Origin of the sequence: Vreelandella sedimenti, from assembly GCF_013416325.1 — a bacterium.
Taxonomy (GTDB): Bacteria; Pseudomonadota; Gammaproteobacteria; order Pseudomonadales; family Halomonadaceae; genus Vreelandella; species Vreelandella sedimenti.
Window position 1 is genome coordinate 1 of sequence record NZ_JACCGK010000018.1, and the last position, 57108, is coordinate 57108.

Annotated in this window: 53 protein-coding genes and 2 tRNA genes (1 of these 55 only partly in view); 27 read left to right on the forward strand and 28 right to left on the reverse strand. The window is 55.9% G+C overall.

Annotated features, from left to right (window positions below):
• Positions 1-409 precede the first annotated feature (409 nt).
• Positions 410-991: a 1,6-anhydro-N-acetylmuramyl-L-alanine amidase AmpD gene (gene ampD / locus HZU72_RS18520; protein ID WP_180094790.1), complete on the reverse strand. Its 582-nt coding sequence runs from the start codon at positions 989-991 to the stop codon at positions 410-412.
• Between the two features lie 112 nt (positions 992-1103).
• On the opposite strand from ampD, the gene nadC reads away from it, so the two are divergent.
• The gene (nadC, locus tag HZU72_RS18525) at positions 1104-1958 is read left to right on the forward strand and encodes a carboxylating nicotinate-nucleotide diphosphorylase (protein WP_180094792.1); all 855 of its coding nucleotides are present in this window, start codon (positions 1104-1106) and stop codon (positions 1956-1958) included.
• Between the two features lie 3 nt (positions 1959-1961).
• On the opposite strand, the gene HZU72_RS18530 is transcribed toward nadC, so the two are convergent.
• On the reverse strand, positions 1962-2486 hold the full coding sequence (locus tag HZU72_RS18530; protein ID WP_180094794.1) for a GNAT family N-acetyltransferase: 525 nt from the start codon (positions 2484-2486) through the stop codon (positions 1962-1964).
• Between the two features lie 140 nt (positions 2487-2626).
• On the opposite strand from HZU72_RS18530, the gene tsaA reads away from it, so the two are divergent.
• Positions 2627-3364 (forward strand): tRNA (N6-threonylcarbamoyladenosine(37)-N6)-methyltransferase TrmO, encoded by a 738-nt coding sequence (tsaA, locus tag HZU72_RS18535; protein WP_180094796.1) that lies wholly within the window; start codon positions 2627-2629, stop codon positions 3362-3364.
• Between the two features lie 15 nt (positions 3365-3379).
• Here tsaA and purC read toward each other — a convergent pair whose 3' ends face one another.
• The 3 genes from purC to dapA all read right to left on the reverse strand — a co-directional run bounded on the left by purC (position 3380) and on the right by dapA (position 6074).
• Positions 3380-4096: a phosphoribosylaminoimidazolesuccinocarboxamide synthase gene (gene purC, locus HZU72_RS18540; RefSeq protein ID WP_180094798.1), complete on the reverse strand. Its 717-nt coding sequence runs from the start codon at positions 4094-4096 to the stop codon at positions 3380-3382.
• Between the two features lie 32 nt (positions 4097-4128).
• Positions 4129-5112, reverse strand: a complete 984-nt coding sequence (locus HZU72_RS18545; RefSeq protein WP_180094800.1) for an NlpB/DapX family lipoprotein — start codon at positions 5110-5112, stop codon at positions 4129-4131.
• A gap of 77 nt (positions 5113-5189) precedes the next feature.
• Positions 5190-6074, reverse strand: coding sequence for a 4-hydroxy-tetrahydrodipicolinate synthase (dapA, locus tag HZU72_RS18550; protein ID WP_180094802.1), 885 nt, complete (start codon positions 6072-6074; stop codon positions 5190-5192).
• A 270-nt stretch (positions 6075-6344) separates the two neighbouring features.
• On the opposite strand from dapA, the gene HZU72_RS18555 reads away from it, so the two are divergent.
• Positions 6345-6821 carry a peroxiredoxin gene (locus tag HZU72_RS18555; protein WP_022522116.1) on the forward strand — a complete coding sequence of 159 codons (477 nt, stop codon included), beginning with the start codon at positions 6345-6347 and terminating at the stop codon, positions 6819-6821.
• A gap of 70 nt (positions 6822-6891) precedes the next feature.
• On the opposite strand, the gene HZU72_RS18560 is transcribed toward HZU72_RS18555, so the two are convergent.
• Entirely contained in the window at positions 6892-8001 is a 1110-nt protein-coding gene (locus HZU72_RS18560) for an AI-2E family transporter (RefSeq protein ID WP_180094804.1), read from the reverse strand.
• Positions 7998-8261: a sulfurtransferase TusA family protein gene (locus HZU72_RS18565; protein ID WP_180094806.1), complete on the reverse strand. Its 264-nt coding sequence runs from the start codon at positions 8259-8261 to the stop codon at positions 7998-8000. Before HZU72_RS18565 ends, HZU72_RS18560 begins: the two co-directional genes overlap by 4 nt.
• A 176-nt stretch (positions 8262-8437) precedes the next feature.
• Here HZU72_RS18565 and HZU72_RS18570 point away from each other — a divergent pair, with 176 nt between their 5' ends.
• Positions 8438-9901, forward strand: a complete 1464-nt coding sequence (locus tag HZU72_RS18570) for a M48 family metalloprotease (RefSeq protein ID WP_180094808.1) — start codon at positions 8438-8440, stop codon at positions 9899-9901.
• Positions 9902-10020: 119 nt separating this feature from the next.
• On the opposite strand, the gene nadA is transcribed toward HZU72_RS18570, so the two are convergent.
• The 7 genes from nadA to radD form a co-directional block, all read right to left on the reverse strand.
• Positions 10021-11049 (reverse strand): quinolinate synthase NadA, encoded by a 1029-nt coding sequence (nadA, locus tag HZU72_RS18575; protein WP_180094810.1) that lies wholly within the window; start codon positions 11047-11049, stop codon positions 10021-10023.
• A 247-nt stretch (positions 11050-11296) separates the two neighbouring features.
• Positions 11297-11372: transfer RNA gene (locus HZU72_RS18580), tRNA-Lys, on the reverse strand.
• 115 nt (positions 11373-11487) lie between these two features.
• Positions 11488-11563 (reverse strand) — tRNA-Lys (locus HZU72_RS18585).
• 182 nt (positions 11564-11745) lie between these two features.
• Positions 11746-12621: a 23S rRNA pseudouridine(2605) synthase RluB gene (gene rluB / locus HZU72_RS18590; RefSeq protein WP_009287431.1), complete on the reverse strand. Its 876-nt coding sequence runs from the start codon at positions 12619-12621 to the stop codon at positions 11746-11748.
• Positions 12608-13459 carry an SMC-Scp complex subunit ScpB gene (scpB, locus tag HZU72_RS18595; protein ID WP_180094812.1) on the reverse strand — a complete coding sequence of 284 codons (852 nt, stop codon included), beginning with the start codon at positions 13457-13459 and terminating at the stop codon, positions 12608-12610. The genes rluB and scpB overlap by 14 nt, the downstream gene beginning before the upstream one ends.
• Entirely contained in the window at positions 13456-14406 is a 951-nt protein-coding gene (locus tag HZU72_RS18600) for a segregation and condensation protein A (protein WP_180094814.1), read from the reverse strand. The genes scpB and HZU72_RS18600 overlap by 4 nt, the downstream gene beginning before the upstream one ends.
• Positions 14407-14506: 100 nt before the next feature.
• Positions 14507-16342 (reverse strand): DNA repair helicase RadD, encoded by a 1836-nt coding sequence (radD, locus tag HZU72_RS18605; RefSeq protein WP_180094816.1) that lies wholly within the window; start codon positions 16340-16342, stop codon positions 14507-14509.
• Between the two features lie 115 nt (positions 16343-16457).
• Between radD and HZU72_RS18610 the strand changes: the two genes are divergently transcribed.
• Positions 16458-16697, forward strand: coding sequence for a hypothetical protein (locus HZU72_RS18610; RefSeq protein WP_180094818.1), 240 nt, complete (start codon positions 16458-16460; stop codon positions 16695-16697).
• A gap of 95 nt (positions 16698-16792) precedes the next feature.
• Here the strand turns inward: HZU72_RS18610 and purL are convergent, their stop codons facing one another.
• Positions 16793-20743 (reverse strand): phosphoribosylformylglycinamidine synthase, encoded by a 3951-nt coding sequence (purL, locus tag HZU72_RS18615; protein WP_180094820.1) that lies wholly within the window; start codon positions 20741-20743, stop codon positions 16793-16795.
• Positions 20744-20951: 208 nt separating this feature from the next.
• Between purL and mltF the strand changes: the two genes are divergently transcribed.
• Positions 20952-22415 carry a membrane-bound lytic murein transglycosylase MltF gene (mltF, locus tag HZU72_RS18620; protein ID WP_180094822.1) on the forward strand — a complete coding sequence of 488 codons (1464 nt, stop codon included), beginning with the start codon at positions 20952-20954 and terminating at the stop codon, positions 22413-22415.
• 6 nt (positions 22416-22421) lie between these two features.
• Here the strand turns inward: mltF and tadA are convergent, their stop codons facing one another.
• Positions 22422-22886 carry a tRNA adenosine(34) deaminase TadA gene (gene tadA / locus HZU72_RS18625; protein ID WP_180094824.1) on the reverse strand — a complete coding sequence of 155 codons (465 nt, stop codon included), beginning with the start codon at positions 22884-22886 and terminating at the stop codon, positions 22422-22424.
• Positions 22887-22999: 113 nt separating this feature from the next.
• Between tadA and HZU72_RS18630 the strand changes: the two genes are divergently transcribed.
• On the forward strand, positions 23000-23818 hold the full coding sequence (locus HZU72_RS18630; protein WP_180094826.1) for an acyl-CoA thioesterase: 819 nt from the start codon (positions 23000-23002) through the stop codon (positions 23816-23818).
• 69 nt (positions 23819-23887) lie between these two features.
• On the opposite strand, the gene HZU72_RS18635 is transcribed toward HZU72_RS18630, so the two are convergent.
• Both HZU72_RS18635 and rpmE read right to left on the reverse strand, forming a co-directional pair.
• On the reverse strand, positions 23888-25159 hold the full coding sequence (locus HZU72_RS18635; protein WP_180094828.1) for a malic enzyme-like NAD(P)-binding protein: 1272 nt from the start codon (positions 25157-25159) through the stop codon (positions 23888-23890).
• Between the two features lie 342 nt (positions 25160-25501).
• The gene (gene rpmE, locus HZU72_RS18640; RefSeq protein WP_081742600.1) at positions 25502-25717 is read right to left on the reverse strand and encodes a 50S ribosomal protein L31; all 216 of its coding nucleotides are present in this window, start codon (positions 25715-25717) and stop codon (positions 25502-25504) included.
• Between the two features lie 280 nt (positions 25718-25997).
• On the opposite strand from rpmE, the gene HZU72_RS18645 reads away from it, so the two are divergent.
• The 13 genes from HZU72_RS18645 to tatC all read left to right on the forward strand — a co-directional run bounded on the left by HZU72_RS18645 (position 25998) and on the right by tatC (position 38717).
• Positions 25998-28196: a primosomal protein N' gene (locus HZU72_RS18645; RefSeq protein ID WP_180094831.1), complete on the forward strand. Its 2199-nt coding sequence runs from the start codon at positions 25998-26000 to the stop codon at positions 28194-28196.
• A 134-nt stretch (positions 28197-28330) separates the two neighbouring features.
• Positions 28331-30016, forward strand: coding sequence for an arginine--tRNA ligase (argS, locus tag HZU72_RS18650; protein ID WP_180094833.1), 1686 nt, complete (start codon positions 28331-28333; stop codon positions 30014-30016).
• Positions 30017-30019: 3 nt separating this feature from the next.
• The gene (locus HZU72_RS18655; protein ID WP_180094835.1) at positions 30020-30754 is read left to right on the forward strand and encodes an SPOR domain-containing protein; all 735 of its coding nucleotides are present in this window, start codon (positions 30020-30022) and stop codon (positions 30752-30754) included.
• A gap of 138 nt (positions 30755-30892) precedes the next feature.
• The gene (gene hslV, locus HZU72_RS18660) at positions 30893-31426 is read left to right on the forward strand and encodes an ATP-dependent protease subunit HslV (protein WP_007113850.1); all 534 of its coding nucleotides are present in this window, start codon (positions 30893-30895) and stop codon (positions 31424-31426) included.
• A 51-nt stretch (positions 31427-31477) separates the two neighbouring features.
• Complete coding sequence (gene hslU, locus HZU72_RS18665) at positions 31478-32800, forward strand: ATP-dependent protease ATPase subunit HslU (RefSeq protein ID WP_009287441.1); 1323 nt, start codon at positions 31478-31480, stop codon at positions 32798-32800.
• A gap of 112 nt (positions 32801-32912) precedes the next feature.
• The gene (locus HZU72_RS18670) at positions 32913-33296 is read left to right on the forward strand and encodes a gamma-butyrobetaine hydroxylase family protein (protein WP_180094837.1); all 384 of its coding nucleotides are present in this window, start codon (positions 32913-32915) and stop codon (positions 33294-33296) included.
• A 149-nt stretch (positions 33297-33445) separates the two neighbouring features.
• A complete protein-coding gene (gene ubiE, locus HZU72_RS18675; protein WP_009287442.1) occupies positions 33446-34201 on the forward strand; it encodes a bifunctional demethylmenaquinone methyltransferase/2-methoxy-6-polyprenyl-1,4-benzoquinol methylase UbiE in 756 nt (251 codons plus the stop codon).
• Between the two features lie 130 nt (positions 34202-34331).
• Positions 34332-34988, forward strand: coding sequence for a ubiquinone biosynthesis accessory factor UbiJ (locus HZU72_RS18680; protein ID WP_180094839.1), 657 nt, complete (start codon positions 34332-34334; stop codon positions 34986-34988).
• Positions 34985-36607 (forward strand): ubiquinone biosynthesis regulatory protein kinase UbiB, encoded by a 1623-nt coding sequence (gene ubiB, locus HZU72_RS18685; protein ID WP_180094841.1) that lies wholly within the window; start codon positions 34985-34987, stop codon positions 36605-36607. Before HZU72_RS18680 ends, ubiB begins: the two co-directional genes overlap by 4 nt.
• 31 nt (positions 36608-36638) lie before the next feature.
• A complete protein-coding gene (locus HZU72_RS18690; RefSeq protein ID WP_027958642.1) occupies positions 36639-37013 on the forward strand; it encodes a phosphoribosyl-ATP diphosphatase in 375 nt (124 codons plus the stop codon).
• Between the two features lie 154 nt (positions 37014-37167).
• Positions 37168-37446 carry a Sec-independent protein translocase subunit TatA gene (tatA, locus tag HZU72_RS18695; protein ID WP_022522099.1) on the forward strand — a complete coding sequence of 93 codons (279 nt, stop codon included), beginning with the start codon at positions 37168-37170 and terminating at the stop codon, positions 37444-37446.
• A gap of 3 nt (positions 37447-37449) precedes the next feature.
• Positions 37450-37929, forward strand: a complete 480-nt coding sequence (gene tatB, locus HZU72_RS18700) for a Sec-independent protein translocase protein TatB (RefSeq protein ID WP_180094843.1) — start codon at positions 37450-37452, stop codon at positions 37927-37929.
• Positions 37926-38717, forward strand: a complete 792-nt coding sequence (gene tatC / locus HZU72_RS18705; RefSeq protein WP_071694202.1) for a twin-arginine translocase subunit TatC — start codon at positions 37926-37928, stop codon at positions 38715-38717. The genes tatB and tatC overlap by 4 nt, the downstream gene beginning before the upstream one ends.
• 83 nt (positions 38718-38800) lie before the next feature.
• Here tatC and elbB read toward each other — a convergent pair whose 3' ends face one another.
• The gene (gene elbB / locus HZU72_RS18710; RefSeq protein WP_180094845.1) at positions 38801-39460 is read right to left on the reverse strand and encodes an isoprenoid biosynthesis glyoxalase ElbB; all 660 of its coding nucleotides are present in this window, start codon (positions 39458-39460) and stop codon (positions 38801-38803) included.
• 200 nt (positions 39461-39660) lie between these two features.
• On the opposite strand from elbB, the gene hemB reads away from it, so the two are divergent.
• Together hemB and ppk1 are read left to right on the forward strand one after the other, a co-directional pair.
• Positions 39661-40671, forward strand: a complete 1011-nt coding sequence (hemB, locus tag HZU72_RS18715; protein WP_180094847.1) for a porphobilinogen synthase — start codon at positions 39661-39663, stop codon at positions 40669-40671.
• Between the two features lie 107 nt (positions 40672-40778).
• Positions 40779-42968 (forward strand): polyphosphate kinase 1, encoded by a 2190-nt coding sequence (ppk1, locus tag HZU72_RS18720; protein ID WP_180094849.1) that lies wholly within the window; start codon positions 40779-40781, stop codon positions 42966-42968.
• Positions 42969-43047: 79 nt separating this feature from the next.
• On the opposite strand, the gene metE is transcribed toward ppk1, so the two are convergent.
• Positions 43048-45345, reverse strand: a complete 2298-nt coding sequence (gene metE / locus HZU72_RS18725) for a 5-methyltetrahydropteroyltriglutamate--homocysteine S-methyltransferase (RefSeq protein WP_180094851.1) — start codon at positions 45343-45345, stop codon at positions 43048-43050.
• 99 nt (positions 45346-45444) lie between these two features.
• Between metE and HZU72_RS18730 the strand changes: the two genes are divergently transcribed.
• Positions 45445-46383: a LysR family transcriptional regulator gene (locus HZU72_RS18730; RefSeq protein WP_180094853.1), complete on the forward strand. Its 939-nt coding sequence runs from the start codon at positions 45445-45447 to the stop codon at positions 46381-46383.
• Here the strand turns inward: HZU72_RS18730 and HZU72_RS18735 are convergent.
• The 5 genes from HZU72_RS18735 to HZU72_RS18755 form a co-directional block, all read right to left on the reverse strand.
• Positions 46346-47941 carry an ATP-binding protein gene (locus HZU72_RS18735; protein ID WP_180094855.1) on the reverse strand — a complete coding sequence of 532 codons (1596 nt, stop codon included), beginning with the start codon at positions 47939-47941 and terminating at the stop codon, positions 46346-46348. The two genes, HZU72_RS18730 and HZU72_RS18735, sit on opposite strands and share 38 nt — an antisense overlap.
• A gap of 20 nt (positions 47942-47961) precedes the next feature.
• A complete protein-coding gene (locus HZU72_RS18740) occupies positions 47962-48720 on the reverse strand; it encodes a winged helix-turn-helix domain-containing protein (RefSeq protein ID WP_286903069.1) in 759 nt (252 codons plus the stop codon).
• A gap of 532 nt (positions 48721-49252) precedes the next feature.
• Positions 49253-49432: a PLDc N-terminal domain-containing protein gene (locus tag HZU72_RS18745; RefSeq protein WP_180094857.1), complete on the reverse strand. Its 180-nt coding sequence runs from the start codon at positions 49430-49432 to the stop codon at positions 49253-49255.
• A 72-nt stretch (positions 49433-49504) separates the two neighbouring features.
• Entirely contained in the window at positions 49505-50032 is a 528-nt protein-coding gene (locus tag HZU72_RS18750; RefSeq protein WP_180094859.1) for a retropepsin-like aspartic protease family protein, read from the reverse strand.
• Positions 50033-50040: 8 nt separating this feature from the next.
• Positions 50041-51432 (reverse strand): MFS transporter, encoded by a 1392-nt coding sequence (locus tag HZU72_RS18755; RefSeq protein WP_180094861.1) that lies wholly within the window; start codon positions 51430-51432, stop codon positions 50041-50043.
• A 142-nt stretch (positions 51433-51574) separates the two neighbouring features.
• Here HZU72_RS18755 and HZU72_RS18760 point away from each other — a divergent pair, with 142 nt between their 5' ends.
• Genes HZU72_RS18760 through HZU72_RS18770 form a run of 3 tightly spaced genes read left to right on the forward strand, consistent with a single transcriptional unit; the run spans position 51575 to position 54378 of the window.
• Entirely contained in the window at positions 51575-52357 is a 783-nt protein-coding gene (locus tag HZU72_RS18760) for a substrate-binding periplasmic protein (protein WP_235976179.1), read from the forward strand.
• A gap of 6 nt (positions 52358-52363) precedes the next feature.
• Positions 52364-53089: a substrate-binding periplasmic protein gene (locus tag HZU72_RS18765; protein ID WP_235976180.1), complete on the forward strand. Its 726-nt coding sequence runs from the start codon at positions 52364-52366 to the stop codon at positions 53087-53089.
• A complete protein-coding gene (locus HZU72_RS18770; protein ID WP_286903066.1) occupies positions 53086-54378 on the forward strand; it encodes a GGDEF domain-containing protein in 1293 nt (430 codons plus the stop codon). Before HZU72_RS18765 ends, HZU72_RS18770 begins: the two co-directional genes overlap by 4 nt.
• A 39-nt stretch (positions 54379-54417) precedes the next feature.
• On the opposite strand, the gene HZU72_RS18775 is transcribed toward HZU72_RS18770, so the two are convergent.
• Positions 54418-54564, reverse strand: coding sequence for a hypothetical protein (locus tag HZU72_RS18775; protein ID WP_180094865.1), 147 nt, complete (start codon positions 54562-54564; stop codon positions 54418-54420).
• A 91-nt stretch (positions 54565-54655) separates the two neighbouring features.
• Positions 54656-56281: a BCCT family transporter gene (locus HZU72_RS18780; protein WP_180094867.1), complete on the reverse strand. Its 1626-nt coding sequence runs from the start codon at positions 56279-56281 to the stop codon at positions 54656-54658.
• 271 nt (positions 56282-56552) lie between these two features.
• On the opposite strand from HZU72_RS18780, the gene HZU72_RS18785 reads away from it, so the two are divergent.
• Positions 56553-56936 carry a hypothetical protein gene (locus HZU72_RS18785; protein WP_180094869.1) on the forward strand — a complete coding sequence of 128 codons (384 nt, stop codon included), beginning with the start codon at positions 56553-56555 and terminating at the stop codon, positions 56934-56936.
• Between the two features lie 37 nt (positions 56937-56973).
• Here the strand turns inward: HZU72_RS18785 and HZU72_RS18790 are convergent, their stop codons facing one another.
• On the reverse strand, positions 56974-57108 hold the end of the coding sequence (locus HZU72_RS18790; protein ID WP_180094871.1) for an AEC family transporter. The gene runs 759 nt beyond the window's last position; only the last 135 of its 894 coding nucleotides appear in the window; the start codon falls outside the window, past its right edge; it ends in the stop codon at positions 56974-56976.

The following is a 57108-nucleotide window of genomic DNA, read 5'->3' on the forward strand; positions in this document are numbered from 1 at the left end:
ACTCATAGAGGTCTCTCCGAATGACGATAAATGACAAAAATCCCCGCTACCCTGAAGGGCCTGGGGCGGCGGCGTGGAACTACACCACGCGCCAACATTCAGCCGGTGATTAAACGCCGGATAGGGGTTTTAGCTCTACATTCAACAAGCTACGTAACTATTGATGTAGTAAAGCTACACAATTCTCTTAGAAGTTAGCCTTTTGTATAGGCGAAGATACCTCAAAGTCGCCACGCTGCCAATTCCGTCGCAGCGGAAAAGACTATCGAAAACAAACTATTGCACTGCAACATAAGCAATTCATAGAGCATTTGCCATTGCGACCGAATAGTCATTCGATGTAATTAAACTACCGTTTTATTGCGTTATTAGTGAAATGCTTAGCACAGAAAAAAACGTAATCGAACCGCTAAGGCTCAACGCGCGATGTCAGCAGTTGCTGGAAATACGCCCAATCAAACGCCGGGCCAGGATCCGTTTTGCGCAGTGGCGCCACATGGGCATGGCTGGTAATACGGCTGCTATCTAGCTGAGGGTTACGCGCCATTAGCCACACCACTGCTTCCACCAGAGCGTCATACTGTGCTTTGCGATAGGGGGTAACATCATTCCCTTCAAGCTCAATCCCCACCGAGAAATCGTTGAGCGCCCTTCGCCAACTTAGCTGGCGGGCATCCCACCAGTTGGAGCGCCCGGCATGCCAAGCACGCTGATCTGTATCAACAAACTGCACGCACTCGCCATCGCGACGGATAAGCAGGTGTGCGGAGACTCTTAAGTGGGCAATTTCGGCGAAAAATGGATGCTTGTCTACCGCCAATTGATTGGTAAATAGCGCCTCAATAGCATTACCACTAAACTGACCAGGCGGAAGACTGATCGCATGAATCACTAGCAACGACACCTCACCGGTGGGCCGAGGGTCACAGTTTGGTGAAACGACTTTACGCGCGCTTTCCCACCACCCGTCAAGGGGTTGTTCATTTTCCACTGGCAAGGGCTCCTGTACGTTAGCGCTCTCTTTCTCTGTTCTCTTTCACCTTCACCGCTGTTTTTCACTACAATGCCCGTCATCGAAGACGACGTTCAGGGAATACACGGCCATGCATTATCAATCCGCTCTTGCTGAAGAAATCCGCGCCAGCGCCGCTCGTTTGCTGGCAGAAGACGTTGGCCCGGGTGATATTACCGCGCAATTGATCCCTGAACACCAGTGGGCCAGCGCCGACGTGATTACCCGTGAAGCTGCAGTGCTGTGTGGCGCACCCTGGGTAGATGAGCTGTTTCGCCGCCTAGATAGTCGGGTAAGCCTGACCTGGCACGCCGCTGACGGCGATAAGCTAGAGGCCGAGCAGTGTTTGTTAACCCTGGAAGGCCCCGCCCGTGTCCTGCTCACCGGGGAGCGGGCAGCGCTTAACGTATTGCAAACGCTGTCTGCCACCGCCACTGCCACCCGCGCATATGTCGACCTGATTGAAGGCACCGGCGTTCGCCTGCTTGATACGCGTAAAACGCTGCCCGGCATGCGCTTGGCACAGAAATATGCGGTCACCTGTGGCGGCGGCCACAACCACCGCATTGGCCTATGGGACGCATTTTTGATCAAAGAGAACCATATTGCCGCCTGTGGAGGCATTCAAGCGGCGGTTGCGCAAGCGCGCAAGTTAGCCAACGACCTGCCCGTGGAAGTCGAGGTAGAAACCTTTGAAGAGCTGGATCAGGCATTGGCCGCGGGAGCTGATATTGTCATGCTCGACAATTTCGCCATCGAAGACCTGCACGTTGCCGTGGAAATTAACGGCGGCAGAGCCACTCTGGAAGCCTCAGGCAATGTGGATGCCGACACCCTGCGGGCAATTGCCGATACCGGTGTTGACTGTATATCGAGCGGCGCACTGACCAAGGACATCGCCTCGATCGACCTTTCCATGCGCATTACCCGCAGCTATAGCGTTTGATGATTAAGTTTCGACAGCATTAAGCGATTTGGAAAGTTTATAACGCAGCAGTCGTTCCCCGCTTCGCTCGACCCACTCCTCGCCGTGGTTTTTCCAACCACGGCGCAGCAGGCGCTCATAGAGCATTGAACTCGCCTCTATCTCGATTTGCCCCTTTCCCTGCTCAAGCAGCAGCCGTTCGGCATGTACCAGCAGCGTGGTACCGATACCGCGACCGGCCAGTGAGGGCCATACATAGAGTGTTTCAACCCGCCCAGCGACTAAATCCAACTCCAGGAACCCCACGCAGCGACCATCACAGGTAGCCACTAGGGTTGTATAGAGCGCTTGGCGCACTCCCCATGCACTGCCTTCGCGGGGCAGCGCATTGGCCCACGCACGCCGCTCATCCAGCGTGTAATGCGTGGCCGCTCCCTGCATAACAGCGTGATAAAACACTTCCGCTTGGTCGGCGGTATCCCGTGCTAGCGCCGCGCGATAGGTTATTCGCGTACTGGTTGGCGCTTGCTGCTCCTCGGTATTGGTCATGCGTCACCTCTGAGCTGTTCAGCTATCATTTGATCAAGACACATTCGATCACGCCCCATTTGGTCACGCCTAAGCCATTGGTCTGCTTTATACTACTTGGATCAATTCTACGCGAAACAACCCTAGCAGAAGGCAGTGTGATGGACGATGCCCCTAACAGCGAGCACTTTACGCTGACGACCATTGGTCATGTGGTTAGCGACTACCCCGATAAATTCGGTATTCCCCGCCAGCCGGGGCTCGCCCCCGCGGCCGATGCCCGGCTTGTCCTCACTGCGCCCTACAACGATCCACTCGCGGTGCGCGGTTTGGAAAACTTCAGCCACCTGTGGCTGAGCTTTATTTTTCATCAAAGCCCCGAGCGCTGGTCGCCACTGGTAAGGCCGCCGCGCCTGGGGGGCAATAAAAAGGTGGGGGTCTTTGCCAGTCGCAGCACCCACCGCCCTAACCGCTTGGGACTTTCACTAGTGAGATTAATCGCCATCGACACTCAGCAAGGCGTTACGCTTCAACTCCAAGGCTGCGATTTAGTCAGCGGCACCCCGGTAATTGATATCAAACCCTACCTGCCCTGGGCCGAATCCGAGCCTACCGCACAGGCCGGTTTCGCCACTGAAACACCGCCACTCTTGGATGTCGCCTTTCATCCAGCGGCACTGGACACGCTTGCTCAGCGCCAGGACAGCGCCACACTGCTGGCATTAATTGAGCAGGTACTCAGCCAAGACCCCAGGCCCGCCTATAAGCAAAAAGATAGGGCCTCTGAGCGTCTTTACGGCGTACGCCTGCGCGATGTGGATGTTAAGTTTTGCCCTCGCCAAAATGGCGAAGCCACCACCTTGGAGGTGATGGCTATCGAACCTTACGCCGAGCAATGAATCTGGCGTGCCGATTTAAGCAGGAAAGGTAATGCCCAAACGGCGGCCAACTTCCTCATACGCCTCAATCACACCGCCCAATCCCTGACGGAAGCGGTCTTTATCAAGCTTCTCACGGGTGTTGGCGTCCCAAAGACGGCAACCATCCGGAGAGAACTCATCCCCCAGCACCACCTCGCCTTTGAACACACCAAACTCAAGCTTGTAATCCACCAGCAGCATATCGCCCTCAGCAAACAGCGCTTTGAGGATATGGTTAACCTTGAAGGTCAGCACCTTCATCTTGGCTAACTGCTCAGGCGTTGCCCAGCCGAAAGTCTCCGCCAGCGACTCATTGATCATCGGGTCGCCCTTCTCGTCGTTCTTCAGGAACAACTCGAAGGTGGGTGGCGTCAGTGCAATCCCCTCTTCAACACCGAGACGCTTTACTAACCCACCCGCGGCGATATTGCGCACCACGCACTCCACCGGGATCATCTGCATCTTTTTGACCAGACTCTCGGTGCTGGAGAGCTGTTTTTCAAAGTGGGTAGGGATACCTGCTTCCTGCAACCGCTCCATAATGAAGGCATTAAAGATGTTATTGACCATTCCCTTGCGGGCCAGCGACTCGACTTTTTTGCCATCGAAGGCGCTGGTGTCATCACGAAAATTGAGCACCAACAAATCCGGATCGTCGGTGGTGTACACAGATTTCGCCTTACCGGCGTAGAGTTCTTGGCGCTTTTCCATGGGGGCTCCGTAAGGGGTCAAGGATCAACAAATTAACGTAAATAGCCGGAGACACGCTCAAGCAGCTCGCGCTGATCATCGGCGCTGAATGCCCGCTCGCTGGCATTAATGGCACGCAGAATGGTCTGGTCGCCGTTAGCCTGCAGGGCAAGACGAATCTGCTGGGACATTTTGCGCACATCCGGGCTGAAAACGATTTGCAGCGGGTTGCGGTTGCGCTCGGTTTCAGTCATATAATCAACCATAAACTCATGACTGGCGGGGTCGACGGCTAGCAAATCACGCTGACCTTCCTGAGCAAAATCCAGCTCAAGATAGTGATTCAACTCGGCCCATACCCGATCGACCGGCTGCGGGATCACCACTTCCCACTCGTCGTCCTGCTGGCGGATTTGCAATGTCTGCTCATCGGTAAGACGCTGAGCAGTCCAGGAAGAGGAGACACTGGCAGATGCACTGCGCGCGCTTAAATGGCTCTCTAACGCATCGAGGCAGCTCGCCATGGTTTGCCCGCCGCGTTCGCAGCGAACTTCGCTACTACCTGCGCGCAGTGCACTCTGCAGGCGAATTTCCGCCTGGGGCGTGACGATAACCCCCTGAGAAGCACTGCTCTGCTGCACTTCCAACTGACGGCTACGTACAAACTCTTCCAACTGCGGCCAGACCGTACCAGTATCGGCGGCCACCACTAGCCAGGTTTGATCGCCCACTTCACGACGCTCGACATACTCAGGTTCCATCCCACTGCCAATCGCTAATGACTGCGGCGGACGAATCTCTGCCGCTTCGTCAAGCCGTGCACCTTGGGTGGCGACTTGAGGAACCGGCAGCGCATCGCGATAGCGCTGGGTGTTGCGGGTCTCTGGTAGCACCAAAGGCGGTGCTGGGGCGGCCTCGGTGTAATCCAGGTTACGGTCGTGGTAAAAACCATCCCGCGCACAACCAGAGAGCGCGACAGCCGCTGCGAGTGCCAGCGGAACCCATTTAAGCGCACGTATTTCAAGCACAGAGCTCATCAAGCCACCTTAAGTCAACAATTCGGGTACCCAGCTCAACGATAAGCGAGCTGGGTAGCAAAGGGTATTGCGTCGGGTTACTCCTCTACGACGCCCGCCAGCTGCAGCGCTTCGCTCACCGTGGCGTGGTACTTTTCCGACAGCCAGGTTAGCGGTAAGCGAATACCCGCGTCCGCGTACCCCATACGATTCAGTGCCCACTTCACTGGAATAGGGTTCGACTCTATTCCCAGGTTGGTATGCAGCGGCATCAAAAGCGTATTAATCTGGTGCGCCTTATCGGAGTCGCCGGCCACGGCTGCCGTGCAAAGCTCATGCATCGCTCGAGGAGCAACGTTGGCGGTGACGGAGATATCCCCATGGCCACCCATCAACATAAAGTCACAGGCGGTCGCATCATCACCGGAGTAGAGCATAAAACCACTGCCCTTCAGGCGAGTGATTAGATCTTCCGCACGCTCCAGGTTCCCCGTGGCGTCTTTTAAACCGATAATATTATCCACGTCGGCTAAACGTAACACTGTCTCGTTGTAGAGATCAGAACAAGTGCGGCCCGGCACGTTATACAGAATCACCGGCAGCTTGCTGCCTTCGGCAACCGCTTTAAAGTGCTGGTAAAGGCCTTCCTGGGTGGGTTTGTTGTAGTAAGGGCACACTGACAAACAGTAATCTGCCCCAACTTCACCAGCGTAGCGCGCCAGCTCCACAGCCTCAGAAGTGGCGTTGGCCCCGGTGCCCGCGATCACGGGTATACGGCCATTGACCTCTTCCACCACGCTGCGAATCACGTCAAAGTGCTCCGCGAACGACATGGTAGTCGGTTCGCCCGTGGTGCCAGCGGCGACAATGGCATCGGTGCCATTTTCGAGATGGAAGTTCACCAGACGACGAAGCGCCTCCCAGTCGATGTCGCCATTGACCTTCATAGGCGTCGCCAGGGCGACGATGCTGCCTGTGATCATCCGTTTATTCCTCACCAGCCAAATTGTGATATCAACTATCTGTGTTTTTAAATACAAGCGTTTTTTTCAAAACCGAGCGCGATCACGCTATTTTGCATCAAGCGCCGACACCGCACAGAGGCCAAATGGTACTCAGGCGATTCGAACCTGTACAGCGTAAAGCGGTGTGAGTTTGTCGTCACCCTGTTTTGAGCTTTGACAACGGCCGCTGGCTTACGTGTAATCACGCGTAACAATCAATATTAACACCCACCCTTAAAAGGATGCCTTATGCCTGTTGAAATTGGTCAACCCGTTGCTGACTTCTCTGCCACTGCCACGGGTGATACCACCGTGACGCTGTCGGAAATGCGTGGCAAACAAGTGGTCATATACTTTTATCCCAAAGCCAGTACGCCTGGCTGCACCACCGAGGGCGGTGATTTCCGTGACCGCAAACCCGCCTTCGATGCCGCTAATACGGTAATTCTTGGTGTTTCTCGAGATGGCTTGCGCGCCCAGGAGAATTTTAAAGCCAAACAGGATTTTAATTTCGACCTTATTTCAGATAAAGACGAAAACATCTGCACGCTATTTGATGTTATCAAGCTCAAGAAAATGTACGGCAAGGAGCACCTGGGCATCGAACGCAGCACCTTCCTGATTGATAAGGAGGGCAAGCTAGCCAACGAATGGCGCGGCGTTAAAGTACCTGGCCACGCGGAAGAAGTACTTGCTGCGGCTGAAAAGCTAAACGCTTCCAACTAACTCAACCAGGGCTCTATTTCTGCTCAGCCCACTGCCCGTGCTGATCACTTGCACGGGCAGTGGATGAGCGCTATTCGACCTCCTGACTAGCCGTGGCAGGCATACTCCGACGCTCCTCCCGCTCATGCATGCTACGTGGCCAGGCGTAAATCAGTGCCTTGAGCAGTGTTGCCAAGGGAATCGCAAAGAAGATCCCCCAGAAGCCCCAAATCCCACCGAAGAACAGTACCGCCACAATAATCGAAACCGGATGGATATTATTGGTCTCAGAGAACAATACCGGTGCCAATACGTTGCCATCCAGGGCTTGAATCACGCCATAAGCCACCAGCACATAGACAAAATCTTCACTAAGACCAAAATAAAACCCCGCTACCGCGGCAACCGGCAGCGTAGCCACAGCAGCACCAATATAAGGCACTAACACCGAAAGGCCGACCAACACCGCTAGCAGCGCTGTATACGGTAAGCCAAAGAACGCAAAGGTAAAGAACGCCACGGTGCCAACGATGATGATTTCAATAAATTTGCCGCGGATATAGTTGGCAATTTGATCGTCCATTTCGCGCCAAATACGCGAGAGCAGCGTACGCTTTTGGGGCAGCAGCGAAAGCATAAAACCGACCAACACGTCGCGATCCTTGAGCATAAAGAACACTAGGATCGGCACCAGTACCAGGTAAATAATCAGCGACATAATATTGCCGAGCGAGGCCAGCGACAGCGTTAAGGCACGCTGGCCTAGCTGGCTAATCTCGCGGCTCGCCACGCCTATCCAGCTTTGCATCTGATCCGGCGTAATAATATTCGGGTAGCGCGCCTGCAGTTCATCCAACCAGCCCTGGCCACTGGCGAACATCCGCGGTGTCTCTTGCACTAGCCCCACTAGCTGATTCCAGATCAACGGCATGAGAATAAACGCCAGGGTGAGCAGCACGCTGATAAAGGCCAAAAAGACCAGGATGACCGCTAATAGGTGCGGTACCCCTCGCCGGGTAAACGCGCCCACTACGCCTTGCAAAAGAAACGCAATCACCAGTGCGGTAAAAAACGGCGCCAGCATGCGTCCAAACCAGATAATAGCGGCAAAGCCCGCCACCAGCACTACCAGCAGGATCAGCGCCTCCTCATCCGAGAAATAGCGCTCAACCCAGCTTTTTAAAATCGTGCGCAGGGTCATGAGTGCGCATCCCCAGCTTTTCTAATCCAATAAACATACACCGCGTCGCGCTGCTCACGGCCTTCCAGCGTATGTGCACTTTGATCGGTAAACGACGCCATATCACGCCACGAACCCGCATCGGTGGAACGCACTTCCAGTAACTGACCAGCTGTCAAACCTGCCAAGGCCTGCTTAGCCTTCAGCAAAGGCAGCGGGCAATGCAGCCCGCAAGCGTCAAGCACCTTGTCGGGTTGAAAGCCCCCGGATTGCTCAGACATATACACTCCCTCAAAATGACCTGCATGCTCACGGCATTGTTACATAAACTATCTTTTTAGCGATTGATTTCACTAGGCAGTCGATTTAACGGCACTTCCCTGTGTTTATCAATGTCACACTCTTCACCAATGCCATACCCTGACCACTGTACTTATTCATTATTTATGAGGATGCCATGCCAACCCTTCGTATCGCTTACCCAGGCTGGATATGTGCGCTTGCTTGTGCCTGTGGCAGCCTACTGTTTAGCCCACCAAGCATTGCCTCCAGCGATTACGGCTTGCCGAGCTTAGGGGCGGCATCTACCTCTGTCAGCAACGAAGAGTACCGCTTGGGCCGCGCCTGGTTGCGCCAGTTTCGTGCCCAAGCCCCTCAGTGGCAAGACCCCATAACCAATGATTATTTGCAAAGCCTGATTGCCCGGCTGGCCCCGCATAGTGATATTAACGGTCTGCGCACGATCACCGTCATGGTCGATAACGCTTCATTGAACGCCTTTGCCGTCCCTGGCGGCGTAGTAGGGATCAATTCAGGGCTTTTCGCGTTTGCCGAAGATGAAGGCGCCTTTGTCTCGGTGCTAGCTCACGAACTGGGCCACCTCTCTCAACGCCACTATGCCCGAGGCAGTGCCCGCGCGGCTCAGACCCAACTGCCCGCCATGGCAGCCATGCTGGCAGGCATGCTGATTGCCGCCAGTGGCGGCGGCGACGCTGGCATGGCGGCCGCCATGGGTTCACAGGCGGCGCTGATCCAGGATCAGCTCAGCTACTCACGGCTGTTTGAACAGGAAGCCGATAACATCGGTCTTCAGGCCATGGCCGATGCGGGCTATGACCCCGAGGCAATGGTGCGCATGTTCTCGGCCATGCAGCGTATGGCGCGCCTTCAGGGCGATACGCCACCCGAGTTCCTGCTGACCCACCCGGTCACCGACAATCGTTTAAGCGCCGCACAAGCCCGCGCCGCCCAACTCAATGTTGCCGATGCATATACCAGCGACACCCTCTACGACATGATGCGCGCCCGAGCGCTGCTAAGCATTTATACTAACACGCCCCAGCAAGCTGCTTCGCGCCTCACTCAGGAAGGCGCCGAACAAGCCGCTCAGGACTACTTAGCGGCACTGATCGATGCTCGCAACGGCCAAACCGATAGCGCCCTGGAGCAGTTGGATAGGCTTGCTAACGAACATCCCGACTTTGCCATGCTGCCCGCCTCTGCGGCTAGCGTCACCCTGGAAGCTGGCCGCTACGATCAGGCCATTCAGCGCAGTCAGCAATTGCTACGTTTTATGCCCAACTACCTACCTGCCCAACTGATCTTGGCCGAAGCACAGCTCCAGCGTGACCCGCAGGCGGCCTATGACCTGCTACGCGACATCACTTCCCAAAACCCGGAGACCCCCCAGGTCTTTAACCTGCTGGCTGAGGCCGCCGGACGTAGCGGACATGATAGCTGGGGGCATTTAGCCCGCGCAGAGCATCTTCAACTGACCGGCCGCGTCGATCGCGGCATTCGCCAACTCTCTATCGCTCGGGATGCCGCTGAGCGGGAAAATGATCAGCAGGCGCTGGCAAGAATCGAGCAGCGCCGCGAGGACTTTATTGAGTATCGCGAAGCGCTGGATGATTTTAGTTAATGCTGGAAGAGTCTATGCACTGAAGCATGTAAAAGCGCCCATGCGTTAGACATCACGGGCGCCGTAAGCTTTTAACTGGCCAAGTCTTAAGTTATGGCTTTCAAGCGATGACCTTCAATTCATGCATTGAAATTAAGCATGCGCTCAAGGGGCTTTAAAGCTTGCAGGCGCAGCGCTTCATCCACCTGAATTTCACCGCTTCCCTCGCGCAAGGCTCCCGCCAGATTATCCAGCGCGTTCATGGCCATCCAGGGGCAGTGCGCACAGCTACGGCAAGTGGCGCCATTGCCTGCCGTCGGCGCTTCAAACAGAGTCTTACCCGGTACTGCCTGCTGCATCTTGAAAAAAATGCCACGATCAGTTGCCACGATCAGCTTATCGTTGGGCAGCTCTTTCGCGGCCTTGATCAACTGCGAGGTGGAGCCTGCCACGTCCGCCAGCTTTACTACTGGCTCAGGCGACTCGGGATGCACCAGCACCGCGGCATCCGGATAGATGCGTTTCAGGTCTTCAACACCCTTGGCCTTGAACTCTTCATGGACGATACAGGCGCCGTCCCACATCAGCATATCGGCGCCGGTTTTGTTCTGGATATAGCCGCCCAAATGCTTATCGGGCGCCCAGAGAATTTTCTCGCCTTTGGCCTGCAGGTGCTCAATCACCTCGACTGCAATCGATGAAGTCACTACCCAGTCTGCCCGTGCCTTAACGGCTGCAGAGGTGTTGGCATACACCACTACGGTGCGGTCAGGATGGGCATCACAGAAGGCGCTGAACTCATCGGCGGGGCAGCCAATATCCAGCGAGCAGGTGGCTTCCAAGGTGGGCATCAGCACGCGTTTTTCAGGCGAAAGGATCTTGGCGGTTTCGCCCATAAAGCGGACACCGGCGACGACCAGCGTGGTGGCTTCGTGGCGAGCACCAAAGCGTGCCATCTCCAGCGAGTCAGCGACACAGCCACCGGTCTCTTCCGCCAGTTGCTGAATGGCATCATCGGTGTAGTAGTGTGCGACCAAAACGGCGTTATGGGCCTTCAACAGTCGTTTGATCTCTTCAACCCGTGCCTGATCTTCCGCCGGAATGCGGGTCGGGCAGTAGGCTGTGGGTAGCGGGGCCTCAAGCTTCGCTTGAGTAGTCATAATAGTCATTGTGTCTACCACTGTGACGAACAGGGAATCCCCCTGTTAAACACTGGGCTACGGCGCAGTGCGTCTTGCACATGCACCGCTCGTTGGAGCGATGAGCCGCTGCGTCTCTCGCGATGGCCATCGCTTAAAATCTATTCTAGACAGATTTATTCTAAACCATTTTGGCGGGAAATAGCGTTTGACTGCAAACAGATTGTCACACATAGCAAAACGCCCCTGGCAGCTAAACTGCCAGGGGCGTTGAATTTGGTGGGTCGTGCAGGATTCGAACCTGCGACCAATTGATTAAAAGTCAACTGCTCTACCAACTGAGCTAACGACCCAAACTTGCTGTGCTGATCACTTGCCAGCGTTGCTACACATACTGTTACTACACATACTTTAAACGTTCACCACTGCATTCAAACTGACTTTATTCAAACTGATCAGTCGTTTGAATGGTGGGTCGTGCAGGATTCGAACCTGCGACCAATTGATTAAAAGTCAACTGCTCTACCAACTGAGCTAACGACCCGCCTGAACGGATGCATATCCTACGCTTACACCTTATTGATAGCAAGCGTTTTTTCGCTTTCACTCTACAATAATGAACCATTTGCGTGCCCGCTGGCGTCACTCAATGCTGACAGGCACGCTTATCAGCCTAACCGCTAACGACTGAGCACCAAGAGGTTCAACGGGCTCTGCAAGCCGCGCTTAGCGAGCCTTGCTTTTCGGTTTGCGCAGTGCCTGTACCGGCTTACGCTTGTGCTTATCGCGGTTCCAGCGATTCTTCTCATCCGGTGTCAACGCGGGCACTTTACGTGTTTCCAAGTTAGCCAGCGTGGCTAAGTCATCCACCTCATCCTGGGTAAGTTCGACCCATTCGCCGGCTTTCGCCCGCTTATCGAGGAAGATATTGCCGTAGCGCACGCGTTTAAGACGACTAACCGTCAGCGCCTGCGATTCCCAAAGACGACGCACTTCACGGTTGCGTCCTTCGAGAATCACCACGTGGAACCAGGTGTTGATGCCTTCGCCACCAAACTCCTGAACATCGGTAAAGCGCGCCGGACCATCTTCAAGCATGACACCATCGACCATGGCCAGGATATGTTCGCGCTTCACTTCCCCCATCACACGAACCGCGTACTCGCGCTCCACCTGGGTAGAGGGGTGCATCAAACGGTTGGCCAGCTCACCGTCGGTAGTGAACAGCAGCAAACCGCTGGTGTTGATATCCAGGCGACCGATCGCAATCCAACGTTCGCCTTTCAGGCGCGGCAAGCGGTCAAACACCGTGCGGCGACCTTCTGGATCCTTACGGGTGCATAGCTCGCCTTCCGGCTTGTTATACATAATCACCCGGCGTGGCACTTCTTCTTCTGGGCGCAATGCCACCGGACGGTCATCAAAACTGACTTTGTCCCGCGCTTCAACGCGGTCGCCCAGCTTAGCCACCTGGCTATTCACTTTAACACGGCCGGCGGAAATCGCCGTTTCCATCTCACGACGCGAGCCAAGGCCTGCACGGGCCAAGACTTTTTGCAGCTTTTCGCTGGTGGGGGGCGTGGTGTTATTACTCTGACTCATGGTCGTCTGACCTCACATCGGTAGTCTCCGTGCTTTCGCGCTCATCTTGTTGGCGCTTGGCACGTGCCGCGAGCCGAGCCTGTAGGTCGGCAAAACTCAGCGGCTGGGTTAACGCCGTCTCGGCGTGCGTGTCGGCTATCTCAGCCGAGGTTATCTGTTCTTTCTGAGGTGGCGCATCCTGCACCGTTTTGATCGTTTCGTCCAGTGCTTCATGGTCTGAACCGGGGCCATTTTCTTCCTGAATGTCAGTATCCTTCGTCATCCCCGGTTCTTCAGGTATTTCGTTTTCATCCCAGCTTGCCAGGGTGTGCATGGGCGGCAATGCATCGAGGGTTTTTAACCCAAAATCGTCTAAAAAGCTGCGCGTGGTGGCGTATACCGCTGGTCGGCCGGGCACATCACGGTGACCGACCACCCGAATCCAGCCGCGCTCCGCCAAGGTGCGCATAATGGAACTACTCACGCTGACACCGCGCACTTCCTCAATGTCCCCACGAGTAACCGGCTGCCGATAGGCAATTAATGCCAGTGTCTCCAGCAGCGCCCGCGAGTAGCGCTGGGGGCGTTCATCCCATAACCGCGACACCCACTGGGAAAGCCGCGGACGAATGCGCAGCTGGTAGCCTGAGACCGTTTCCAGGAGCTCCAGTGCACCGCCAGAATGTCGCTGCTGCAAACGCTCCAGGACGTCACGAAGCTCTTTGCGCGGGGGGCATTCGCCCTCGAGAAAGAGTGTCTCCAACCGCTCAAGGGGCAAGGGTTCGCCAGCGGCCAGCAGTGCGGCTTCAACAATATTATCTAAAACAATGTCATCTAACGCGGTGACGGTGTTACTCATGGCGTCTCCTCGCCAGGTTCAAAAGCGGACTCGCCATAGGCATCATCTTCTATCCCGCCCTCATCAAAAGCGCTCTCCTCGCCGTCAGTCAGGGCAGCGCGCCGCGCGCGCACGTGAATTGGCGACAGCGGCGCATTTTGGACAATTTCAATCATGGCTTCTTTGGCTAATTCAAGAATCGCCATAAACGTGACCACCACGCCTGCGCGCCCCTCCTCTAAAGTAAATAGCGTTTCAAAGGGGGTATAGCGCTGATGGGCGTCGTCGTAACTTAGCTGCTCCATGATCTTGAGCATGCGCTCGCGGGTAGAGAGAACCTCGCGGCTGATCTGGTGGGCCTGCACCAGCTCGGCACGCTTGAGGATATCGGAGAGCGCGCTGAGCAATTCATCCAATTCCACCTCAGGGTGAATCACACGGGACTCCAGCGGCGGTAAGCCTGCCTGCACGCTGAACCAGTCACGCCCCATGCGCGGTAGTGTATCCAGCGTCTCTGCTGCCTCTTTAAGGCGTTCGTACTCTTGCAGACGGCGAATAAGCTCAGCGCGGGGATCCTCCTCGTCATCGCCCTCAGCCTTCGGCGGGCGTGGCAACAAGGTGCGCGACTTGATCTCAGCCAGCATAGCGGCCATCAACAGGTATTCCCCCGCCAGTTCAATCTCCATGGCCTTCATCAGCTCCACGTACTCGATGTACTGGTGGGTGATGGTCGCCACGTTGATGGTCAGAATATCCAGGTTTTGGCGGCGAATCAGATAGAGCAGCAAGTCCAACGGGCCTTCAAAGGTCTCTAAAAAGACACGCAGTGCTTCCGGGGGAATATACAAATCCTCCGGCAGTTGCGTAATCGGCTCATTAAACAGACGCCCAAGCGAAACTGCCACTGGCTCGGTGGGTTCGGAATCAGGGCTTTCTAAATCAACAGTAGCGCTTGGCGTCTCGCTCACGCGGGTCGGCTCTCTTGGAAAATGAAAATCGGCACAAGCGAACAGTTTAGCAAAGTCGTCAGCATTCGCGTTGCTCTATTAGAGAGTAAGCACAAGCGCACTACCCCGCCTCCACCGCTTTGCGGTAGCGGCCAGTATAGTCAAACAGCTTGTCACGGATTTGGAAATGGCGCCCCACTTTGCGGCCTACGACAAAATCCGGATGGCGTAGGCGGCGCTGTTCGGCGACGACTTCCTCGGCGCTTAGCGGCTGCCATTTACCTCCCGGTGCGCGCAGATGGTAGCGCATAAAGGCGGCATAGAAAGCGCGCCGCTGAGCGGGGGTTTCCAGCGCAAACCACTCGGAAAGATGGGTGCCATCTTCGTCATGATAGGTGACTTTTAAGCGCGGCAGGCCACGACCGTTGGTGGTCGCTTCCAGCTGCATACCGCTTACCCGTAATACCTTGGCGTCTTTCAGCTTTAGGGCGTCCTTGAGTTTATCATCCGCGTCCACCAGTAGTTTTTCGCAACCGTGGCAGCGACGGGCCGCGATGTCATTCTCGGCGCCGCACTCTTCGCAGACTTTAAAACGGAACCGAAACTCACATTGCTTTTTATAGGCGCCCGAAACCGCGCCGTGCTGGCCGTTAGCTACGCTGGAAGGCCGATCAGGGTCTTCGACCAACCCCTGACAGCGGCGACCAAAGTGCTCAATCACTAAATCACCGTCGCGCTTACCCCAGTAAAGATTGGCATGACCGCAGTCAGGGCACTCTACCTGAACTGGTTCGCTGTCACTATCGGGCTTCGGCTCACCCACTTCCGGCGCGAAGATATCCCAAGGGTTACCGGCATAATCCAAAATCAGGCAGTCGCTTTTACCCGGCGACAACCGTAGCCCTCTACCCACCATTTGCTGATAAAGACTCACCGACTCAGTGGGCCGTAAAATGGCGATCAAATCCACATGTGGAGCATCGAAACCGGTGGTCAGCACCGCGACGTTAACAAGGTATTTTAACTCCCGCGCTTTAAAAGCATCGATCAGCGCAGTGCGCTCTTGGGAAGGTGTTGCCCCAGTAATTAAAGCCGCCTCTGCTTGGGGTAAATAACCGATAATTTCTTCAGCGTGGGCTACGGTGGCGGCAAAAATCATCACGCCCTGGCGATCAACCGCACGTTCGACGATTTGCCCGATAATGCCTGGCGTCGCTCGACTGCCCGCCACCACGCGATTCAGCTCTTCCTCTTGGAACAGACCGCCTGAAGCGGGTTTGAGCGCGGAGAAGTCATAACCCTCGATCGTCATATCCAGGCGTTTGGGCGCAGCCAGATAGCCCTGCTTCACCATCAGACGCAGCGGCTGCTCGAAGACGCAGTCGCGAAAAAAACTCTCTTCGCTGCCACGCACCATGCCGTGATGGTGGCGATAATAGATAAACCCCTGCCCCAAGCGGTACGGTGTAGCGGTGAGGCCGAGTATTTTAAGCTGTGGATTGTGCTGGCGCAGGTGCTCAATCACCTGACGATAGCTAGCGTCTTCGTTGAGTGATACACGATGGCTCTCATCGATGACCAGCAGGGTAAAATTAGTGTCGTTAAAACTCTCCAGGTTACGCACCACTGACTGCACCGAGCCAAATACTACTTGGCGACTCGCCTCTTTGCGCTTTAAACCAGCGCTAAAAACATCCGCCTCAAGCCCATAAGCTTGGTACTTGGCATGGTTCTGCTCCACCAGCTCACGCACATGGGCTAGCACCAATACCCGCCCACGGGCCAAGCGCGCTAGCTCAGCTATCACCAGGGATTTACCACTGCCCGTGGGCAGCACCACCAGCGCAGGCTCACTTGAGGCTCGGAAATGGCCCACCACGCGCTTGACCGCTTCCTGCTGATAGGGGCGAAGCTGGGGCGTTGGTGAGGTGGCTAATGAGGAGCTAGGTATCGACAAATTAATTAGCACGCTATTGAACTATTACGACTTTGGTCGCGTCGTAGTAGTGATGGTTTAAATAATCCCAGAAATCGCAACGTTTATTAGCGAGAAGATACTAGTGAGGTGAGCAATGACAACCAACCATTTCAGCCCTGAGTGCCCGGAATGCAGCAGTCGTTTAAAACGCCTTCCCGCCACACGGCGTGGTAAAGCCCATGTGTTCTGCATGGATTGCGGGCATGATTTTGGGCGCTTCGAATACCTCGTTGAGCGCTACCGGTTAGAGCTTGAAACGCTGGAGGCCAAACTAGGATTGCCGCCCAAAGGAGCTGATAAAACACCGTCTAGCGCTCCCGAGCGGCACTCTTAATAACTGTTGTCACGACTCGAGTAACTGTGAACGGCGGAAAAATCCGCCGTTAACATGGGGCTATGCCCAACGCATTACCTAAAGCATTACTGGAATCAGTTGAGCCAAACCCGAGCGTTGCGGAATAGCCGCAGCCAGGCGCCATCTTCAGTCCACTCTGCCGGGCGCCAGGAGTTGGTGACCGCCCGAGCAACGCGCTCGGGGTGGGGCATCATAATGGTCACCCGGCCATCCGGCGTGGTCAGACCGGTAATGCCTGCCGGTGAGCCGTTCGGGTTTGCCGGGTAGCGCGTGGTCGCCTGGCCGTAGTTATCGATATAGCGCAGGGCGATTTGGTTGCTCGATTGCATGCTGCGCAGATGAGCGCTGTCGCGGAACTCCGCCTGCCCTTCACCATGAGCAACGGCGATGGGCAGTTTTGAGCCTTCCATACCGGCCAACAGAATAGAGGGACTCTTTTCAACCCGCACCATCGAAACCCGCGCCTCAAACTGCTCGGATTCGTTGCGCACAAAGGTCGGCCAGTTTTCAGCGCCAGGAATTAGCGATTTCAACTGCGAGAGCATTTGGCAACCGTTACATACGCCCAGCGAGAAACTATCGTCGCGGGCGAAGAACGCCGCAAACTGCTCCTGGGCGCGCTCATTAAACAGCACCGACTTGGCCCAGCCACCGCCAGCACCAAGCACGTCGCCGTAGGAGAAGCCACCGCAGGCCACAAGCCCTTTGAACTCCTCCAGCGAAACGCGCCCTTCCAGGATGTCGCTCATATGCACATCCACTGCCTCAAACCCGGCCTTATCGAAAGCCCAGGCCATTTCTACCTGGCCATTGACGCCCTGTTCACGCAGCACCGCCATGGCAGGCTTAGCTGTATTGACATAAGGCGCGCTGATATCTTCATTGATATCAAAGGTGGGCGTGGCAGATAGCCCCGGGTCGCGGCCATCGAGCAGATTGTCGTATTCGTTCTTGGCGCATTCGGGGTTGTCGCGCAGCGCCTGCATACGGTAACTGGTTTCTGTCCAGGTACGTTGGGTAAGCTGACGAGTGGTTTCCAGCAAGGGTTCTTCAAACAGCGTGACGCGCACCTGGTCGTCGTAACGCGGCCGAGCGATAACGCCGCAGGTTTCGATACCAGCCACAGCAAACTGCGCCAGCACTTCTTCAGTGTGTTCACGATTGACCTGAATCACGGCACCCAGCTCTTCCGAGAACAGCGCATTCAACGCCTCCACTGGCTCGTCGATCATCCAGTCTAGCTTAATCTCAAGCCCGGCGTGGGCAGCAAAGGCCATTTCCAGCAGCGTGACCAGCAGACCACCATCGCTACGATCGTGATACGCCAGCAGTTTGCCGTCGCGGCTCAGGCCTTGAATGACTTCGAAGAACGCTTTGATATCTTCCGGGTCGTCCACGTCGGGGCAGTCATTGCCCACCTGACCATACACCTGCGCCAAAGCGGAGCCGCCCAACCGGTTCTGACCGTTGCCCAGGTCGACCAAAATCAAATCCGACTCGTCTTGATCCAGATTGATCTGCGGCGTTAGCGTCGCCAGGGCGTTGGTCACCGGAGCAAAACCGGTCACCACTAGTGAAAGGGGCGACGTCACGCTCTTATCTTCGTATTCGCCCTGCTCGTTCTCATCCTTCCAAGCGGTACGCATCGACATCGAGTCTTTGCCCACCGGAATCGCAATGCCCAGCGCCGGGCACATTTCCATACCTACCGCATAAACCGCATCGTAAAGCGCCTGATTTTCACCTGGGTGATCCGCCGCGCTCATCCAGTTAGCGGAGAGCTTGATATCGCTAAGCTTGGCAATCGGTGCTGCCGCCAAATTGGTAATCGCTTCGGCCACCGCTAAGCGAGCGCTAGCGGCAGGGTTGATCAAGGCTACCGGCGGACGCTCTCCCATGGCCATGGCTTCACCGGTGTGGGCATCAAAGCTTGCCGTGGTCACCGCTACATCGGCTACCGGCACTTGCCAGGGGCCGACCATTTGGTCGCGAGCCACCTGGCCGGTGATCGAGCGGTCACCAATGGTGATCAGGAAGCTTTTGGAGGCCACGGTAGGTAAGCGCAGTACGCGATCAAGTGCTTCGCGCAGATCAAGATTATCCAGCATCATGCCAGAGAGTTCTGGATTGCGACGCTCAAATTCGCGCTGCATCTTGGGCGCTTTGCCGAATAGCACGCTCATCGGTAGGTCAACCGGCTTACTCTCAAAATGGCCGTCGCGCACTTCAAGGTGGTGCTCTTCCAAGGCTTCGCCGACTACCGCATAGGGGCAGCGCTCTCGCTTGCACAGGGCATCAAATGTATCCAAATCCTCTGGTGCAACCGCAAGCACGTAACGCTCCTGGGCTTCATTACACCAAATCTCCAGCGGGCTCATACCCGGCTCGGCGTTGGGCACCGCGCGCAGATCAAAGCGGCCACCACGGTTGCCATCTTTTACTAGCTCGGGCAACGCATTGGAGAGCCCACCCGCGCCAACATCGTGGATAAAGCGAATCGGGTTGTGATCCCCCAGCGCCCAGCAGCGGTCGATCACCTCTTGAGCACGGCGTTCAATCTCAGGGTTTTCACGCTGCACCGAAGCGAAATCCAAATCGGCACTGGAAGTGCCGGAGGCCATGCTGGAGGCTGCACCGCCGCCCAGGCCAATTAACATCGCCGGGCCACCCATCACAATCAGCTTGCCGCCGACAGGGATATCCCCCTTCTGAACATGGTGGGCACGGATATTGCCATAACCACCGGCGAGCATAATCGGCTTATGGAAACCGCGCCGCTCGATACCGCCTTCGTTAAGTGACTCCTGCTCGTAGGTGCGGAAATAGCCGGTTAGATTGGGGCGGCCAAATTCATTGTTGAACGCGGCGCCGCCAATGGGGCCCTCGAGCATAATATTGAGCGCCGACTCCATACGCCCTGGCTTGCCGTAATCAAAAGCTTCCCAGGGCTGTACGAATTCTGGAATGCGCAGGTTGGAAACCGTAAAGCCTGACAAACCCGCCTTGGGCTTACCGCCAATGCCGGTGGCGCCTTCATCGCGGATCTCCCCACCCGAGCCAGTTGCAGCGCCAGGAAATGGGGCGATCGCGGTAGGGTGATTATGGGTTTCCACCTTCATCAGGATATGAATGGGTTCCTGATGAGTGGCGTAGAGTGCGCGCTCGTCATCAAGGCCTGTCAACGGCGTGGCAAAGAAGCGTCCAGCCTGACTGCCCTTGATCACAGCGGCATTGTCGCTATAAGCCGAGAGAACATTGTCCGGCGACGACGCAAAGGTATTCTTGATCATCTTAAACAGCGAGTGGCTCTGCAGCTCGCCGTCGATCATCCAATCGGCGTTGAAGATTTTGTGACGGCAGTGCTCAGAGTTGGCCTGAGCAAACATCATTAGCTCAACATCGCTGGGGTTACGCCCCAACTCATTGAAAGCATCGACAAGATAGTCGATTTCATCTTCTGCCAGCGCCAGCCCCAGCGCCTGGTTGGCCGTTGCCAACGCATCCCGGCCGCCCTCTAGAATATCCACACTGCCCAGCGGTGCCGGGTCGTGTTGAGCAAACAGCTTAGCAGCGTCCGAGGCATCGGCTAGCACGGTTTCGGTCATACGGTCGTGTAGCAGTGCCGCCAGCGCGCTCAAACTCTCTTCGTTCGGCATAGCGGTGAAGCTGACCCGATAATCGATGCCGCGCTCGATGCGGCTAATTTGGCGCAAGCCGCAGTTGTGGGCGATATCAGTCGCCTTGGATGACCAGGGCGACTGAGTGCCTAGGCGCGGCGCCACCAAAAAGCGCTGGGCGCGCTCAGGAACCTCTACGCTCGAGTGAGTACCGTAATCAAGTAACTGCACCAAACGCTCGCGGGCAGCGTCATCCAGTTCCTCGCGGCGCTCATGGGAGTGAACATCGATAAAATGAACATAGTGGGCAGACAGCGCTTCCACCTCGGGAACACGTTCACGCAGCACCGTTAACAGCCGAGCATGACGGAAGGCAGAAAGGGCGGGCGCGCCTCGCAGTTCGAGCATATCCTGAAGCCTCTAGAGCAGGGAAATTCGAGCAGGGAAATCACCGGGCCGCCAGGCGGCCGTGCTTTTATGGTGCCGGAAAACACAGATAATGTGGTACCGGAAAACGCCTATGATACTGGAAACCAGCCGCCACACGAAATCAACAAGGTGACAGCCTGCCCCTGGCTGGGTATCGTGGCAGCTTGTTTCATGCCGACAAGACGCCATGCTGACGTTGATTTGCCGACATTTTGTAGCCCGTGCTAGCGCTTATTATGCGCTAATAGCGATTACGCTTCTGACTCTGGTACCCACTCTCTCCCTGGTTCCACCCGGCGAGCATCTGACTCAGATCACTGCAAAAGATTTTATTACCGTTCACACCCGTAATACACCCACCACTTATTACCAAGGTCGCCAGGGCCCTACCGGCTTTGAGTACGAGCTAATGCACCGCTTTGCCGACTATCTGGGGGTGAGTCTTAACCTTAACGCCCGCCATCACCCTGAAAGCGTGCTACCGGCGGTACGTGACAGCGGCGACCTGGGCGCGGCAGCGCTACCCCTATTGCCTAATCCCTCTGGTGTTTACTACACCCGTCCGATTATCAAGATGCAGCCGCTGGTGGTATACCGGCGTGGACTTAATGGTATTAGTGAACCAAGCGACCTTGTCGGCCTGGAGCTTGGTACGCTTAGCGAAGCGGGTACCGGCGAAGCACTGCGCGATCTCCAGAAACGCCACCCCACCCTAAGCTGGAAAGAGTCCCATGAGCTGGAGGTCGCCGAACTGCTGGCCCGGGTTGAGAACGGCACCCTGGACGCGGCGGTTATTTTTGAGCATCAGTTTCGTTTAAACCGGCTGTTTTTTCCCAACGTTGAGCGCGGCTTTATCCTCGGCGACCCGCTCTCCATGGCGTGGGCAGTGCCCAGCGGTCGCGGTTTGGGGTTACTCGAAGCCGCTAATCGCTTCCTCCAAGACCTGCAGGAGAGCGGCATGCTAGACCGGCTAGTCAGCCGCTACTTTGGCCATGACGACTACCTGGAGTATGTCGGCACCCGCACCTTTCTTGACCATCTGGATGCGCGCCTGCCCCGCTATACTGAATTATTCCAGCAATCCGCCCGTGAAACAGGCTTTGATTGGAAGCTACTCGCAGCCGTGGGCTACCAGGAGTCGCATTGGGATCCAGATGCGGTCTCGCCGACCGGGGTGCGTGGCTTAATGATGCTAACCAACCCCACTGCCAGCGAAATGGGCATCAGCGACCGCACCGACCCGGCCCAAAGCATTGATGGCGGTGCCCGCTATTTGCGCAGCATCAAAGACCGCCTACCGGAAAGCATTACCGGCGATGACCGGCTTTTTATGGCCATGGCTGCCTATAATGTGGGGCTAGGGCATTTATACGATGCCCGTAAGATTGCCGAGATGCGAGGCGGTGCCCCCGACAGCTGGACGGATGTACGCGCCGCACTGCCCCTGCTACAGCAGCGTGAATGGCACAGCCAAACGCGTTATGGCTACGCCCGTGGTGGCGAGCCAGTAATATACGTACGCAATATCCGTCGCTATTATGAAATGATTGAGTATGTTGAACGTAGCCGCCAGCAGTTTTTCCAACTAGAACAAACGCCAGTCAACGATGATCCACTGCTATTGTTCGAACTTGTGCCGCCACTTGATTAACGCTTCTTAACTATTTTGATCGCGTCGCGCGGTGAAAAAACGCTTCAGCAATTTTTGCGAGGGTGCCGCTAATACACCGCCAGTCACCGCGACTTGATGGTTGAACCACGGCTGCGCCAGTAGGTTAGCCTTTGATTCAACCATGCCAGCCCGAGGCTCAGCAGCACCGTAAACCAAACGGGTCAGGCGAGCATGTATCATCGCGCCTGCGCACATCATGCACGGCTCTAAGGTGACAAACAGCGTGCAACCCTCAAGGCGATAGTTTCCCTGCTGCTGCCCCGCCTCGCGCAGCGCACGAACTTCCGCGTGGCCGCTAGGGTCGCAACTGGCTACCGGGGCGTTGCAACCAACGCCTATGATCTCCCCCTGCGCATCGACAACAACCGCCCCCACGGGCACCTCGCCCGCCGCAGCGGCCAAGTGTGCTTGGTCAAGCGCCCGGTGCATGTAAAATTCATCGCTGCGCATAAACGTAAACTCCGCTAAGGTAGCTAAACGATCGTATGAAAGGGTTGTTCCCTGCCGTAGCAACTCACTTTCATCGACAGCATTCGATTGAGACAGCCGCAAGGATACCGAGAATGACAGACGCGCTGAACAAACTGGTAGCGTTACTGGAGCTAGAAACGCTGGAAGAGACGCTATATCGTGGCCAGAGTCAGGATCTAGGTTTTCCTCAGCTCTATGGTGGTCAGGTACTCGGCCAAGCGCTTGCAGCCGCTGCACGCACAGTGCCCATTGAGCGCCGCCCGCACTCTCAGCACGGCTATTTTCTGCGCCCTGGTGACCCACATCGCCCCGTTGTCTACCAAGTGGACACCATTCGCGATGGCGGCAGCTTCACGACCCGTCGTGTCACTGCCATCCAAAAAGGCCGGCCAATCTTCTTCTGCAGCGCCTCCTTTCAAAGCGATGAGGCAAGCTTTAACCATCAGCGCACCATGCCGGATGTGCCGACACCCGAAGCGTTACTCGAGAACGGCGAGGCCAAGCATGACCGCTTTCCCGGTCACCCGATTGAGTTTGTGCATCTACCCGGCAACCCTGACAACGGTACACCTGCTGGCCAATGCTTATGGTTTCGTCTTTCCGGTACACTGCCAGACGACCCGGCATTGCACCGCCACTTGCTCTCTTACGCCTCTGACTTCAATCTGCTGACCACCAGCCTGATTCCCCATGGCATTGCGTACCGAGATCCCAAGCTGCGCATCGCCAGCCTTGACCATGCCCTGTGGCTCCACCAGGACACTCGCCTGGACGATTGGCTGCTATACGTCATCGACTCACCCTGGGCAGGCGGTGCTCGCGGGCTGGCGCGGGGGCATATTTACAGCCGCGATGGCCACCTAGTAGCCTCCACCGCTCAGGAAGGGCTTACGCGCTATTCTCAAAGCTAAATAAATAATCTCGCAAAACATTTACGCCCGCTAAGAAGCGGGCGTAAATCGACTCCAGGGCGCAGTGCCTTAGCCGCCATAAACGTCATTAATTGACTGCAGCGGGTAGTGCGCCGGGAAAGGCTTACGGGCGACACCAGAATCAACCGCAGCTTGCGCCACCGCCGAGGAAACCCGCGCCAGCAGGCGGATATCGACCGGCGTGGGAATGATGTACTCGCGGCCAAAACTCATCTCGGTGCGCTCGTAGGCGTCCAGCACTTCCTGAGGAACCGGCTCGCGGGCCAAGTCTTTCAAGGCATGCACCGCGGCCAGCTTCATCTCTTCATTAATGCGCGTGGCGCGAACATCCAAAGCGCCGCGGAAGATAAACGGGAAGCCCAGCACGTTGTTGACCTGGTTCGGGAAGTCCGAACGGCCGGTGGCCATGATCACATCCGGGCGCGCTTCCCGGGCAACGTCAGGATGGATCTCCGGATCCGGATTGGTGCAGGCAAAAATCACCGGATCTGGCGCCATTTTCTTCACCTGATCAGCAGACAGCAGCCCCGGGCCTGACAGGCCGATAAAGACGTCAGCGTTGTCGATGGCATCATCCAAGGTGCGCATCTCGGTATCACGGGCGAATTCAGCCTTATATTCGTTGATACCTTCGCGATCAGTATGGATAACGCCACGTCGATCCAGCATTACCAAGTTCTCTTTACTTGCACCACAGGAGACCAGCAGCCGCATGCAGGCAATCGCCGCCGCCCCTGCACCCATGCAAACGATCTTGACGTTCTCAATTTTTTTGCCAGCGATATCCAAGGCATTAAGCATGCCGGCCGCTGTCACAATTGCAGTGCCATGCTGGTCATCGTGGAAGACCGGGATGCTGCAGCGCTCACTCAGTGCTTTCTCAATTTCAAAACACTCCGGCGCCTTGATGTCTTCAAGGTTAATGCCGCCCCAAGTATCAGCAATGCGCGCGACGGTATCGATAAACGCCTGCGGGCTTTCCGCATCCACTTCGATATCCACTGAATTGATGCCAGCAAAGCACTTAAACAGCACGCCCTTGCCCTCCATCACTGGCTTGCTCGCCAGCGGGCCCAGATTACCCAAACCCAGAATAGCGCTGCCATCAGTAATCACGGCTACCAGATTGCCCTTGCCGGTATAGCGGTAGGCATTTTCCGCATCACGGGCAATTTCAAGTACTGGCTCAGCCACGCCCGGACTATACGCCAGCGCCAAATCCCGTGCCGTCGCGGTGGGTTTGGTCAACTCCACCGAAAGCTTACCGGGAATCGGTTTCGCGTGATAATCCAAAGCAGCCTGCTTATTTGCATCCGTCATGGTCAGAGTCCAGTTAACATAAAGTAGATAAGTCGTTTCAGAATATAGAAAAAACCATAGCGCCTCAAGCACGCCGTCAACTTACGACAAAACGCTCGTTTAACTGAATTTTATCTTCATATTCGTCACTTTTAGCCACTATTTGCAGAAACTTATGCAAACAGGCTTTAATCATAATGCTTTACTTATCGCTGCATAACAGCATTTATGGAAATTTTTTCCACATAAAGCTCATGCAGCAAGCATATCCAGCTCACAAAAAACCCACGCCGGGGCGTGGGTTTTGCGCGAGACTAGCCTGATATGAACAGGCATGCTGGCGATATGGCTATCCGACTGGGATTAGCCGCGCTTAACAGCAGCGCCGAAACGCTTGTTGAAACGCTCTACGCGGCCACCAGTGGTCGCTTGCTTCTGCTTACCAGTGTAGAACGGGTGGCAGTTAGAGCACACATCCAAAGAGAAGTCCTGACCAGAGGTCGTACCTACTTGGAAAGTGGCGCCGCAAGAACAGCTGGCGGTGACCGTGTTGTAATTCGGGTGAATACCTTGTCTCATTTCGAGCCTCACTAAGCTATATGCCGCCACCTGATCTCGTGCCAGGTACCGCATACGGGTTTGGAAAAAACGACTAACCGGTTAGCCGCTCCGTCGTTACGATAGGTCTTTACAAATAGATCGATAAAGATCGTTAGGATTCAGAGCGGTCGCATATTCTAGCAAAACTAACGCCGGAGGCCAATTGGCTGACTCTTTTTCTTCGCAGGCATACTCTCAAGGACAGTCTCAAGGACAGTCCCAAAGGCCGTCTCAAAGATCTTCCCAAGCACTCGATCAAGTGCTCAAGGTAGCCCTGCCCTCGCCGCTGCGCCGCCTGTTCGACTACCTGCCATCCAGGGAAGCGCCTCCCTGCGGCTGGCAGCCGGGGTTGCGAGTGCGAGTGCCCTTTGGGCGTCGCGAAGTCGTCGGAGTGGTCGTCGAATTAGCCGACCACAGCGACCTTCCGCGCAGCCAACTGCGTAGCATCAGTGAAGCACTGGATGATGCCCCGTTGCCGGAGGATTGGCTATGGCTATGCCGCTTTGCCGCCCGTTATTATCAGCACAGCCTAGGCGACACCCTGCACCACGCCATGCCGGCGCGGCTGCGCCAGGGGCACCCCATGGCTGGGCGCACCCAGACCCTCTGGCTTGCCCAAGGCGAAGGCGCAGAAGAAATACTCAGCCGAGCGCCCAAGCAAGCCGAGCTGTATGCGCTGCTGCGCCAACACCCTCATGGATTGCCTAGCCGTGCGGTTAGCGCCCACGGTTTCGCCCGCGACCAGCTATTAGCGCTGGAGAAGAAAGGCCTGGCATCCAGCCAGGAACACATTCTCACTGCCCCAACGCCACCTAGCGGCAACTTACTAGCAACACCGGCCCTGCCGCTTAACCGTGAACAGGCGACAGCGCTGGCCGCACTGCATGAGAAGCTCGATGGCTACCACCCCTGCTTACTCGAGGGTGTCACCGGCAGCGGCAAAACGGAAGTCTACCTCCAGCTTATTGAAGCTGTCGCCGCCAAGGGCAAGCAGTCGCTGGTACTGGTGCCGGAAATTGGCTTAACCCCACAGACGCTCGCCCGCTTTAGACGCCGCTTTCGGGTACCCGTGGTGGCGCTGCACTCAGGCCTCACCGACCCCGAGCGACTAGACGTGTGGGAAGCCGCCGCCAGCGGTCGGGCGCTGATTATCATCGGCACCCGCTCGGCGATTTTCACCCCGCTGGCCAACCCCGGCGCGATTATTGTCGATGAGGAGCACGACGGCTCCTACAAACAGCACGACGGTTTGCGCTACCACGCCCGCGATTTAGCCGTGGCCCGGGCCCACTACCATAAAATCCCGCTGCTGATGGGTAGTGCTACCCCCTCCCTGGAGAGTCTGCACCAGGCGCTTAGCGGCGCCTACCGCCACCTACGCCTGACCCAGCGCCCCAGCCAGCACCCGCCAGCCAAGCTGGAGCTGATTGATCTACGCCACCAACGCCGCCAGGGCGGCCTGCTACCCGGCGCCATCAAAGCGATTAAAAGCACCTTGAGCGCTGGCAAGCAGGTGCTGATTTTTATCAACCGGCGCGGCTTTGCACCGACACTTGCCTGCCACGCCTGCGGCTGGATGGCAGAGTGTGGTCAGTGCGACGCACGCATGACACTACACCGCCAGCCTCCCCTACTGGCTTGCCACCACTGCGATAGCCGCCGCGCCCTCCCGGACGCTTGCCCCGAGTGTGGCAGCGGCGATCTGCGCGCCTTGGGTAGTGGCACAGAACGCACTGAAGAAACGCTGCAAACGCTGTTCCCGAAAACCACTATCCACCGCATCGACCGGGATAGCACCCGGCGGAAGGACAGCTTTGAACAGGTACTCAAAGAAATTCAGCGCGGCGAACCCTGCGTGTTGGTCGGCACTCAAATGCTCGCCAAAGGGCACCACCTACCCCACGTCACACTTGTCGTGGTCGTCAATGCCGACGGCGGCCTCTACGCCGCTGATTTTCGCGCTCTGGAGCACAGCGCCCAACTACTTGAACAGGTGGCGGGCCGTGCCGGTCGCGCCGCCCACCCAGGCCGAGTGCTGGTGCAAACCCTACACCCCGACGACCCTCACTTGGGCCAATTAGCTGAACATGGCTACGGGGCCCTCGCACGCAATATGTTGGAAGAAAGGCGCATTTCCCTGCTACCGCCGTTCTGTTTTATGGCGCTGCTACGCATCGAAAGCCCCAAAGAGGAGGCCGCTTTGGCCATGGCGCAACAGGCCACTCAAGCTCTGCGCCAATGGCTAAAAGAGGCCGGCGTAGCCACCCGCTGCCTGGGGCCGGTGCCCGCGCCAATGGAAAGACGCCAGAACCGCTACCATTTACACGTTATGCTGGCAGCCGATAAACGCAGCCAACTACACCCTGCCGTTAGCTGGCTGGTGCAGTGGCTTGAAGCCAATCGCGAGGCACGCAAGGTACGCTGGTCGATTGATATCGACCCACAAACTCTCGCTTAGCGCTTATCTCTTGGCAGTTGTTTAGCAACACGCCTTTGAAACTGCGGCTCAATTGCCGATAATAGCCGCCTTACCGACGCACCTTTACTGCTGCGCGTTAGCACACGCCGCCACAGACGTAACCGGATACCCACATGAAAGATACGATAGTTTCTCTGCTCGAAGGCGCGATCACCGCGCTCAAGCACCAAGGCGTGCTGCCAAACGACCTTCAGCCCACCATCAAGGTGGACCCCACCAAAGACAAGGCCCACGGCGATTACGCCACCAACTTGGCGCTGATGTTAGCCAAACCGGCAGGCAAAAATCCGCGTGAACTAGCCAACGCGCTGGTAGCAGCGCTACCTGAAAGCGACGCTATCCAAAAAACCGAGATTGCGGGCCCCGGCTTTATCAACTTTTTCGCCGCCGTCGATGCCGCGGCGCAAATCGTTGCCCAGGTACTCGACTGCGGCGACACCTTTGGCCGCAGTATGGTCGGAAAAGGCGAGAAAGTGCAGGTCGAGTTCGTTTCCGCCAACCCCACCGGCCCGCTGCACGTAGGTCACGGTCGGGGCGCAGCGATTGGCGACTGCCTATGCCGCCTGCTCGAAGCCACCGGTTTTGATGTCACCCGCGAGTTCTACTACAACGACGCGGGCGCCCAGATCGCCAACCTGGCGCGTTCGGTACAAGCGCGAGTGAAAGGCTTAGGCCCTGACGACGATAGCTGGCCCGAAGACGGCTATCGCGGCGAGTATATCGTCGATGTGGCCAACGATTACCTGGCAGGCAAAACGGTCAGTGCCGATGACCGCGAAGTCACCGCCAAAACCGATCCTGACGACCTGGACGCGATTCAAGAGTTTGCCGTGGCGTGGCTGCGGCGCGAACAGGATCTGGATCTAAAAGCCTTCGGCGTGGAGTTTGACGTCTATTTCCTAGAGTCGTCGCTTTACGAAGATGGCAAGGTGGACGCCACTGTTGAAAAACTGGTGAGCGCAGGCCACACCTATGAAGAAGATGGTGCCATGTGGCTACGCACCACCGACTTCGGTGATGACAAAGACCGCGTGATGCGCAAACGCGAGGGTGGTTACACCTACTTCCTGCCCGATGTGGCCTACCACCTGGACAAGTGGCAGCGCGGTTTCAAGACCGTAATCAACGAACAGGGCGCCGACCACCACTCCACCGTCACCCGCGTACGCGCCGGTTTACAGGCGCTGGAAGTGGGCATTCCCAAAGGCTGGCCCGACTATGTGCTCCACCAGATGGTCATGGTTACCCGCTCAGGCGTCGAGGTAAAACTCTCCAAGCGCGCCGGCAGCTATGTCACTGTGCGCGACTTGATCGACGAAGTGGGCCGCGACGCCACGCGCTTTTTCCTCGCCGCCCGCCGCGCCGACTCACAGCTCACCTTTGATATCGACCTGGCCCGCTCCCAGTCGAATGACAACCCGGTCTACTACATCCAGTACGCCCATGCCCGGGTCTGCAGCATGCTGCGCAAAGCCGAGGATGCCGACCAGCCGTTTGATCACGCCTTGGCACTGGCCAACCTAGTGCTGCTGGACAGCGACCAGGAGAAAGCCGTACTTAACCGGCTAGCGCGCTTCCCTGAAGTAGTGGAAACCGCCGCCAGAAACCGCGAGCCACAGCAGGTTGCCCAGTATTTGCTCGACCTTTCCGGCGACTTCCACACCTGCTACAACGCCGTCAAAGTGATGGTCGAAGACGACACCCTGCGCAATACGCGCCTGGCGCTGGGCCTTGCCACCCGTCAAGTGCTCCGCAACGGGCTTGACTTAATGGGGGTTAGCGCCCCAGAGGAGATGTAAGCAATGGCTAGCCCGCGCAAAAAGCCCGCCCCCCGCCGCGGAGCCACCTCGCAGCGCAAGTCCAACCGCAGCTCAGGCGGCGGCTTTCGCCTACCCGGCTGGCTGTGGGGTCTTGCCGGTATGGCGGCAGGCTTCTTTTTGGCTCAGCACCAGCACGGCACCGCCCCCTGGCAAGAGCAGAGCGAAGCGCCTCAAGCCACGGTGCTACCCAAACCCTCGGGTAGCGAAGAGCGCGCTGCCGCTAGGGAAACCGAGGAAGCCGCTGAACCGTCGATGCCGACGTTTGAGTTTTATACCCTGCTGCCGGAAACCGAGGTCATTGCCCCCGGCGTCACTCTGCCTTCAAGCGTTGTGCGCCCGGAGGCTCCCGAACCGACAGTCGATAGTGCTGCGGCCTCTGGCGCTGCAGGCGACGACCCCATCGCTCAGGTGATTGCCGCCAACACCCGACCTGAAGATCAGGTCTCGGCGGCCCAGGAGAATGAAGCAGCCACCAATACCCCAGGGCGCTATATGCTTCAGGCGGCCTCGTTTCGTGAAGCCAGCGACGCCGAACAGCTGCGTGGCCGACTGCGCAATTTAAGCCTGCTGGCGGAAATCAGCGAAGTAAAGGCGGATGGCAATACCTGGCACCGGGTACAAGTGGGACCTTACGAGGACACCCGAGAGCTAAACCGAGCCCAGGATTTAATGAATACCCAAGGCATCGAGCCCCTGCTTATCCAACTGCAAAACTAATAATCCCATCTGGAATACCCTGCGGGCGGTTGATTTTTTATCAGCCGCCCGCATTTTGTTGTGAACGCTTAAACAATGGTCGCTTATTGGGTGACCTGCCAGTCATCGGGAGCTCGCCTCCCCCAAGGAGTTATCTCCATGACCACTATTGTCTCCGTTCGTCGTGGTAACCAGGTCGCCCTCGCTGGCGACGGCCAAGTATCGCTGGGCAATACCGTAATGAAGGGTAACGCCAGCAAAGTACGCCGCCTCTACCGCGGCAAGGTACTGGCCGGATTTGCAGGTGGTACGGCGGATGCGTTCACGCTGTTTGAGCGCTTTGAAGCGCAGTTGGAAAAGTACCAGGGGCATTTGACCAAGGCAGCGGTTGAGCTTGCCAAAGATTGGCGCACTGACCGGGCGCTGCGCCGTCTGGAAGCGCTGCTCGCCGTTGCGGATCACAGCGCCTCTCTGATCATTACCGGTAACGGTGACGTAGTCGAACCCGAGCGCGGCATTATTGCCATTGGCTCTGGCGGCAACTTCGCCCAAGCCAGCGCCCGAGCACTACTGGAAAATACCGAGCTGTCGGCGCGTGAAATTACCGAGAAGTCGCTTTCGATCGCTGGTGATATCTGTGTATTCACCAACCACCACGTGACCCTCGAAGAGCTGTCGATTGACGATCGCTAATCAACTCACGCGATCCCCAAGCGCCGCTCACTGCACACTAAGGTTACTTATATGACTCAGATGACACCCCGCGAAATTGTTCACGCTCTAGACCAGTACATTATTGGCCAGCAGGATGCCAAACGCGCCGTTGCAATCGCTCTGCGTAACCGCTGGCGCCGGATGCAGCTCGATGATGACCTGCGCCCAGAGGTCACCCCTAAAAATATTTTGATGATCGGCCCCACCGGTGTGGGTAAAACCGAGATTGCCCGCCGTTTGGCCAAGCTGGCTAAAGCGCCGTTTATTAAAGTCGAAGCGACCAAGTTTACTGAAGTTGGTTATGTAGGCCGTGATGTAGAGTCGATTATTCGCGACTTGATGGAAGCGGCGATCAAGATGGTGCGCGAACAGGCCAAAGAGGAAGTTAGCCACCGCGCCGAAGATGCTGCGGAAGACCGCGTACTGGATGCCCTTTTGCCGCCGCCCCGTGGTCAGGAAGATAAACCCCGTGAAGACAGCGGCACCCGCCAGACCTTCCGCAAGAAGCTTCGCGAAGGGCAGTTGGACGATAAAGAGATCGATATCGAAATTTCTTCCCAGGGCCAAGGCATCGATATCATGACGCCACCAGGTATGGAAGAGATGACCAGCCAACTGCAGAGCATGTTCTCCAATATGGGCCAGCAGAAGCGTGAAAACCGCCGCGTAACGGTTAAAGAGGCGCTGGTACTGCTACGCGATGAAGAAGCGGGCAAGCTGGTCAACGAGGAAGAAATCAAATCCCGCGCGGTTTACTCGGTCGAGCAACACGGCATCGTATTCCTGGATGAGATCGATAAAGTCGCCAAGGGCAGCGGCCAGTCCAGCGGTGGCGAAGTCTCCCGTGAGGGCGTCCAGCGTGATCTGCTGCCGCTGATAGAGGGTTCCACCGTCTCGACCAAGTACGGCATGGTTAAAACCGATCACATCCTGTTTATCGCCTCCGGTGCATTCCACCTGTCGCGTCCTTCGGATCTGATTCCAGAGCTGCAGGGCCGCTTGCCGATCCGCGTTGAGCTTGACGCGCTAACGCCTAACGACTTTAAGCGCATTCTCACCGAGCCCTCCGCCTCGCTGACCAAACAGTACCAAGCGCTGCTGGCCACCGAAGGGCTAGACGTAGAGTTCACCCCCGACGGTATCGAGCGCATCGCGCAGATCTCCTGGCAGGTCAACGAAGGCACCGAAAATATCGGCGCCCGCCGTCTGCACACGGTGATGGAGCGGCTGTTGGAAGAAGCCTCTTTCCGAGGCGGCGATATGGAGAGCCCACTGGTAATTGACGGCGATTATGTCAATGCTCAGCTTGGCGAACTGGCGGTCGACGAAGACCTGTCCCGGTATATTTTGTAAGCGGCGTCTGCTGTTATTATCAGCATTGGTATAGTCAGCAACAGCAAGCCCGCTCTTTGCGGGCTTGCTGCTATGTTCGTAAGCCATGGACACTTAGCGATGAGGTTTCATCATGAATGCGCCCACCCCCACTAGGGTTCACTACCATAAACAGGCCCGCGAGCTGGAGCTTGGCTACGCCAATGGGGAGAGTTTTCATCTACCGGTCGAGTTGTTACGCGTCTATTCGCCTTCTGCCGAAGTGCGTGGCCACGGCGGCGACACCGCGGTACTGCAAGTGGGTAAAAAAGATGTCGGCCTGCAAAATATTACCCAGGCGGGCAACTATGCACTGAAACTGCATTTCGATGATGGCCATGACAGCGGGTTGTTTAGCTGGAACTACCTGTATGACCTCGCGACCCACCAAGAGGCCTACTGGAACAACTACTTGCAGCGTTTAAAAGAGGCCGGTGCCTCGCGAGAGCCCGCCAGCATTCAATTCAAGCAACTGTGACTACCTGACTCAGATCCTATACAAGAAGCCAGGCAGACAAGCCAGGGTGGACAAGGCTACAATGGCGTTTACTTTTAATCGCGTCGATCTCAGTGTCAAAAGACCTAAGATCGATTTGCCATCGCCTCGAATTCGGGAGCTACTGCCCAATGAGCCCCACAGAAAAACGCACCACTGACTTTGGTTTTCAGGAAGTCCCAGTTGATGAAAAAGCCTCGAGAGTGGCCGATGTTTTCCACTCCGTGGCTGCCCGCTACGATGTGATGAACGACCTGATGTCCATGGGCATCCACCGAGTCTGGAAGCGTCTTACCATTGAACGCGCCGGGGTGCGGCCTGGTCACCACGTGCTGGATATCGCGGGCGGCACAGGGGATTTAACGCTTAAGTTCTCCCGTTTGGTTGGCCCCCGGGGAAAAGTCGTACTTGCCGACATCAACGCCTCCATGCTCAAAGTGGGCCGCGACAAACTGATGGATAACGGCGTAGGCGGCAACGTCGAGTATGTTCAAGCCAATGCCGAAAGTCTGCCGTTTCCCGACAACAGCTTCGACTGCATCACCATTGCCTTTGGTTTACGTAACGTCACCGACAAAGACGCCGCGCTGCGCTCCATGGCCCGTGTGCTCAAGCCCGGTGGCCGCCTTTTGGTGCTGGAGTTCTCCAAACCCAACAACCCGCTGCTCTCCAAGGCCTACGATGAGTACTCTTTCCGCCTGCTGCCCAAAATGGGTGAACTGGTGGCGGGGGACGGCGACAGCTACCGCTACCTGGCGGAGTCGATTCGCATGCACCCAGATCAGGAAACGCTTAAAGCCATGATGGAAGAGGCGGGTCTTGAGCGGGTTGAGTACACCAACCTGACCGGTGGTATCGTTGCGCTGCACCGCGGCATTAAGTTATGACATTTCAAAGCAATACGACATTGCAAAACTGCATGACTTTCAAAAGCAGTGCGACATTGCAAAGCAGCATGACGTCCAAAAGCCAGACAACGTCACAGCGACCGATAACGCTATCTACCAAGAGGTCAGCATGCTGGTAACCCCGACCCTGCTGCTGGCCGGTTGTGAACGCACGCTCAACGCCCTGCTTGCCCGCGACCCCGCTGCCCCTGAACGGCTAGCGGCACTGGCGGGCAGTCGTCTACTGGTGCGCCTTGAGCAACCCCATTTAGCACTGGTCATTCACTACCATCACGCCGGGCTCGACCTGATGCGCGGCGATGACGTTGATGAAACCGACGTAGACGCAGTAGTAGAGCTCACCCCGGAAACGTTTTCCGAGTGGATCAGCGGCGCCTCGATTGAACGCCTTATGTTTGACGGCAAGCTGGCGGTGCGCGGGCGTATCCACCTGCTTGAAGCCACTCGAGACCTGCTCTTCGACCTGGATATCGACTGGGAGAGCGAGCTGGCCCGCTGGCTGGGCGATATGCCCGCCCACTCTCTGGCCGAGGGCCTGCGCCGCGCTGCCCGCTGGGGGCTGCGCGCCAAAGACGAGCTGATGCAGGATGTTTCTGAATATGTCTTTGAAGAGGCACGCCTGCTGCCAGGACGGCAGCAGCGTAACCTACTGCGCGAGCACCTGACCGAGCTAGAGGTGGCGACCGATCGCCTGGAAGCGCGTCTAAACCGCTTACAGCGACGACTAGAACAGCTACAGCCTGCGCCACAGGAGTCGCACCCATGAGCCTGCGCCTGCTGCGGATAAGCTGGGTGATCAGCCGCCACCGGCTTGACACACTGCTGCCGCTAGAGCGGCTGCCCTGGTGGCTCCGGGCGCTGCTATGGTTTTCTCCGCTACGTTTGATCCCCGTTGGCAAGCGCTCGCGGGGCGAACGTCTGCGCTTGTCGCTGGAAGCACTGGGGCCGATTTTTATTAAATTCGGCCAAATGCTCTCGACCCGTCGCGACCTGCTGCCAGCGGATATCGCCGATGAGCTGAAACGCCTGCAGGATCAGGTGCCGCCTTTTCCCGGTGATCAAGCCGCCGACCGGGTCGAGAAAGCGCTGGAAATGTCGCTGGAAGAGGCCTTTGCTGAGTTTGACCGAGTGCCATTGGCCTCGGCGTCGATTGCCCAGGTGCACGCGGCAAGACTGCACGGCGGTGAAGACGTGGTGGTGAAAATTATCCGCCCCGGCATTGATCGCGTGATGCGTCAGGATATGGCGCTGATGTACCAAGTCGCCAAGCTATTCTCCAAAATCCCCGAGGCGCGCCGCCTGCGTCCAGTGGAAGTCATTCGCGACTACGAAGCCACGCTGTTTGACGAGCTGGACCTCTACAAAGAGGCCGCCAACACCTCGCAGCTCAAGCGCAACTTCAAAGACTCACCGCTGCTGTTTGTGCCCACCATCTACTGGCCCTTTACCCGCCGCCATGTGATGGTGCAAGAGCGCATTCGCGGTATTCCAGTCGCCGATTTAGATACCCTGATTGCTCGTGGCACTAATTTGAAGAAGCTTGCCGAGCGCGGCGTCGAGCTGTTCTTTACTCAGGTATTCCGTGACAACTTCTTTCACGCGGATATGCACCCAGGCAATATTTTCGTCAACTGTGACAACCCCGAAGATCCCCAGTACATTGCCATCGATTGCGGCATTGTCGGCAGCCTGACCCGGGAAGATCAGGACTACTTGGCGCGTAACCTACTGGCGTTTTTCCACCAGGACTATTACGAAGTCGCTGCGCTGCACATTGAATCCGGCTGGGTGGGCGAAAACACCCGCGCGAACGAATTCGCAGCGGCGATTCGCACCGTTTGTGAGCCTATTTTAGAGAAGCCGTTGAAAGATATCTCCTTCGGCCAGGTGCTATTGGGGCTGTTTCAAACCGCGCGGCGCTTTAATATGGAAGTACAGCCGCAACTGGTACTGTTGCAGAAAACGCTGCTCAATATTGAAGGCCTGGGGCGCCAACTCTATCCGGATCTAGATCTGTGGAGTACCGCCAAGCCCTATTTAGAGCAGTGGATGAAAGAGCGTGCCGGGGTCAGCGGTTTATGGGAGTCGCTGAAGCGCCAGGCGCCGGAGCTTTCGCACCAGTTGCCTGAACTGCCCGTACTGGCTCACCAGGCGCTAAGCCGTATGGAGCACGAGCATCGCCAGCGCCACCAGCAAGTCGAATCGATCAACGCCATGCGGGTGCAGATGGCGCGCCAGTGCAAACGCCTCTACCGCCTTCGGCTTGGCTTGATTCTGCTGGCGCTGGCACTGGCTTGGCAGCCATTAAGCGGTTGGATTGCACTTCAGGAGTGGCCGATACTGGCGGCCGCCGCCATTGGCCTACTGCTGCTGGTATGGCAATAGAGTGACGCACTAAACGTTTACGAGGATTCCCATGGACAGCAACGCATTATCGCCTAACAATTCGACTAGCCATACTGATGTGCTGGATACGCTCAATGAGGTGCTAAAGCAGCGACGCCATGCAGCGGCTGAAGAATCTTATGTTGCCTCCTTGCATCATAAGGGTTTGAACAAGATACTCGAAAAGGTGGGCGAGGAAGCGACAGAAACAGTGCTTGCGGCAAAAGATGCCGAGCATGGTAGCGAGGCTGAACGCCAAGCATTGATTTCAGAAACCGCCGACCTGTGGTTTCATAGCCTGGTGATGCTGTCACACCTGGGAATGGATCATCAGGCCGTTTTAGACGAACTGGCACGACGCTTCGGCATTTCCGGACACGAGGAAAAAGCCGCCCGCCAGCCATAGTTGCCACATAGGGCTGTCGCATAGTGGTAACGCGCATACTGTAGTACTGCTCCTAACCATTGGGCTCGTATTCATTGGCTCAGTGGTAAAAGAGATAGCGCTAAAATAGGTAGCACTCACTCGATAGTTAACCTGCTCGCAAGAGGACACGCATATGTTAGGTGGTATTAGTATTTGGCAGTTGCTGATTGTGCTGGGCATCATCATTCTGGTTTTCGGCACCAAAAAACTGCGTAACGTGGGCACCGATCTAGGCGGGGCGGTCAAGGGCTTCAAGAAAGCCATGCACGACGAGGAGAAAAATAAAGAGGCGGACAAAGAGGACGCCGACCAACCCCATGCCAAAGTGAGCCATGAAGAGCCGGGCAACACTTACGACGTTCAAGCCGAAGAGAAACAGGCCGCCCACGACCGCAACGAAGAGCGCAAATAAACCATGCTGGATATCGGCTTTCTTGAACTGATGCTGATTGGCGTCGTCGGGCTGTTGGTGCTTGGCCCGGAGCGGCTGCCCCGCGCCGCCCGTACGGCGGGCATGTGGATTGGTAAAATCAAGCGTACGGTATCCGGTATGCAGCGTGAAATCAGCGCCCAACTGGAAGCAGAAGAGCTGCGTCAAAAGCTCAATGAACAGCAAAAGAAACTCGATGACAGCTTGAAGAAAGCAAAGCTGGACGTAGAGAGCATTGCCGATAGCCCTTCAGACCCAGCGCCAGCGAAGCAGAGTGACACTGAGCAGCGCGTTGCCCAGGCCAGCTCTCGATTGGATGACGCCCTGCAAACGGTGCGAGAGGAAACGGTGCGTGAAGAAACACCTCCGTCATCATCTGCCTCGACTGCGCCCACCCGCGAGGCCGAACCTGAAACGCCTAACCCTGAGTCGGCTGCACTTAATAAGGATCGTAATCACCAATGAGCATGTCTGGCGATTCAAAGGAGCCGCGGGAAGAGCAGAGCCAAGCCCCCCTGATTGAGCACCTGATCGAGCTGCGCTCACGGCTAATGCGCGCCGTGATCGTTATCCTGGTGGTCTTTTTGGGCCTCTACTCCTTTGCCAATGATATCTACACCTTTGTTGCCGAGCCGTTGATGGCGCTGCTGCCCGAAGGCTCGCAGATGATCGCTACGGAAGTCGCTTCGCCATTCTTAGCGCCGTTCAAGCTCACTCTGGTAGTCGCGGTCTTTATCGCTATTCCGTTTGTGCTACACCAAGCCTGGGCGTTTATCGCCCCGGGGCTTTACGACAATGAGAAAGCGCTGGCGATACCGATTCTGGTTTCGAGCATTGCGCTTTTCTACGGCGGCGCGGCGTTTGCCTATTACGTGGTTTTTCCGCTGCTGTTTGAGTTTTTCACCCAAACCGGGCCGGAAAACGTCGCCGTAATGACCGACATTAACCAGTATCTGAACTTCGTTCTTAAACTGTTTTTTGCTTTCGGTGTAGCGTTTGAAATTCCCATTGCGACCTTTTTGCTTATCTTATCGGGCGCTACGACGGTGGAGAGCCTGTCTAAAAAGCGCCCGTATATTCTTCTAGGCTGCTTCGTTGTCGGCATGCTGCTAACGCCACCAGACGTGATTTCTCAGAGCCTGCTGGCGATACCGATGTATCTGCTTTATGAAGTCGGGCTGTTGTTTGGTCGCCTGGTGCGCAAGCGCAAAGAGGAGAAGGAGGCCGCCGAAGAGCAAGAAGCTGACCTCTAAGCGCGGGGATCAACGGGCAGATACTTAAAAACCACCGCCATGGTTAATGGCGGTGGTTTTTTATCTGCAGCACAGCGTCGAGCTTAATCCATCATTTCTGCAATGCGATCTACCAGCTTAAAAATACCGGTAGCGGCTTCGCTGATACGCGTTGCCAGCATATAGGCAGGCGTAGTGACCACGCGATGCTCAAGATCCACCACAATATCCTCTACGCCGCAGCTGCGGTGCAGGCCGCCCATGGCGCTAATTGCCCCGGAAACCGCCGGGTCATTGCCCACCGTCACCGCAATGCCCTCATCCAATAGGCGGGGCACCAGTACGGGTGAAATACACATCAAACCAATCGGCTTGGCCTCCTCGCGAAACCCCACCAAGGCCGCTTTTAATGCATCTAGAACCTGCATACTGTCACCGGCGCTGGCGAAGTCCGACAGGTTCTTGGCCACGCCAAAACCGCCGGGCACGATCACTGCGTCGAAGCTGTCAGCGTCTAACTCTTCAAGCGGGCTGACCTCTCCCCGCGCCAGGCGGGCAGACTCCAGCAACACATTGCGCTGCTCGCCCTCTATCACCTCTTGAGTGAGGTGGTTAACCACATGGTGCTGCTCTATATCTGGGGCAAAACAACGGTAACCGATACCCAACTGATCCAAGCGCAGCAGCGTTAGCGTGGTCTCATATATTTCCGAGCCATCGTAAACGCCGCAGCCAGCTAAAATCACTGCCACCTGTTTGGTCATGCCTATCTCCTTATCCCAGGGTCTGCTGAACGCAATACAGCAAAGCTGTCGCTCACTTTAGTCAGTCTGCCGTGTCGCCACAAGACGGCTTTCGCCGCAGGGCATGACTGATATACTGACCCCAGGCCTTCGGGCATGTTGATTTGCGATCCTTAATGTTCACGATCACTGATTTTTACGACCTCTAATGGAGAGCCCTCTTGAGCACACCCACTGCCCGCCACTTTCCCGCCACGCGCATGCGCCGTATGCGCCGCGACGATTTCTCACGCCGATTGATGCAGGAAAACAGCCTGAGTCCATCCGACCTGATTCTGCCCGTTTTTGTGTTGGAAGGTATCAATCAGCGTGAAGCCGTCGCCTCCATGCCCGGCGTTGAACGGCTGTCTATTGATCTGCTGATCGAGCAAGCTCGCGAGGCGTATGAACTGGGCATTCCAGCACTGGCTCTCTTTCCTGTGGTTGGCCCCGAGCACAAGAGTGAGCTTGCTGAAGAGGCCTATAGCGCTAGCGGTTTAGTTCAGCGCAGCGTGCGCGCCCTTAAAGAAGCGCTGCCCGAATTAGGCATTATCACGGACGTGGCGTTGGATCCTTATACCAGCCACGGTCAAGACGGCATTCTTGACGAACACGGCTATGTCCAGAATGACCGCACAGTGGATACCCTGCTCAAGCAGGCGCTCTCCCATGCTGAAGCGGGGGCCGATGTGGTCGCCCCTTCCGATATGATGGATGGGCGGATTGGTGCGATTCGCCAAGTGTTGGAGCAGGAACATCTGCATAATTTGCGTATTATGGCCTACAGCGCCAAGTACGCCTCACACTACTACGGGCCTTTTCGCGATGCGGTCGGTTCGGCTGCTAACTTGGGCAAAGCAGACAAGCGCACCTATCAAATGGATCCTGCTAACAGCGATGAAGCGCTCCACGAAGTGGCCATGGATATCGCCGAGGGCGCCGACATGGTGATGGTCAAGCCTGGCATGCCCTACCTAGATATCGTGCGGCGGGTAAAAAGCGAACTACAGGTACCCACCTTCGCTTACCAAGTCAGCGGCGAGTACGCCATGCACCGCGCGGCCTTCGACAACGGCTGGTTAGAAGCGGAGCCGGTAATACTGGAGTCGTTGATGTGTTTCAAACGGGCAGGCGTGGATGGCATTCTGACCTACTTCGCCCTAGATGCAGCGCGGTTACTTCAGCAACGCTAAGATGACAACCAGGTGACACCTTTTTGTCATCTTCTCCCCGCATACTGCACTGATATACAAGTATCAGGCTATGATACCTTCGAGCTATCAACGCGGGGAGATCCAATATGGACGAGCAAGCTTCAGATTCCTTACCATTATCGTCTTCCGATCACACCAGCAGCGACGGCGATACACCGCTACGGATCAACCGTACCCCGACCGGCGTCCAGGCACGTGAAGCACAGCCTGAAACCGACCTCGACGATACCCAGCTCTACTTCAACCGCGAGCTATCGCATCTACAGTTCAATATCCGCGTGTTGGAGCAGGCGTTAGATGACGCCCACCCACTGCTCAACCGGTTAATGTTCCTGCTGATCTTCTCCTCCAACATGGATGAGTTTTTCGAGATTAGGGTGGCGGGCTTGAAGCATCAAATTGCCCTGGGCGACGACACCACCGCCGCCGATGGCCGCCTGCCCAAAGCGGTGTTGGGCGAGATATCGCAGCTTGCTCACGCGCAAATTGACCGTCAGTATCAGATACTCAACGACACTTTGTTACCCGCGCTGGAAACCCATGGGCTGCGTTTTCGTCGCCGCGATCAGTGGACTGATGAGCAGAAAACCTGGGTTAAGGCGTTTTTCGATAATGAAATTATGCCGGTCATTAGCCCGATCGGCCTCGACCCCTCGCATCCTTTCCCGCGTTTAGTGAATAAAAGCCTCAATTTTATTGTTGAGTTGGAAGGCAAAGATGCGTTTGGTCGCGCCGGGGGGATGGCGATTCTTCCCGCGCCGCGCTCGCTACCGCGTCTGATGGCACTGCCCAAAGAGCTATGCGAGGAGGGATTCTCGGAATATGTTTTCCTATCTTCGATGATTCATGCCCATGCCGAGGAGCTGTTTCCTGGCATGAGCGTACGCGGCTGCTATCAATTCCGGCTGACCCGCAACGCGGATATGAGCGTTGACCCAGAGGAGGTTTCGGATCTCGCCTCTGCGCTGCGCGGTGAGCTGCTGGCACGTCGCTACGGCAGCGGTGTGCGCCTGGAAGTCGCTGACAGTTGCCCTGATGACTTGACCAACTTTTTGCTGCGCCAGTTTGAACTGGAAAGCGACGACTTATATCGCGTCAAAGGGCCGGTTAATTTAACCCGGATGATGTCGGTACTGGGGGACGTGGATCGCCCCGAACTACTCTATCGACCGTTTACCCCCAGTATTCCCAAAGCGCTCAAAGCAGGTAGTCTATTTGACGCTATTGCCAAGAACGACATTCTGCTCCATCACCCCTTCCAGTCGTTTACGCCGATTGAAGACCTGCTGCGCGAAGCCGCCCGAGATCCAAATGTACTGGCGGTGAAGCAGACCCTTTACCGTACCGGCGCAGACTCGGCCATTGTTAACGCACTTGTGGAAGCGGCCAGCCAAGGCAAAGAAGTCACTGTAGTCATTGAGCTGCGCGCGCGCTTTGATGAGGCCGACAACTTACAGCTGGCTTCACGCTTGCAGGAAGCGGGCGCAATCGTTGTCTACGGCATTATGGCGTACAAAACCCACGCCAAAATGCTGCACATTGTGCGCCGTGAAAAAGGCGAGCTTTGCTACTACGCGCACCTGGGCACCGGTAACTATCACTCTAAAACCGCCAAACTATATACCGACTACAGCCTGCTGACTGCCAACAAAGCGCTGTGTGCGGATGTTCATAAAGTATTTCAGCAACTGTCGGGAATGGGCCGTGCTCGCAAAATCGACACGTTGCTGCACGCGCCATTCACGCTGCATGAGCGGCTGGTGGCAATGATTGAGCGCGAAGCGCAGATAGCGCGTAAGGGTAAGCGCGGACACATCATTATTAAGTGCAACTCGTTAACCGAGCCCAAGCTTATCAAAGCGCTCTACCGGGCCTCACAAGCGGGGGTAGAGTGCGATTTGATTATTCGCGGTATGTGCTGTTTGAAGCCAGGGGTACCGGGCGTTTCCGACAACATTCGCGTGCGCTCGATTATTGGTCGTCTGCTGGAGCATACCCGGGTGTTCCACTTCCACAATGATGGCAAGTCAGAGACCTGGTGCTCAAGCGCGGACTTTATGTCGCGCAATATGTTCCACCGGGTGGAGACTTGCTTCCCGCTGCTGGATAAGAAGCTCGCCACTCGGGTACGCAAAGACCTGGAGACCTACCTGGTGGATAACTGCCAGAGCTGGCTGCTCCAGACCGACGGCAGCTACCTACTCCAGGATCCGGGTGACAGCGATGCCATTAGTGCCCAGGAAACCCTGCTCTACGCCTATGCATCAAAAAGCTAAGCATCAAAAAACTAAGCGACGAAAAGTCAGCACTCCCCCGCTGCTTAGGGCAGCGGGAGAGATTCTGACCTCTGCCCGTTTATGCATAGCGTTGGCGTAACACTTTAGCCGCTTCCACCATATTGGCCACCGCCGGCTCTACTTCCGCCCAACCACGGGTTTTTAGGCCGCAGTCCGGGTTCACCCACAGCCGTTCAGCAGGGATTTTTTCCAGGGCTTTCTCCATCAAATCGACCATCCAGCTCACCTCGGGAATATTGGGGGTGTGGATATCGTAAACCCCTGGGCCGATTTCGTTGGGATAAGCGAAGCCCTGGAAGGCATCCAGCAGGTGCATATCCGAGCGCGACGTTTCGATGGTGATGACATCGGCATCCAACGCAGCAATGGCGCCAATGATGTCGTTGAATTCCGAGTAACACATATGGGTATGAATCTGAGTGGCGTTGGCCACGCCTGCGGCACTCAACTGGAAGCTCTCTACTGCCCAATCAAGGTATGCTTGCCACTCATGTTGGCGCAGCGGTAACCCTTCGCGCAGCGCTGGCTCATCAATTTGAATAATGCTGATCCCGGCTTTTTCCAGATCCAACACCTCATCACGCAGGGCCAAGGCAATCTGGCGGCAGGTGGTTTCCCGCGGCTGGTCATCACGTACAAACGACCACTGTAGAATCGTCACCGGCCCGGTCAACATGCCCTTCATGGGCTTATCGGTCAAGGTTTGGGCGTACTTGCTCCAGCGCACCGTCATCGGGGCGGGGCGCGATACGTCACCAAAGATCACCGGCGGCTTCACGCAGCGTGAACCGTAACTTTGTACCCAGCCAAAACGGGTAAACGCAAAGCCTTCCAACTGTTCACCAAAGTACTCCACCATATCGTTACGTTCGGCTTCGCCATGCACCGGCACATCAATCCCCAGCGCCTGCTGGCGCTCAACGGCGTAGGCAATTTCGACCTGCATACGGGCTTCGTAGTCGGCTAATGCCAGTTCACCGGCCTTAAAAGCGCGCCGGGCGGCACGAATCGCATCGGTTTGCGGGAAAGAACCAATCGTAGTGGTGGGAAATAGCGGTAGCTTAAGCGCGCGACGCTGAGCCTCAGATCGCACGCCATAAGGCGCCTGACGCTGACTATCGGCGGGGCGAACCGCCGCCAAACGCTCACTGACCACAGCTTGGTGAATACGCGTTGATTCACGCCGGGCATCCAACGCCCGTGTGGCCTGATCCAGGCGCTGCTCATCGGCAGGCGTGGCGCGGTTATCGATCAAGCGCGCCAAGGTGACCACCTCGTCAAGTTTCTGCCGCGCGAAAGCCAGCCAGCTGATCAGCTCATCACCAAGCTCTGTCTCCTGAGCCAAATCCACCGGCACATGCAACAGCGAGCAGTTGGGTGCCAACCAAAGCCGCTGACCCAGGCGCACTTTTAACGGCAGCAGGCGTTCTCGCAAGGCAGCCAAGTCGGCCCGCCAGACATTGCGGCCATCAACAAACCCCACCGATAGCACCTGATGAGGGCCAAGGCGGTCAATAACACCTTCGACTTGCTGGGGGGCGCGCACGGCATCAATGTGCAACCCCGCCACGGGCAAACGGGTCGCCAACGATAGGTTATCGCCCAAGCCGCCGAAGTAAGTGGCTAGCAATAGTTTTAGCGGCACAGACTGAAGGCGATGAAAAGCACGCTCATAGGCCTGCTGCCATGCCAGCGGCAGATCCTGCACCAGCGCTGGCTCATCCAGCTGCACCCACTCAATGCCTTGGGTGGCGAGCCGCGCCAATATTTCGCCATACACGTCGAGTACGCTGTCGAGCAGCGTCAGGCGGTCAAAATCACCGCCCTTGGTTTTGCCAAGCCATAGCCAAGTCAGCGGCCCCGTCAGTGTTACTTTCGGGGTAAAACCCGCCCGTAACGCTTCATCCACTTCGTCAAACAGACGGTTGGATGCCAGGGTAAAGGTGTGTCCTTCGTGCAGTTCGGGTACCAGGTAGTGGTAGTTGGTATCGAAGTATTTGGTCATTTCACAGGCTGCGGCGGGCTCACCCCTGGGAGCTCTACCGCGGGCCATACGGAAGGTGGTGTCGAGATCGACATCGCCACCAGCCACTTCATTATTGGCATTAAAGCGGGCAGGCACCGCGCCCAGCGCTACTGAAATGTTCAGCACTTGGTCGTAAAATGCGAAATCGCCCACGCTAACGAAATCCAAACCCGCGTCCTGCTGCGCCTGCCAGTGGCGCAAACGCAGCTCGCGACCGGTGTTTTCCAGCTCGCTACGCGTACATTCGCCCTTCCAGTATGCTTCAGTGGCTTTTTTTAATTCGCGCTGAGCGCCGATGCGGGGATAGCCGAGAATATGAGAAACTGTCATGATGAACCCTACCAACGTGAAATAATTCACACAGTCTGGGCACCACGCCGTAGTGAATCAAACTAAAGTTTCTAATATTAAAGATGAACAATACTCACAATGATTGAACTGCGACATCTACGCACGCTGCTGGCTCTGCGCGAAACCGGCTCTCTGGTCGACGCTGCTGATCGCGTGCATTTGACCCAATCGGCGCTTTCGCACCAGCTTAAAGATCTTGAGAGCCGCGTGGATAGCGCGCTTTTTGTGCGCAAAACCCGTCCGGTGGAATTCACCCGCGCGGGGCTGCGGCTACTCGCTCTAGCCGACCAGGTACTGCCGGAAGTACGCAAGGCGGAGCGTGATTTGGCGCGCTTGGCAGGCACCGAGCAGGGGCGTTTGCATATGGCCATTGAGTGCCATAGCTGCTTTCAGTGGCTAATGCCCACTGTGGACTATTTTCGCGATCACTGGCCGGAAGTGGAAATCGACATTCCCAGTGGACACCACTTCGACCCGCTTCCGGCACTTGCCCGAGAGCAGCTGGATCTAGTAATCACCGCTGACCCCCAGCCCCTTGAGGGCATTCACTACGCTCCGCTGTTTCGCTATGAAGGGCTACTGGCCGTCGCCCGTCAGCACCCTTTTGCAGGCCGGGGGTATATAGAGCCCCAGGCACTGGCTGAGGAAACGTTGATTACCTACCCCGTTGAGCAGTCGCGATTGGATATTTTCACCCAGTTTTTGCAACCGGCGAACGTGCGTCCTCAGGAGATTCGTACCGCCGAATTGACGATTATGATGATGCAACTGGTGGCCAGCGGGCGTGGCGTGTGTGCACTTCCCAACTGGGCACTCACCGAGTATTTAGAGCGCGATTACGTTAGCGCGGTGAAGCTAGGCGAGCATGGGGTATGGAGCACGCTTTATGCGGCGATTCGCGAAGAGACCCGCGAAGCACCATGGATGCAAGATTTTTTACGCACGGCGCGGGAGACCTCCTTTGCAGTGCTATCCGGGGTCAAGCCTGCGGATCGCGACGCGGAATCAGCAGCGTAAAGCGCGCGCCGCCCAATGAGGGGCTGGTATCGATAGTCACGCTGCCACCGTGCCCGGCCATGATTTTCTGCACAATCGAAAGCCCTAAACCGTAACCACCAGAGCTGCGAGCACGGCTGTCGTCCAGCCGGGCAAACGGCTTGAAAATATCCGCTCGCGCTTCCGGCGGAATGCCGGGGCCGTCATCTTCAACGTCAATACGAACCAGATTGGGCTCATCCCAAAGGTGAATCACCACCTGGGACTTGGCATGGCGACAGGCGTTGCCGACTAAGTTCTGCACCGCACGCTGGAGATAGCGCGGCTCCGCCAACAGCTCAATCTCAGGCCCAGGCGCAAGCGCCAGCGCTAAGCCCTTATGCAGCGGCGACAGCGTATCAATCACCCGTTCCGCCATGGCCCGGCACTCTACCAGCGCCGTTTCAAGCTCCGCGCCGTTAACCGTTTCCCCACCCAGTCGTGCATAGGTGAGAATTTCATCAACTAACTCATCGAGCTCGGCAATATCCGCATCAATCCCCTGAAGCTGGCGGCGAATAGCAGGCTGGTCGGTCATATCCTCGACCATCTGCACGGCAAAGCGAATGCGCGCTACGGGGGTACGTAGTTCATGGGAAACCGCCCGAATCATCTCCTGTTGACCGCGCAGCAGGCTCTGCACCTGATTGGCCATGCCATTAAAGGCCATGCCCAAGCGGCCTAAAAAGTCGCCGCTCTCTACCTTTACCCGGGTTTCCAGGCGGCCACTGGCAATCCGCGTGGCAGCCAGTTCCAGCCGCGCCATGCGGGCTTCAATACTGCGCATAATCAAATAAATAATCAGGCTGAGAACGATCATCAGCCCCACCAGCAGAGGCAGATGCAAATTTAGCGGTAGAGTGTCGCCGCGGGAAATGGGCCCCGCTTGCAGCCATTGAGATTGGCCGGGTAGTTGATAAAGCAGCGTAATCGACAGCTTATCGGAGACGAGTCGGGTAATAACATTACCGCTGGCCAGTTGAGCCTGCTGCTGCGCGGTTAGCCCCCCAGGGAAAGCAGCCAAAAGCTGCAACGGCCAGCTTCCATGGCGCAGTTGAGCGATGCGCACGTCACGCTCGTTCTCGGGCACTGCTGCTAACCAGTCGCCAAGCAGTTCGATACTGCCATGCCACTGGTGCTCACTCCAGTCATCGAGTCGTGCTTGCAGCAGCCAGGCGTCACCCGGCAAACGCTGTTGCAGTAGCCAGGGGCTCTCAGCGACCAGTATTTTGCCTTGTTCCAGACGCGATCGTTCGAAAAATCCCAAATCCGCATCGCTGATAGGTTGCAAGGTCAGCTGTAAATCGAGCTGTTCCGAAAAACGCTCAAGCAGAGCATTTCGCTGTTCAGCCGGTGCGTCGGCGAGCTGTTGTGTCATCAGCGACATAGGCAGCGCGGCGAGCTGCTCACGATAGTCTTCACGGCGCACCTGTTCGATAAAGGAGCGTCCCGCTAAGGCGATCACAAAAACCACCAATAGCGCGATGCCCAGCAGCAAATAGAAACGTAAAAACGAGCCGTTACTGAGCACCCGCCGCATGATGCCATCCCTCTGAGTGATCAACTGTCTTTGACGAAAAGATAACCTTTGCTGCGCACGGTTTTGATCCGATGAGGCTGGTTCGGATCATCGCCAATTTTAGGGCGTATGCGCGATACGCGTACATCAATCGAGCGGTCTTGGCCGTCGTACTTAATGCCCCGTAATTCGCTGAATATCTCTTCGCGGGTGAGCACTCGGCCAGCATTACGGCCCAGTAACCAAAGTAGGTCAAACTCGGCGCTGGTTAAGTCAATCCGCTCGCCTGAAAGCCAGGCTTCACGAGTGGCGTTATCGATCTCCAGGTTTTCAAAACGCAGCCGCATTTCGCCGTCTGGTGCCGGCCCGTCGGCACGGCGCAATAGCGCGCGCATACGCGCCAATAGCACTCGCGGTTGAACCGGCTTCGGCACGTAGTCGTCGGCGCCCATTTCGAGCCCCAAGACCTGATCGAGATCATCGGTGCGAGCGGTCAGCATCATGATCGGGCCGGCAAAATTGGGTCTAACGCGACGACAAATCGCCAGACCGTCCTCCCCTGGCAGCATTAAGTCTAAAATCACCAGATCGGGCTGCAGGGTTAAAATACGGTCGACCCCTTTCGCACCGTCAGCTTCCAGCGTTACTTGGAAGCCGTTCGCTTCCAAGTAATCACGGGTCAGCTCGGCCAAACGCTGGTCATCCTCAATGATCAGGACATGATCTTGATCGGGATAGTCAGGCATTACAGACTCTTGTGACTCAAGCGCCTGAAATTGCTGTTCCAAATGATCTACCATCCTCTTTATGCACTCCGCTTAGGCTGTTTGTTTTTTCACCCGCTCACCCAATACCAACGCAGGTGCCCTATGACTGGCACTCAGGATAACTCAAAACCATCAAAACACCCGCTTCTGTCGTTACAATCATGCGTATTGATCGGTAGCCAAGGCCCAACACTTGATTCTCGCACCTGCGGGAGCTACTGTTAAAGCGCGAACTGTCGACAATTTGACAGGAGGAACCTGCCATGGGAAGTAGCAAAACGAAAAGTGTCATTAAGCGTGTTTACGTTCCAGCCCAAGTGCGCGACCTGCCCAATGGGGAGAAGTTAAAAATCCCGGGGCATTACAAGGCGCCGCCCGGGGAAGAAAACGACACCATTGAGTAATGTTTGATTAAGTATATCTATTGCTAAAGCATATTAAAAAGGCAGACCACCAGTGGCCTGCCTTTTTTTACTCAGCTACTTTTTTACAACTACTTTCTTCTGCTACACGTTTTGACGCACGTGCACAAGGCGTGCTTAGCTACAGCTTGGCTTTTCAGTGGCTACCCTTTGGGCCCAAACAAAAACCATGCAATTAAGCCGACTAACGGGAAAAACAGCAGCACCAGGATCCATATCAGCTTAGCAAGACCACCTGCATCGCTTTTGGCGACTTTCACAATGGCCCAGATCACAATGATGAGCCAGATTAGCCCTAATAAACCACCTACTTCAATGCCCATAGCAACTCCTTAGCATGTTGGCACTCGTATTAATTGAGACAATCATATCAGTGGCACATTCACAAGCCGAACTCACTGCTTGGGAAGGCTTAACACCATCTCGCCCGACTGTATTTCAATCGACAATAAATTTAAGAAGCTCATGCCGAGTAGAACGGTGTCACGCTCCATGCCTGGGCTGATAGACCCCTGTACATTCTGCACTTTTAGACCGCCCAGGGAAACCTCATCGAGTTCGGTTAAAGTACCTTCAACTCGACCATTGGCGGTATTGAACCAAGCGCTGCGTCCCGGCTTTAGTCCTAACTCACTAGCTAAATCGGCCGGTATGGCGACATAGGTGGCGCCAGTATCGAGCAAAAAGGTCACCGGCGTTCCGTTGATGCGTCCCGGCGCCTCAAAGTGCCCTGCCCGATTACGTTTTAAGGTAACCGGCTCACCCGCAGGTAGCGTATGCACAATATTCGCGTTCGGGCGCATCATCTCTTCGAGGCCACCATGAATCCACCAAGTGCCCACCGCCATTAACAGCAACCAAAACAGCAGCATCATAACGATACCACCGCGTTGCGCTGTTTGACCTGCCAGGTGCGTCGCCATACTCCCCCTCACTGAGGTAAGGATGCCTCGTTAGCGTTATTAGTGTTGCTATGACTGTTGGCTTCCCAGGCGAGCGCCGCTTCCCTACCACGGCGCTCGTTGACTCTGGCGCAAACCAGCATCGCGATAACGAACAGGGCAACACATAATAGAATAGACGCTTGCAAGCCAATCAGTGTCTGCAACACCCCCAACATGACGATACCCAACACTCCTGCCAACTTATTAGCCAGCCCCCAGAAGCCAAAAAACTCGGCTGATTTCTCCAAGGGTGAAAATAGCCCCACCAGAGCCCTGCTGGCAGATTGGCTTGAACCCAGGCTAAGCCCCGCCAGGCAGCCAACCACCAAAAATACGTACTGAGCCTGCCACTGCAGGTCAAACTGTCCATTTACCCACTGCGTCACCTCCGGCGTTGCCCAGATAGCAATAATCGCCAGCACCCATAGCGTCAGGGTCATTTGGTACGTTCGCTTGGCACCTAGCTGATCCTGTATCCAGCCAAACCCCAAAGCCCCCGCCGCAGCGGTCACTTGGACAATAATAAACATGATATTGCGTACGCTTTCATCCCAGCCGATCACTTGAGCGCCATAAATAAAGGCGAACGCGATGATGATGTAGACACCGGCCATCGAGAACAGCAGCGAAATCAAAAACACCGTCAGATCTTTAAAATAGCGCAGCTCGTGAAGGGTCGTGGTGACGCGGTTTAGGGCAATATGCCGATAAGAGACGCCACGGGGCTGGGGGGTGCCGCGCTCTTTTAGCCATAAAAACGTAGGGATAGCGGTAATCAGAAAAAAGCCGGCTGCAAAGGGCCCCACCCAGCGTATGCGTTCAAAGTTTTCCGCGCTGGCCTCGCCTAGCACCACCAGGGTAAAACCTGCCGCAAACAGCCCGCCGATGTAGCCGAGCGCCCAGCCAAAGCCGGAAATTTTGCCCAGCGACTGCGGCGGCCCAAGTTCAGGTAAAAATGCAGCAATAAATGACTCCCCCATGGAGTACGCGTAGTTAGACAGCACGATCAATAACAAACCGATAACGACGTAGCCCGGTTCAACGAAGTAGAGCATGCCCGTCGTGACTACAGTGGCAAGATAACTAATCAGCAGGAAGCGCTTTTTCTCCGCCCGGTAATCCATCACCGCACCGCACAGCGGCGCGGTAATCACCACCATTAGATAACTAATCGCCAGGGCCAAGCTCCACAAAAAGTTGGCCAACCGGAAGTTATCGCCTCGATCCCCCACAATGACGGTGGTAAACAGCTCGCCAAATACCACGGTAATAATCAAAAGCGTGTAGGCCTGGTTGGCAAAATCAAACATCGCCCAGCCGAAAATTTCTCGACGCGATGCGTAGCCATCCGTCGCCTTAGCAGTGTTAGCAGGCAGCATTAGTTTTCTCTCACAGGGGAAGCCGTAAGGCTAGCAGATAGAACCGCCAAGGCGCCACGGCTTGCGTTGGCAGATTAGAGGTGACAGCCGACCAGCGTTGCTCTAAGTTTGATTGATTGACAAGTAATATGGATAGACTGCGATGGGATTAGTCCAACCCTCTCTACGGCGATTATACCGACAGCCGCTTAACAAGTTGATGGCCATGTTATGGCTGTGGCTGGCAGTCGTCGCAAGTGTGCAGGCGGATGAATCCAGCGGTTTAGCATCACTCACCTTTATTACCGAAGAATACCCACCCTACAACTATATTGATAATCAGCAATTAACCGGAATATCGATTGATTTGCTGGAGGCTATTTTTGCGGCGACAGAAACACCATTAAGTCGTCATGACGTCCGCTACTACCCTTGGGTTCGCGGCTATGAGTTGGCACTAAGCCAACCTAATACGGTGCTATTTTCGACTACGCGTACGCCCGCAAGAGAGGTCAATTTCCACTGGGTGGGGCCGATTGATCAAGATCGGGTCGTACTGCTAGCCCACCGCGACGCACCGATTGTGGTTGATTCTTTGGCGCAGGCGATTGATCGCGGCCTGACCGTGGTGGTCATTCGGGAAGATATCGGCGCCCAGGCGCTTTTGGAAGCTGGCTATCCTGAGCGCCTACTCGTATCCGCTATTGATAACCGAAGCGCACTCAATATGCTAACCCGCGGGCGAGTTGAGCTATGGGCTTACAGTCAGGATGTGGCTGGCTGGATAGCGACGTCAGAAGGTTATCCTAAAGATATTTTAACCCCCACACACACCCTTAGCGAATCTTCGCTATACTTTGCCATCAACAAAGCCACGGATCCACGTCTGGTAGCGCTGATGCAGCAGGCCTTAAACAAGGTGCAAGCGGGACGAGTCGAGAGGTAGTTGACGATGGCTAACGACCTAACTCGCCGATGGCGATACCGCATGGGCGTTGCTCTGATCACCGCTATCGGTAGCTGCAGTCTGCCACTTCATGCGATGCCGCTGACGATCAATACCGAAGAGTACCCACCGTTCAATTATTCGGACGACCAAGGGCAAATAATCGGTAGTGCGACGCGACTGCTACGTGATGCGCTACGCCAAGCTGACATAGAGGCTAATTTTCGGCTACTGCCTTGGGCGCGCGCTTACACTGAAGCACGCTTAAGGGAGAACCACTGCGTCTACTCCACCACCCGCACCCGTGAGCGTGAAGCGCTGTTTCACTGGGTGGGCCCGCTGGTCGTCAATGAATGGGCAGCGTTTAGTTTAGCCGAGCGTGGGCTTAATATTGATTCACTTTCAGGGCTGAACGCTTGGCAAGTGGGCAGCTTTAGGGAAGATGCCGTAGGCGATTACGTCGCCGCTAGCGGCATTAATGTTCTACTTGCTCCTTCGGAGCGAGAAAATATCGCGCGTTTAAAGGCGGGCCTGCTAGATGTGATTGTGACAGGCAAAGCAACCGGTGAATTCATGGCACATGAACAGGACATCGCGCTAGCGCATTTGTTTACCTTTTATCGCGCACCGCTTTATCTCGCCTGCCACCTCAACGTTTCGAAAACACTGCTGGCGCGACTGCAAGCACAGCTGGATACCCTGCAACGCGATAGACAGGGGGAGAGCCAGTGATAAGTCCCCGACCTCGCTTTCCTATGTTGGCCACTGGCGTCGCGCCTAAAAAAGGCAGCCTGACCACTAAGCAAGCGCTACTCACCCTGCTCATTGCTATGCTGATTAGTGGTGTAGCAGGAAGTATTGAACTTCTTAGCCACGCTACCAATATGCGCCAGGAAACCGAGCAACGCATTACTCAACAGTTGGCAGTTGTTAACGGCGCCGCAGCAGAGGCCGCTTTCCAGCTTAACCCCGACCTCGCCCACCAAATCGCCTATGGGCTATTTAATGCTGACGAGGTCGCATGGGTGTCGATTCGTGACGATTTTGGGCGCGCTCTGGCTGAATTTGAGAGGCCCAAACAGGCTGATGCGACTTGGCTCAGCCAATATTTATTTGGCGATATACTGCACCACCAAACCGACCTCGCCTACTACATGGGCAGCGACATGCCGGAAGCGGTCGTTGGCGAGATTGAGCTGATGCTGGCAGAAGGCTACCTAACCCAGCAATTCCTCGCGCGTATTTACACGGTGGTCGGGGTGAGTATTTTAGAGGCGTTTATTTTAAGCATAGTGGTGATCGCTTTTTTTCATCTATTTATTACTCGCCCATTGCTCAAGGTACACGCAGCTATTGCCCAAACCGATCCCAATCGTCCCGGCCAGTGGCCCAAGCCAATGTTGCGAGGACATCAGCATGATGAGTTAGGGCATCTGGTGGATAGTCTGGATCATTTGTTAAACGCGTTTCAGCAAGGCTTGGAGCAGCGCGACCAGCTCCATCATCTCTCTAATATGGATGGTTTGACGGGCGTGGCGAACCGACGCCACTTCGATGAGTTTTACCAACAGCACTGGCACTTGGCGCAGCAAACCCAGCAGCCGTTATCGGTGATTTTTATCGATATCGATAACTTTAAGGAGTTTAACGATCATTATGGCCACGCTATGGGCGACGACACTCTGCGCGCTGTAGCAAAAACGCTCAATCAATGCATTGACCCCGCCAGGGATTTGCTCGCCCGCTACGGCGGCGAAGAATTTGTCTGTGTACTGCCAGGTCAGGATCATGACGACGCAGTGGGCGTTGCCAACTGCTTGCGCGAAGCGGTGCTGTCGCTAGCCATTCCCCATGCTTTTTCAAGCACCCATTCAGAACTTACCGTCAGCATGGGTGTTGCCAGTATGTCGCCCGGTTTTTCAATTAGCGCTGAAGCGCTGATTGAGCGTGCCGACCAGCACCTTTACCACGCCAAACGGCTGGGTCGAAACCGGGTCGAAACACGCAAACGCCCGGCATAAAGCCGGGCGTTAAGCACATATTGCGGGAGAGCAGGTACTTTAAAGCAGCCAGTGAGCAGCCACAGCAGCCAGACCAATGATCATCGCCGTTAGCACCGCCACTGTGACGACCCTATCTAGCCAGTGATCGAAGGCAACTCCTTTAGCCTGCCGTCGTGTCGCTCCATGGCGCCCTTGCCGCGCCATCAGCCTTTTCGCTTCATGTGTCGCTGCTCCCCAACTACCTTGCCCCACAATCGAAGGCTTGGTTACTTTTTATTAGTGCTGATGACTGATGCTAACTATTAATGCGCCGATTGACCACACTAGGTGCACGGCGCAAGCGCTCTTCTTCACCTAACAGCTCGGCTTCAAAGGCGTCCGCACCCACCGGCGTTTCACCATGGCGGCGATAAAGCTGCGTTAGCATCGCCTTGCGGTCGGCGCGTAGTTCCTGAACTAAGACAAACACCATCATATACAAGATAAAGGTGAACGGCAGTGCCGACAGCACCGAGGCCGATTGCAGCCCCGTCAAACCACCCGAGGCAATTAGCGTCAGGCAAATAGCGGCGATCAGCACACCCCAAATGACGCGCTTATAGAGCGGCGGATTGATCGAACCATTATCGGTCATTTGCGCCACGATGTACGAAGCCGAGTCAGCGGAGGTGACCAGAAAAATAAAGATCAGCAGCATCGCAACGACCGACAGCACGCCGGTAAAGGGCATCAACTCAAACATCTCGAACAGTGCTACGGTTATATTATCCTGAGTCGCGGCAGCTAGGCCGATATCGGTACCATTCAACTCCATGTGCAGCGCCGCGCCACCGAATACGCCAATCCATAAACAAGCTAGCAGCGGCGGTACGAACAGCACCCCAAACACATACTCTTTTATGGTACGGCCACGAGATACCCGGGCAATAAAGGTGCCTACAAACGGCGACCAGGCAATCACCCAGGCCCAGTAGAAAATCGTCCAGCTACTCGCCCACTCATTATCACCATAGGGAGAAATGCGCAGGCTCATGCCGATAAAGTTCTGCAAATAGTCACCAATCCCCACCGTGATGGTCTCTAATATCGCCACGGTTGGGCCAGTGAACAGCACATACAGCATCAATCCGATACATAAAATCATATTAAGGTTAGAAAGGCGTTTAATGCCTTTATCCAAACCCGACCAGGTGGATGCCATATAGGCGCAGAACATCACGAAAAGAATTACAAACTGCCAGAAACCGTTCTCCGGCAGGCCAAACACAGCGTTTAACCCGCCATTCATCTGCAGCACGCCTAACCCTAACGAGGTAGCCACACCCATTACCGTGGCGACCACGGCAAATACATCCAGCCAGGAAGCGTAGGGACGAATTTTAGGATTCTTAGCCGTTATCGATGACAGTACGGACGACACCAGTCCTGCCTGCCCTTTGCGGAACTGAAAATAGGCAATGATCAAACCGACAATCGAGAAAGCCGCCCACTGGTGTATCCCCCAGTTAAAGTAGCTGTATTGAATAGCGTAGCGGGCGGCCGCTTCGGTTTCGGCGGTTCTGTCTCCATAGGGCGGCTCAATGAAGTGAAACATGGGTTCCGCCATGCCATAAAAGACCAGTCCGACACCAAAGCCTGCGGCCAGCAGCATGCTGATCCACGAAAAAAATGTATAGTTGGGTCTACTATCCTGGGGACCTAAGCGCACCTTACCGTACTTGCTCAGCGCCAGACCAAATAGAAAAATGACAAAACCAAAAACCGAAAATAGATAAAACCACCCGAATAGTCCGGTAACAGTAGTCAATGCGCCCTCTGCAGCGTTGGCAAATCCTTCTGGAAATGACGCTCCAACTACTACCAAGCCAAAAATAATCACCACCGATGCGATGAATACCGACTTGCCTCCATGATTAGCCATATAACCGTCCTGTTAAATGAGCTCTGTTTAGGTAAGCACAGCGTATTAAGCGCAAGCTTGTACAACTAAACTTGCCTTGTATAGCTTAATGGTAACATTTGAAAAACCTAATCGCACTGTACGTAGAAATTGTACCTAGAAATTGCACGTCGAAACCGTACGAAGAAACTGGCACCTGAAGAATGGCTATTCTACTGCCCGTTACTGCCAAGCAGTGAACTTGCTAGAGCAACTGTGTTCCAATGGGTGCGAATAACCGATGGAGGCTCTCATGCCACAGATGAATCGCGACCAACGCAACGCTGCATGGCAAGCGGCTAACCAATGGCGCGTCCGTGCTGCGCAAACCCAACCCAGCGGAGTGGCGGGCAGCTTGAAGCTGCTGTTCACGTGGCTGGCGTTTGGCGCGTTAATGATAGTCGGCGTGGTACTCGGCCTGTTTTTCTTGCTGATTGGCTGGGCAATGATGCCGTTTATGCGCCATAAAATGAAAAAGCGTATGGAGCAGATGCGCGCCCAGCAGGCGCAGGATATAGGTGGTGGCTATTCTCAAGGGCATTCTCACGGACATGCTTCCTCGAATACGTCTGCGCAAAACCGTCCTGGTCATCAGGATGTCTTGGAAGGCAGCTATGAAGTTAAAGATGATCGTTAATTAAACAGTGAGTTACCTCTGTCGCTGCCGGTAAAAGTTATAGCGGCGCGTAAACCCAGGTAAATGCCGCGGCCAAGGTCAGCGGCATAACGACTAGACTCCCCAGATTACCGATTAGCACTAGCGAGGCCACTTTTTGTGGCGACAGCCTATACTGCTCTGCGACCAAGTA

What these genes read in the sequence shown, in the direction of transcription:
- HZU72_RS18630 (WP_180094826.1), top strand. Translation starts at nt 23,000, where the DNA reads ATGACAGACGCGCTGAACAAACTGGTAGCGTTACTGGAGCTAGAAACG.
- HZU72_RS18760 (WP_235976179.1), top strand. Translation starts at nt 51,575, where the DNA reads ATGGGATTAGTCCAACCCTCTCTACGGCGATTATACCGACAGCCGCTT.
- purC (WP_180094798.1), bottom strand. Translation starts at nt 4,096, where the DNA reads ATGGAAAAGCGCCAAGAACTCTACGCCGGTAAGGCGAAATCTGTGTAC.
- HZU72_RS18565 (WP_180094806.1), bottom strand. Translation starts at nt 8,261, where the DNA reads ATGTCTGAGCAATCCGGGGGCTTTCAACCCGACAAGGTGCTTGACGCT.
- HZU72_RS18655 (WP_180094835.1), top strand. Translation starts at nt 30,020, where the DNA reads ATGGCTAGCCCGCGCAAAAAGCCCGCCCCCCGCCGCGGAGCCACCTCG.
- HZU72_RS18670 (WP_180094837.1), top strand. Translation starts at nt 32,913, where the DNA reads ATGAATGCGCCCACCCCCACTAGGGTTCACTACCATAAACAGGCCCGC.
- HZU72_RS18765 (WP_235976180.1), top strand. Translation starts at nt 52,364, where the DNA reads ATGGCTAACGACCTAACTCGCCGATGGCGATACCGCATGGGCGTTGCT.
- HZU72_RS18735 (WP_180094855.1), bottom strand. Translation starts at nt 47,941, where the DNA reads ATGCGGCGGGTGCTCAGTAACGGCTCGTTTTTACGTTTCTATTTGCTG.
- tsaA (WP_180094796.1), top strand. Translation starts at nt 2,627, where the DNA reads ATGGACGATGCCCCTAACAGCGAGCACTTTACGCTGACGACCATTGGT.
- dapA (WP_180094802.1), bottom strand. Translation starts at nt 6,074, where the DNA reads ATGATCACAGGCAGCATCGTCGCCCTGGCGACGCCTATGAAGGTCAAT.
- HZU72_RS18680 (WP_180094839.1), top strand. Translation starts at nt 34,332, where the DNA reads ATGCTGGTAACCCCGACCCTGCTGCTGGCCGGTTGTGAACGCACGCTC.
- argS (WP_180094833.1), top strand. Translation starts at nt 28,331, where the DNA reads ATGAAAGATACGATAGTTTCTCTGCTCGAAGGCGCGATCACCGCGCTC.
- HZU72_RS18560 (WP_180094804.1), bottom strand. Translation starts at nt 8,001, where the DNA reads ATGACCCTGCGCACGATTTTAAAAAGCTGGGTTGAGCGCTATTTCTCG.
- tatB (WP_180094843.1), top strand. Translation starts at nt 37,450, where the DNA reads ATGCTGGATATCGGCTTTCTTGAACTGATGCTGATTGGCGTCGTCGGG.
- tatC (WP_071694202.1), top strand. Translation starts at nt 37,926, where the DNA reads ATGAGCATGTCTGGCGATTCAAAGGAGCCGCGGGAAGAGCAGAGCCAA.
- HZU72_RS18545 (WP_180094800.1), bottom strand. Translation starts at nt 5,112, where the DNA reads ATGAGCTCTGTGCTTGAAATACGTGCGCTTAAATGGGTTCCGCTGGCA.
- HZU72_RS18755 (WP_180094861.1), bottom strand. Translation starts at nt 51,432, where the DNA reads ATGCTGCCTGCTAACACTGCTAAGGCGACGGATGGCTACGCATCGCGT.
- metE (WP_180094851.1), bottom strand. Translation starts at nt 45,345, where the DNA reads ATGACAGTTTCTCATATTCTCGGCTATCCCCGCATCGGCGCTCAGCGC.
- HZU72_RS18750 (WP_180094859.1), bottom strand. Translation starts at nt 50,032, where the DNA reads ATGGCGACGCACCTGGCAGGTCAAACAGCGCAACGCGGTGGTATCGTT.
- tatA (WP_022522099.1), top strand. Translation starts at nt 37,168, where the DNA reads ATGTTAGGTGGTATTAGTATTTGGCAGTTGCTGATTGTGCTGGGCATC.
- tadA (WP_180094824.1), bottom strand. Translation starts at nt 22,886, where the DNA reads ATGCGCAGCGATGAATTTTACATGCACCGGGCGCTTGACCAAGCACAC.
- ubiB (WP_180094841.1), top strand. Translation starts at nt 34,985, where the DNA reads ATGAGCCTGCGCCTGCTGCGGATAAGCTGGGTGATCAGCCGCCACCGG.
- HZU72_RS18745 (WP_180094857.1), bottom strand. Translation starts at nt 49,432, where the DNA reads ATGGGCATTGAAGTAGGTGGTTTATTAGGGCTAATCTGGCTCATCATT.
- ubiE (WP_009287442.1), top strand. Translation starts at nt 33,446, where the DNA reads ATGAGCCCCACAGAAAAACGCACCACTGACTTTGGTTTTCAGGAAGTC.
- HZU72_RS18690 (WP_027958642.1), top strand. Translation starts at nt 36,639, where the DNA reads ATGGACAGCAACGCATTATCGCCTAACAATTCGACTAGCCATACTGAT.
- hslV (WP_007113850.1), top strand. Translation starts at nt 30,893, where the DNA reads ATGACCACTATTGTCTCCGTTCGTCGTGGTAACCAGGTCGCCCTCGCT.
- HZU72_RS18730 (WP_180094853.1), top strand. Translation starts at nt 45,445, where the DNA reads ATGATTGAACTGCGACATCTACGCACGCTGCTGGCTCTGCGCGAAACC.
- HZU72_RS18785 (WP_180094869.1), top strand. Translation starts at nt 56,553, where the DNA reads ATGCCACAGATGAATCGCGACCAACGCAACGCTGCATGGCAAGCGGCT.
- mltF (WP_180094822.1), top strand. Translation starts at nt 20,952, where the DNA reads ATGCTGACGTTGATTTGCCGACATTTTGTAGCCCGTGCTAGCGCTTAT.
- rpmE (WP_081742600.1), bottom strand. Translation starts at nt 25,717, where the DNA reads ATGAGACAAGGTATTCACCCGAATTACAACACGGTCACCGCCAGCTGT.
- HZU72_RS18775 (WP_180094865.1), bottom strand. Translation starts at nt 54,564, where the DNA reads ATGGCGCGGCAAGGGCGCCATGGAGCGACACGACGGCAGGCTAAAGGA.
- HZU72_RS18740 (WP_286903069.1), bottom strand. Translation starts at nt 48,720, where the DNA reads ATGGTAGATCATTTGGAACAGCAATTTCAGGCGCTTGAGTCACAAGAG.
- HZU72_RS18570 (WP_180094808.1), top strand. Translation starts at nt 8,438, where the DNA reads ATGCCAACCCTTCGTATCGCTTACCCAGGCTGGATATGTGCGCTTGCT.
- HZU72_RS18530 (WP_180094794.1), bottom strand. Translation starts at nt 2,486, where the DNA reads ATGACCAATACCGAGGAGCAGCAAGCGCCAACCAGTACGCGAATAACC.
- scpB (WP_180094812.1), bottom strand. Translation starts at nt 13,459, where the DNA reads ATGAGTAACACCGTCACCGCGTTAGATGACATTGTTTTAGATAATATT.
- ppk1 (WP_180094849.1), top strand. Translation starts at nt 40,779, where the DNA reads ATGGACGAGCAAGCTTCAGATTCCTTACCATTATCGTCTTCCGATCAC.
- HZU72_RS18635 (WP_180094828.1), bottom strand. Translation starts at nt 25,159, where the DNA reads ATGACGGATGCAAATAAGCAGGCTGCTTTGGATTATCACGCGAAACCG.
- HZU72_RS18610 (WP_180094818.1), top strand. Translation starts at nt 16,458, where the DNA reads ATGACAACCAACCATTTCAGCCCTGAGTGCCCGGAATGCAGCAGTCGT.
- purL (WP_180094820.1), bottom strand. Translation starts at nt 20,743, where the DNA reads ATGCTCGAACTGCGAGGCGCGCCCGCCCTTTCTGCCTTCCGTCATGCT.
- HZU72_RS18780 (WP_180094867.1), bottom strand. Translation starts at nt 56,281, where the DNA reads ATGGCTAATCATGGAGGCAAGTCGGTATTCATCGCATCGGTGGTGATT.
- hslU (WP_009287441.1), top strand. Translation starts at nt 31,478, where the DNA reads ATGACTCAGATGACACCCCGCGAAATTGTTCACGCTCTAGACCAGTAC.
- HZU72_RS18555 (WP_022522116.1), top strand. Translation starts at nt 6,345, where the DNA reads ATGCCTGTTGAAATTGGTCAACCCGTTGCTGACTTCTCTGCCACTGCC.
- nadA (WP_180094810.1), bottom strand. Translation starts at nt 11,049, where the DNA reads ATGACTATTATGACTACTCAAGCGAAGCTTGAGGCCCCGCTACCCACA.
- elbB (WP_180094845.1), bottom strand. Translation starts at nt 39,460, where the DNA reads ATGACCAAACAGGTGGCAGTGATTTTAGCTGGCTGCGGCGTTTACGAT.
- rluB (WP_009287431.1), bottom strand. Translation starts at nt 12,621, where the DNA reads ATGAGTCAGAGTAATAACACCACGCCCCCCACCAGCGAAAAGCTGCAA.
- nadC (WP_180094792.1), top strand. Translation starts at nt 1,104, where the DNA reads ATGCATTATCAATCCGCTCTTGCTGAAGAAATCCGCGCCAGCGCCGCT.